Annotated in this window: 45 protein-coding genes and 2 tRNA genes (1 of these 47 running past the window's edge); 39 read left to right on the top strand and 8 right to left on the bottom strand. The window is 44.0% G+C overall.

The window, feature by feature from the left end:
• Positions 1-121 precede the first annotated feature (121 nt).
• The 7 genes from DWV53_RS05315 (at position 122) to DWV53_RS05345 (ending at position 6,126) form a co-directional block, all read left to right on the top strand.
• Positions 122-1,288 (top strand): sensor histidine kinase, encoded by a 1,167-nt coding sequence (locus DWV53_RS05315; protein WP_118152140.1) that lies wholly within the window; start codon positions 122-124, stop codon positions 1,286-1,288.
• A gap of 104 nt (positions 1,289-1,392) precedes the next feature.
• Complete coding sequence (locus DWV53_RS05320; RefSeq protein WP_118152142.1) at positions 1,393-1,911, top strand: YceD family protein; 519 nt, start codon at positions 1,393-1,395, stop codon at positions 1,909-1,911.
• A gap of 28 nt (positions 1,912-1,939) precedes the next feature.
• A complete protein-coding gene (gene rpmF, locus DWV53_RS05325; RefSeq protein ID WP_006848356.1) occupies positions 1,940-2,125 on the top strand; it encodes a 50S ribosomal protein L32 in 186 nt (61 codons plus the stop codon).
• A complete protein-coding gene (locus tag DWV53_RS05330) occupies positions 2,125-3,138 on the top strand; it encodes a beta-ketoacyl-ACP synthase III (protein ID WP_006848355.1) in 1,014 nt (337 codons plus the stop codon). Before rpmF ends, DWV53_RS05330 begins: the two co-directional genes overlap by 1 nt.
• A 146-nt stretch (positions 3,139-3,284) precedes the next feature.
• Complete coding sequence (era, locus tag DWV53_RS05335; protein WP_006848354.1) at positions 3,285-4,166, top strand: GTPase Era; 882 nt, start codon at positions 3,285-3,287, stop codon at positions 4,164-4,166.
• 208 nt (positions 4,167-4,374) lie between these two features.
• Entirely contained in the window at positions 4,375-5,688 is a 1,314-nt protein-coding gene (der, locus tag DWV53_RS05340; RefSeq protein ID WP_118152144.1) for a ribosome biogenesis GTPase Der, read from the top strand.
• Positions 5,689-5,727: 39 nt separating this feature from the next.
• Entirely contained in the window at positions 5,728-6,126 is a 399-nt protein-coding gene (locus DWV53_RS05345) for a hypothetical protein (protein WP_118152146.1), read from the top strand.
• A 69-nt stretch (positions 6,127-6,195) separates the two neighbouring features.
• Here DWV53_RS05345 and DWV53_RS05350 read toward each other — a convergent pair whose 3' ends face one another.
• Together DWV53_RS05350 and DWV53_RS05355 are read right to left on the bottom strand one after the other, a co-directional pair.
• On the bottom strand, positions 6,196-6,969 hold the full coding sequence (locus DWV53_RS05350; protein ID WP_118152148.1) for an ABC transporter ATP-binding protein: 774 nt from the start codon (positions 6,967-6,969) through the stop codon (positions 6,196-6,198).
• Between the two features lie 3 nt (positions 6,970-6,972).
• Entirely contained in the window at positions 6,973-7,719 is a 747-nt protein-coding gene (locus tag DWV53_RS05355) for an MlaE family ABC transporter permease (RefSeq protein WP_118152150.1), read from the bottom strand.
• Between the two features lie 134 nt (positions 7,720-7,853).
• Between DWV53_RS05355 and lptB the strand changes: the two genes are divergently transcribed.
• From lptB to DWV53_RS05515, 31 genes are all read left to right on the top strand, one after another.
• Positions 7,854-8,678 carry an LPS export ABC transporter ATP-binding protein gene (lptB, locus tag DWV53_RS05360; RefSeq protein WP_022121319.1) on the top strand — a complete coding sequence of 275 codons (825 nt, stop codon included), beginning with the start codon at positions 7,854-7,856 and terminating at the stop codon, positions 8,676-8,678.
• A gap of 132 nt (positions 8,679-8,810) precedes the next feature.
• On the top strand, positions 8,811-10,169 hold the full coding sequence (gene tig / locus DWV53_RS05365; RefSeq protein ID WP_118152152.1) for a trigger factor: 1,359 nt from the start codon (positions 8,811-8,813) through the stop codon (positions 10,167-10,169).
• 134 nt (positions 10,170-10,303) lie between these two features.
• On the top strand, positions 10,304-10,966 hold the full coding sequence (gene clpP, locus DWV53_RS05370) for an ATP-dependent Clp endopeptidase proteolytic subunit ClpP (protein WP_006848346.1): 663 nt from the start codon (positions 10,304-10,306) through the stop codon (positions 10,964-10,966).
• 65 nt (positions 10,967-11,031) lie between these two features.
• Complete coding sequence (gene clpX, locus DWV53_RS05375) at positions 11,032-12,261, top strand: ATP-dependent Clp protease ATP-binding subunit ClpX (RefSeq protein ID WP_118152154.1); 1,230 nt, start codon at positions 11,032-11,034, stop codon at positions 12,259-12,261.
• 76 nt (positions 12,262-12,337) lie between these two features.
• Positions 12,338-14,518 (top strand): DNA helicase RecQ, encoded by a 2,181-nt coding sequence (gene recQ, locus DWV53_RS05380; RefSeq protein ID WP_117728554.1) that lies wholly within the window; start codon positions 12,338-12,340, stop codon positions 14,516-14,518.
• 103 nt (positions 14,519-14,621) lie between these two features.
• Positions 14,622-16,106: an IMP dehydrogenase gene (gene guaB, locus DWV53_RS05385; protein WP_089544985.1), complete on the top strand. Its 1,485-nt coding sequence runs from the start codon at positions 14,622-14,624 to the stop codon at positions 16,104-16,106.
• Positions 16,107-16,120: 14 nt separating this feature from the next.
• Entirely contained in the window at positions 16,121-17,107 is a 987-nt protein-coding gene (locus DWV53_RS05390) for a peptidylprolyl isomerase (RefSeq protein WP_118152156.1), read from the top strand.
• A gap of 19 nt (positions 17,108-17,126) precedes the next feature.
• Complete coding sequence (locus DWV53_RS05395; protein ID WP_118152158.1) at positions 17,127-18,581, top strand: peptidylprolyl isomerase; 1,455 nt, start codon at positions 17,127-17,129, stop codon at positions 18,579-18,581.
• A complete protein-coding gene (locus tag DWV53_RS05400; protein ID WP_117728562.1) occupies positions 18,578-20,233 on the top strand; it encodes an OstA-like protein in 1,656 nt (551 codons plus the stop codon). The genes DWV53_RS05395 and DWV53_RS05400 overlap by 4 nt, the downstream gene beginning before the upstream one ends.
• Positions 20,234-20,275: 42 nt before the next feature.
• Entirely contained in the window at positions 20,276-22,147 is a 1,872-nt protein-coding gene (gene mutL / locus DWV53_RS05405; RefSeq protein WP_118152160.1) for a DNA mismatch repair endonuclease MutL, read from the top strand.
• Positions 22,148-22,298: 151 nt separating this feature from the next.
• The gene (locus DWV53_RS05410) at positions 22,299-23,471 is read left to right on the top strand and encodes an OmpA family protein (protein WP_118152162.1); all 1,173 of its coding nucleotides are present in this window, start codon (positions 22,299-22,301) and stop codon (positions 23,469-23,471) included.
• 338 nt (positions 23,472-23,809) lie between these two features.
• A tRNA-Val gene (locus tag DWV53_RS05415) sits at positions 23,810-23,884 on the top strand.
• A 50-nt stretch (positions 23,885-23,934) separates the two neighbouring features.
• Positions 23,935-24,009: transfer RNA gene (locus DWV53_RS05420), tRNA-Val, on the top strand.
• Positions 24,010-24,137: 128 nt separating this feature from the next.
• Positions 24,138-25,484, top strand: coding sequence for an adenylosuccinate lyase (gene purB, locus DWV53_RS05425; RefSeq protein WP_118152164.1), 1,347 nt, complete (start codon positions 24,138-24,140; stop codon positions 25,482-25,484).
• A gap of 96 nt (positions 25,485-25,580) precedes the next feature.
• On the top strand, positions 25,581-27,005 hold the full coding sequence (locus DWV53_RS05430) for a pseudouridine synthase (protein ID WP_118152166.1): 1,425 nt from the start codon (positions 25,581-25,583) through the stop codon (positions 27,003-27,005).
• 66 nt (positions 27,006-27,071) lie between these two features.
• Positions 27,072-28,499 carry an asparagine--tRNA ligase gene (gene asnS / locus DWV53_RS05435; protein ID WP_118152168.1) on the top strand — a complete coding sequence of 476 codons (1,428 nt, stop codon included), beginning with the start codon at positions 27,072-27,074 and terminating at the stop codon, positions 28,497-28,499.
• A 1,200-nt stretch (positions 28,500-29,699) separates the two neighbouring features.
• Positions 29,700-33,209 carry a PL29 family lyase N-terminal domain-containing protein gene (locus DWV53_RS05445; protein ID WP_118152172.1) on the top strand — a complete coding sequence of 1,170 codons (3,510 nt, stop codon included), beginning with the start codon at positions 29,700-29,702 and terminating at the stop codon, positions 33,207-33,209.
• A gap of 96 nt (positions 33,210-33,305) precedes the next feature.
• A complete protein-coding gene (locus DWV53_RS05450) occupies positions 33,306-33,806 on the top strand; it encodes a hypothetical protein (RefSeq protein WP_118152173.1) in 501 nt (166 codons plus the stop codon).
• A gap of 23 nt (positions 33,807-33,829) precedes the next feature.
• On the top strand, positions 33,830-36,526 hold the full coding sequence (locus DWV53_RS05455) for an Ig-like domain-containing protein (RefSeq protein ID WP_147468739.1): 2,697 nt from the start codon (positions 33,830-33,832) through the stop codon (positions 36,524-36,526).
• An 18-nt stretch (positions 36,527-36,544) separates the two neighbouring features.
• Complete coding sequence (locus DWV53_RS05460) at positions 36,545-37,690, top strand: OmpA family protein (RefSeq protein ID WP_118152177.1); 1,146 nt, start codon at positions 36,545-36,547, stop codon at positions 37,688-37,690.
• 186 nt (positions 37,691-37,876) lie between these two features.
• Positions 37,877-38,962, top strand: coding sequence for a tryptophan--tRNA ligase (gene trpS, locus DWV53_RS05465; RefSeq protein WP_117695026.1), 1,086 nt, complete (start codon positions 37,877-37,879; stop codon positions 38,960-38,962).
• Between the two features lie 188 nt (positions 38,963-39,150).
• Entirely contained in the window at positions 39,151-41,004 is a 1,854-nt protein-coding gene (locus DWV53_RS05470) for a transglutaminase domain-containing protein (protein WP_118152179.1), read from the top strand.
• An 89-nt stretch (positions 41,005-41,093) separates the two neighbouring features.
• Positions 41,094-43,190, top strand: coding sequence for a hypothetical protein (locus DWV53_RS05475; protein ID WP_181992416.1), 2,097 nt, complete (start codon positions 41,094-41,096; stop codon positions 43,188-43,190).
• A 91-nt stretch (positions 43,191-43,281) separates the two neighbouring features.
• Positions 43,282-44,577 (top strand): MATE family efflux transporter, encoded by a 1,296-nt coding sequence (locus DWV53_RS05480; RefSeq protein ID WP_118152183.1) that lies wholly within the window; start codon positions 43,282-43,284, stop codon positions 44,575-44,577.
• 194 nt (positions 44,578-44,771) lie between these two features.
• Positions 44,772-44,951 carry a tetratricopeptide repeat protein gene (locus DWV53_RS05485; RefSeq protein ID WP_006848323.1) on the top strand — a complete coding sequence of 60 codons (180 nt, stop codon included), beginning with the start codon at positions 44,772-44,774 and terminating at the stop codon, positions 44,949-44,951.
• 69 nt (positions 44,952-45,020) lie between these two features.
• Positions 45,021-45,251, top strand: a complete 231-nt coding sequence (locus DWV53_RS05490) for a 4Fe-4S binding protein (RefSeq protein WP_006848322.1) — start codon at positions 45,021-45,023, stop codon at positions 45,249-45,251.
• 3 nt (positions 45,252-45,254) lie between these two features.
• Positions 45,255-46,337, top strand: a complete 1,083-nt coding sequence (locus DWV53_RS05495; protein WP_118152185.1) for a 3-methyl-2-oxobutanoate dehydrogenase subunit VorB — start codon at positions 45,255-45,257, stop codon at positions 46,335-46,337.
• A complete protein-coding gene (locus tag DWV53_RS05500) occupies positions 46,334-47,098 on the top strand; it encodes a thiamine pyrophosphate-dependent enzyme (protein WP_022120394.1) in 765 nt (254 codons plus the stop codon). Before DWV53_RS05495 ends, DWV53_RS05500 begins: the two co-directional genes overlap by 4 nt.
• Positions 47,099-47,152: 54 nt before the next feature.
• Positions 47,153-47,698, top strand: a complete 546-nt coding sequence (locus DWV53_RS05505; RefSeq protein ID WP_006848319.1) for a 2-oxoacid:acceptor oxidoreductase family protein — start codon at positions 47,153-47,155, stop codon at positions 47,696-47,698.
• A gap of 274 nt (positions 47,699-47,972) precedes the next feature.
• Positions 47,973-48,254, top strand: a complete 282-nt coding sequence (locus tag DWV53_RS05510; protein ID WP_118152187.1) for a hypothetical protein — start codon at positions 47,973-47,975, stop codon at positions 48,252-48,254.
• 1 nt (position 48,255) lies between these two features.
• Positions 48,256-48,597, top strand: a complete 342-nt coding sequence (locus DWV53_RS05515; RefSeq protein ID WP_118152189.1) for an addiction module toxin RelE — start codon at positions 48,256-48,258, stop codon at positions 48,595-48,597.
• Positions 48,598-48,996: 399 nt separating this feature from the next.
• Here the strand turns inward: DWV53_RS05515 and DWV53_RS05525 are convergent, their stop codons facing one another.
• The 5 genes from DWV53_RS05525 to DWV53_RS05545 form a co-directional block, all read right to left on the bottom strand.
• A complete protein-coding gene (locus tag DWV53_RS05525; RefSeq protein ID WP_118152191.1) occupies positions 48,997-49,839 on the bottom strand; it encodes a CvfB family protein in 843 nt (280 codons plus the stop codon).
• A 144-nt stretch (positions 49,840-49,983) separates the two neighbouring features.
• Positions 49,984-50,733: an ABC transporter ATP-binding protein gene (locus DWV53_RS05530; RefSeq protein ID WP_118152193.1), complete on the bottom strand. Its 750-nt coding sequence runs from the start codon at positions 50,731-50,733 to the stop codon at positions 49,984-49,986.
• 174 nt (positions 50,734-50,907) lie between these two features.
• A complete protein-coding gene (locus tag DWV53_RS05535; protein WP_118152195.1) occupies positions 50,908-52,299 on the bottom strand; it encodes a rhamnogalacturonidase in 1,392 nt (463 codons plus the stop codon).
• Positions 52,300-52,408: 109 nt separating this feature from the next.
• Positions 52,409-53,536 carry a glycoside hydrolase family 88/105 protein gene (locus tag DWV53_RS05540; protein ID WP_118152197.1) on the bottom strand — a complete coding sequence of 376 codons (1,128 nt, stop codon included), beginning with the start codon at positions 53,534-53,536 and terminating at the stop codon, positions 52,409-52,411.
• 27 nt (positions 53,537-53,563) lie between these two features.
• A complete protein-coding gene (locus DWV53_RS05545) occupies positions 53,564-56,140 on the bottom strand; it encodes a glycosyl hydrolase (RefSeq protein WP_118152222.1) in 2,577 nt (858 codons plus the stop codon).
• A gap of 380 nt (positions 56,141-56,520) precedes the next feature.
• Here DWV53_RS05545 and rhaD point away from each other — a divergent pair, with 380 nt between their 5' ends.
• A complete protein-coding gene (rhaD, locus tag DWV53_RS05550; RefSeq protein WP_118152199.1) occupies positions 56,521-57,330 on the top strand; it encodes a rhamnulose-1-phosphate aldolase in 810 nt (269 codons plus the stop codon).
• Positions 57,331-57,451: 121 nt separating this feature from the next.
• Here the strand turns inward: rhaD and DWV53_RS05555 are convergent, their stop codons facing one another.
• On the bottom strand, positions 57,452-57,671 hold the final stretch of the coding sequence (locus tag DWV53_RS05555; RefSeq protein ID WP_118152201.1) for an L-rhamnose/proton symporter RhaT. Its footprint extends 812 nt past the window's final position; 220 of the gene's 1,032 nt are visible here — the last part of the coding sequence; its start codon lies off the right edge, out of view; its stop codon occupies positions 57,452-57,454.

Raw genomic sequence — 57,671 nt, forward strand, 5'->3', positions numbered from 1 at the left:
CTTTTATCAAGAGCCTCAGATTTCGAAAGATTTCTGAGGCTTTTTTGGTCTTTTTATCTGCTCATGATGTTTTTTATCAGCAGATGGCGTTGATTACACGGATTTTTATTATCTTTGCAGCATGATTTGGACCGATAGAATACGACAGGTGAAGATTTTTTTGGTGATAGCGGCAGTGTTTATTGCTGTCGCCTCTCTTGTCGTGTCTCATTTTCTGGTTCGTGATCTAGCAGAAGAGGAACGCACCCGTATGGCGGTTTGGGCTGAAGCTATGCGTACGCTCAATAATGCCGATGAGAATACTGATTTGAACTTGGTATTGAAGGTTATCAATGAAAATAATTCCATTCCGGTTATTGTAATGGATTCTGAAAACCATGCTCAGACTTTTCGTAATGTTGATGTTGAAGGGAAAGATTATGCAGAGTCCCTTGCTTATGCTTCTGCCATTGGTCAGCGGCTCTTGAAACAAGGCAAGAATATTAAAATTGAACTAGATGATTCAACGCATGACTATATTCAGGTTTGCTATGATGAATCCCTCATGATACGACGTCTGTCAGCTTATCCTTATATTCAGTTGGGGGTAGTCATGCTCTTTGTGGTTATTGCCATCTTTGCTTTGCTTACTTCCAAAAGAGCGGAACAGAACAAGGTGTGGGTGGGGTTGTCTAAAGAAACTGCTCATCAGTTGGGTACTCCAATTTCCAGTCTGATGGCTTGGATTGAAATTCTGAAGATGAATTATCCGGATGACGAACTCATTCCTGAAATGAACAAGGATATCCAGCGTTTGCAACTGATAGCAGACCGTTTCTCAAAGATAGGTGCCCTGCCAGAACCTGTTCCTGCAAGTTTGAACGAAGTGATGAATCATGTTATAGACTACATGGATCGTCGAACATCGAAGAATGTTAAAATGGTGAAGGAAATACCTGAACAGGATGTTATCGTTAAGATGAATGCTTCTCTCTTTGAATGGGTGATAGAAAATCTGTCGAAGAATGCTGTTGATGCTATGGGAGCAAATGGTGGACAGATTACGCTCCACGTGGAAGAAACAGATGATAAAGCTATTATAGAAGTTTCAGATACAGGAAATGGTATAAGAAAAAAGGATTTGAAGAATGTATTCCGTCCCGGTTTTACTACCAAAAAGCGAGGCTGGGGCTTAGGTTTATCACTAGCTAAACGAATCGTAGAAGAATACCATCATGGCAAAATATGGGTGAAAAGTACAGAAATTGGGCATGGAACCACCTGCAGAATCGAGTTAAAGAAAGAATAATCAATTAATAATGAGTGATTTTAGTGATTTTTACATAAAAAATTATTTTATCTCAAAAATTATTTGTAACTTTGCAGCCCGAAACAATATAGTATATATTGAATATGTGTAACATAGATTCTTTTAAGATTGATTTGAAAGCTTTACCTCAAGGGATAACCGAAAAGGAATTTAAGCTTACCAATGAATATTTTGAGGCAATCGATGCTCCTGATGTTCAGAGAGGCGAGTTGTCAAGTAGTCTGTCTGTCAATAGGACGGACGACTTCTTCGAGCTCAATTTCCATACTGAGGGAGTGGTTCACATACCATGCGACATCTGTCTGGACGATATGGATCAAACCATAGAGACTAATGACAGGCTAGTCGTAAAATTCGGAGAAGAGTACTCAGAGGATGATGATCTGGTGACTGTGGCCGAGAACGAAGGAATACTCGATGTCGCCTGGTTTATCTATGAATTTATAGATCTCAATATTCCCATCAAGCATGTGCATGCACCTGGAAAATGCAACCCTGCTATGATTGAAAAGCTCAATGAGCATTCTGCCGCCCGAAGCGGTGAGGAAGAAGAGGATACTGTAGATCCACGCTGGGAAGCTCTATTGAAATTGAAAAAATAAAAATTAAAATTTTAAACATTTAAAAATTATGGCACATCCTAAAAGAAGACAGTCAAAGACACGTACACTTAAGAGAAGAACTCATGATAAGGCAGTAGCTCCTACATTGGCAGTTTGCCCTAACTGTGGTGCATACTATGTATACCACACTGTTTGCCCTACTTGCGGTTACTATCGTGGTAAGGTTGCAATCGTTAAGGAAGCAGCTGAATAATGGGTAAAATTAATGCTGTAATTACAGGTGTTGGTGGCTACGTGCCAGACTATATCCTCAACAACGAGGAATTGTCTCGCATGGTAGATACTACAGATGAGTGGATTACCACCCGTGTGGGTATCAAAGAGCGCCGCATCCTTACAGAGGAAGGCCTCGGGACCAGCTATCTGGCGCGTAAAGCTGCCAAGCAGTTGATTCAGAAGACTGGCGTTGATCCTGATACAATCGATGCACTGATTGTAACAACCACGACACCTGACTACAAGTTCCCTTCTACAGCATCTATCGTCCTCGGTAAGCTGGGGTTGAAGAATGCTTTCGCATTTGACTTCTCTGCAGCTTGCTGTGGATTCTTGTATACCCTTGATGTTGCTGCAAGCATGATTCAGAGTGGTAGATACAAGAAGATTATTGTGATTGGTGCTGACAAGATGTCTTCATTGGTAGATTACACAGACCGTGCTACTTGTGTTCTCTTCGGAGATGGAGCAGGTGCGGTTTTGGTGGAGGCAACTGAAGAGGAGAACGTTGGTGTTCAGAACTCATACCTTCGTACAGATGGACAAGGTTTGCCTTTCCTTCACATGAAGGCTGGTGGTTCTGTTTGCCCTCCATCACATTTTACAGTTGATCATCGCCTGCACTATCTTTATCAGGAAGGTCGTACTGTATTCCGTTACGCAGTAACAGATATGAGCAACGACGTGATGAAGATCATGGAAATGAACAATCTGAAGGCTGATGATGTGAACTGGGTAATTCCTCACGAGGCTAATCTCCGTATTATCGAGGCAGTAACCAAGCGTGCTGGAATTCCACTTGATAAGGTGGTTGTAAACATCGATCATTATGGAAATACTAGTGCAGCAACAATTCCATTGGCACTTTGGGATGCTGAAAGCCAATTGAAGAAGGGCGATAACGTCATCTTCACAGCATTTGGTGCAGGATTTGTACATGGCGCTTCTTTCTATAAGTGGGCGTATGATGGCGCTGCTTACGGAAAGTAATCTATAAAAATAGGATAGAATAATAATCTATATAAGGAAACGCATCTTTCTTATTTCTCTATAAATAAGTAAGGATGCGTTTCTTTAGCTTAAAAACAATAGAGCTTAACTTCTTGATAGTAAAATTTTGCTAAATTCAATTTTTTATGCATAAAGCTGGTTTCGTAAATATAGTAGGTAACCCTAATGTGGGAAAAAGTACCTTGATGAATCAATTGGTGGGTGAACGTATTAGTATTGCAACTTTTAAGGCTCAGACAACCCGTCATCGTATCATGGGTATTGTGAATACTGATGATATGCAGATTGTATTTTCTGATACTCCTGGTGTTTTGAAGCCTAATTACAAGATGCAAGAGATGATGCTTGCCTTCTCTGAGAGTGCATTGGCGGATGCTGATGTGCTGCTTTATGTGACTGATGTGATAGAAAACCCTGAAAAGAACATGGAATTCTTGGAAAAGGTTAAGAAAATGCAGATTCCTGTACTCTTGCTCATCAACAAGATTGATCAGAGTGATCCGAAGAAGTTGGGTGATATTGTTGAAAAATGGCACTCTTTGTTGCCTAATGCAGAGATTCTTCCTATCTCAGCGAAGAATAAATTCGGAACGGATATGCTCTTGAAGCGCATTAAGGAACTCTTGCCGGAATCTCCTGCTTTCTTTGATAAGGATCAGCTGACAGACAAGCCTGCCCGTTTCTTCGTTTCAGAGATTATCCGAGAAAAGATTTTGCTCTATTATGATAAGGAAATACCTTATTCTGTAGAGGTAAGAGTGGAGCGATTTAAGGAAGATGAAAAACGTATCCACATTAATGCGGTGATTTATGTTGAACGTGATTCCCAAAAGGGTATCATCATCGGGCACCAGGGGATTGCATTGAAAAAGGTGAATACCGAGAGTCGTAAGGCTTTGGAAAAGTTCTTCGACAAGAAAATCTTCTTGGAGACTTTCGTAAAAGTTGATAAGGATTGGCGCAGTTCTCAGCGAGAACTTGATGCCTTTGGATATAATCCGGAATAATTGATCGTTAAGAGCTAATAGTTTAAAGACGCCCTTAATAACTATAAACTATCAACTAAAATAACTCCTCCCTGAATGTAATCGAGGGAGTGACTCTCGCCAAAAGAGCGAGGGCCGGAGCAAGGTCAGCTTCGGCAAAATTATTAACTTGGATGCAGAGACCACATCCTTGAATACCTCCTAAAAGGAAGGAGGATAATGACTGTTTATGGCAAATTTAGTAGCTATTGTAGGACGCCCTAATGTGGGTAAGTCTACTTTATTTAATCGTTTGACTCAATCACGTCGCGCTATCGTTAGTGATACTGCCGGTACTACTCGTGACCGTCAGTATGGTAAGTGCAGTTGGAATGGTAGAGAATTTTCGGTTGTTGATACCGGTGGTTGGGTTGTAAAATCTGATGATATTTTTGAAGATGCTATCCGCAAGCAGGTGCTTGTTGCTACCGAAGAGGCTGACCTGGTTCTCTTCCTAGTAGACGTTAACACTGGCCTTACTGATTGGGATGAAGACGTGGCGCTTATTTTGCGTCGTGCCAAATTGCCTGTTATCCTTGTTGCTAACAAGGTTGATAACAGCGCAGAGTATTATCAGGCTGCTGAGTTCTACAAGTTGGGCTTGGGGGATCCCCAGTGTATCAGTGCAGCTACAGGTGGTGGTACAGGTGATTTGCTTGATATGATTTTGGACAAACTTCAGGATAATCCTGAGGAGGCAATCGAAGAAGATATTCCTCGTTTTGCGGTAGTAGGTCGTCCGAATGCTGGTAAGAGTAGTATTATCAATGCTTTTATTGGTGAGGATCGTAATATCGTGACAGAAATTGCAGGTACTACACGTGACAGTATCTATACCAGATACGATAAGTTTGGTTTCGATTTTTACCTGGTTGATACAGCCGGTATCCGTCGTAAGAACAAGGTAAGTGAAGACTTGGAATTCTATTCTGTGATGCGTTCTATCCGTGCCATCGAGAATAGTGATGTCTGCATCCTGATGCTCGATGCTACCCGTGGTATCGAAACCCAGGATATGAACATCTTCCAGTTGATTCAGAAGAACAACAAGAGTCTAGTGGTTGTCGTAAATAAATGGGATTTGGTTGAGGAGAAGAATCAGAAGGTAATTGATACTTTTGAAAATGCAATCCGCAAGCGTATGGCTCCATTCGTAGACTTTCCTATCATCTTTGCTTCAGCCTTGACTAAGCAGCGTATTTTCCGAGTATTGGAAACTGCCAAGGAAGTTTACCAGAACCGTAAGGTTCATATTGGAACTTCTAAGTTGAATGAGGTGATGTTGCCTATTATCGAGGCATATCCTCCACAGAGCATAAAGGGTAAGTATATCAAAATTAAGTATTGCACCCAGTTGCCTAATACAACGATTCCTTCGTTTGTGTTCTATGCAAACTTGCCTCAGTATGTCAAGGAGAACTATCGCCGTTTCCTGGAGAATAAGATTCGTGAGAACTGGTCCTTACATGGCTGTCCTATCAACGTCTTCATTCGTCAGAAGTAAATAAATGAAGCGAAGAATGCAGAATCAAAGTGTATAAAAATGAAGAAACTTTTGATTTTTATGATATTCATGATGGGATTGTTTTTTTCTTCCTGTAGGGAGGAGAAATCTGATCCTGGCTATCTTGCCGGTATTGCAGCCAAGGGATATTATGATTTGCTTTTAGATGGCAAGTATAAGGAGTTTGTAGATGGTTACAATCAACCTTATCGGTTGCCAAATGGCTATCAGGATCAATTGCTGATGAATGCCAAAATGTTTGTTGAGCAGCAGCAAGATGAACATAAAGGTATGGTTAAGGTGAATGTTCTGAATGCAAAAGCTGATACAGCGCATCATGTTGCTGATGTTTTTTTACAAGTGGTGTATGGTGACAGTACTAAAGAACAGATTGTGGTACCTATGGTAGAGGTAAAGGATGCCTGGAAAATGAGATAGTATTTATTTTGTAATAAAAAAGCCATCAGCCAGTTTCTGGTCTGATGGCTTTTTTTGAACGATACTGTTTTATTTGTTTTTAGCTTCTTCCAGCTCCACCTCCTTTACTTTGCGGAAGAGATCGGAAGCAAAGACTAAATCGTTGAGTTTCTCGTTTGTTGAGATCATCACTTCATCTTTGTTGCCTTGCCATTCTTTATGACCTTGGTAGATAAAACAGATGTTTTCACCAATGCCCATCACCGAATTCATGTCGTGGGTGTTGATGATGGTAGTCATATTATAGTCTTTGGTGATGCCTGAAAGCAGTTCATCTATCACAAGTGAGGTCTTTGGATCCAAACCTGAGTTTGGCTCATCGCAGAACAAGTATTTCGGATTCATTACGATGGCACGTGCAATAGCTACTCGTTTCTGCATACCACCCGAGATTTCTCCAGGATATTTCTGCTGAGCCTCTATCAGATTGACGCGGTCAAGACATTCCTGAGCCCGTTTTACGCGCTCCCTGTAATTCAGAGTAGAGAACATATCAAGTGGAAACATGACATTCTCAAGTACATTCAGAGAGTCGAATAGGGCTGCACTTTGGAAAATCATTCCCATCTCGCGGCGCATCTGGACTTTTTCTTTTTTCGACATCCGGGTGAAGTCACGGTCATCGTAGAGAACTTCGCCACTTGTAGGCTGAAGTAATCCTACGAGATTCTTCATGAGTACGGTCTTTCCGGAACCGCTCTGTCCGATTATCAAATTAGTCTTTCCTGTTTCAAAGGTGACGTTTATATTGTCTAATACAACCTTGTCGCCAAACGACTTGGTGAGATTTCTAACTTCTATCATAGTTTACGAGAGAATTTGAGTGAGGAAAACATCTGAAAACAGAATCAAAACACTAGAACAGACAACAGCATCGGTTGACGATTTTCCAACCTCAACAGATCCACCTTCTACGGTATAACCGAAATAAGAAGATACGCTGGAAATGATGAATGCAAAGAAAAGACTCTTGATGATGCTCATCCATACAAACCATTGGTTAAATGAATGCTGCAAGCCGAGTGTCAGATCATCTGGTGGTAGGATATGCCCAATATACGCTGTTCCATAGGCGCCGATGATACCCATGCCAGAACTGAAGATAACCAGAAATGGCATGATGGTAACCAAACCGAGAATTTTAGGCAGAATGAGGTAACATGCAGAGTTCACTCCCATGATATCAAGGGCATCAATCTGTTGGGTGACACGCATCGTTCCCAACTCCGAAGCGATATTAGAGCCCACTTTGCCTGCGAGAATCAGACACATTATACTTGATGAGAACTCCAGAAGCATGATTTCTCGGGTGGTGTAGCCGGAAACCCATCGTGGCATCCAAGGGCTCTGGATGTTCAATTTCATCTGGATGCAGATAACGGCTCCAATGAAGAAGGATATCAGTAAGACGATACCTATAGAGTCAACACCCAATTGCGACATCTCCTTGATGTATTGTTTCAAGAACATGCGCATGCGCTCAGGACGGGAAAAAGAACGTCCCATCAATATGAGATATTTACCGAAGGTGGTAAGCCATTTTTCTATTAACATGCTATTATTAAAACTGAATTTTGCTGCAAAATTAACCAAAATCCTCTAAAAAACTGCAATATTATGAATAGTTTTTGATTTTATAAGCGATATTTCCTTTATTTTTAGTATTTTTGCAGCCAAATTAGCTAATTATGGACGAAATTAACAATAACGAACAGCAAAATCAGAATTCTCTGGTTTTGCGAACAGAGGGATTGGTGAAGCGCTATGGTAAACGAACGGTTGCCAATGGAGTTTCTATCAATGTGAAGCAAGGAGAAATTGTGGGATTACTGGGACCTAATGGTGCCGGTAAGACAACTTCTTTCTATATGACAACTGGACTTGTTGTGCCTAATGAGGGACATGTCTTTCTGGGAGATCAGGAAATTACTGATTTTCCTGTATACAAACGTGCCCGTGCGGGAATCGGATACCTGCCTCAGGAGGCCAGTGTTTTCCGCAAGATGAGTGTTGAGGACAATATACTTTCAGTCTTGGAAATGACAGGAAAGCCACGTAGTTATCAGTTGCAGAAATTAGAGAGTCTTATTAGCGAGTTTCGTCTCAATAAGGTTCGTAAGAATAAGGGTGACCAGCTTTCCGGAGGTGAGCGCCGCCGTACAGAGATTGCCCGTTGCCTGGCTATTGACCCAAAGTTTATCATGCTCGATGAGCCATTTGCTGGTGTTGACCCTATTGCGGTAGAAGATATTCAGCATATTGTATGGCAGTTGAAGTATCGCAATATCGGTATTTTGATTACCGACCATAATGTACAGGAGACTCTGACCATTACAGACAGAGCCTATCTGCTATTCGAAGGAAAGATTCTTTTCCAGGGCAAACCAGAGGAATTGGCAGAGAATAAGATTGTGCGCGAAAAGTATCTGAGTAACAGTTTTGTGCTCAGAAAGAAGGACTTTCAGCTCATAGATGAGCAAAAAAGAGCCAAAGAAGCAGCGACTGATGGTTAAAAAATCATTTTTTTCTCTTATATATTAGGTATATCCATTAAAAATGTGTAATTTTGCAAGCCAATTGCGGTTATACACGAAAACTGTAGAATTAAAGAAAATATTAACAATAATAAAATAACAAATATCAAGATGAAAATTTCATTTGAAAATCCTGACAAGATTAATGGTCTTTTGACCCTCGTTGTCGAAGAGGAAGATTACAAGAATGATGTCGAGAAGACATTGAAAGATTATCGTAAGAAGGCTAATGTTCCAGGTTTCCGTCCTGGTCAGGCTCCTATGGGTATGATTAAGCGTCAGTTCGGTCCATCTGTAAAAATGGAAGCTATCAACAAGCTCGTTGGTCAGCAGATTTACAAGTATGTACAGGACAACAGTATCCAGATGCTCGGTGAGCCTCTCCCATCAGAGAAGCAGGAGCCAGCTGACTTGGAGAATGGTACTTCTTTCACATTTATGTTTGATATCGCTGTTGCTCCAGAGTTCAAGGTAACTCTCAATGGTCGCGACAAGGTTGATTATTATAACATCACAGTTGATGATAAGATTCTCGATCAGCAGATTGATATGTACGCTCAGCGTGCAGGTAGCTATGAGAAGGCTGAGAAGTACGAGGAGAATGACCTTTTGAAGGGTGACTTGCGTGAGCTTGATGAAAATGGCAATACCAAGGAAGGTGGTATCACTGTAGAGGGTGCTATCCTGATGCCTAGCTACATCAAGGTTGACGAGCAGAAGAATCTCTTCAACGATGCTAAGCTCGGTGATGTAATCACATTCAACCCTAAGAAGGCTTATCCAGAGAACGATACTGAGGTTTCTTCACTCCTGAAGATTGAGCGTGAAGCTGTTAAGGACTTGGAGTCAGAGTTCAGCTTCCAGATTACAGAAATCCAGCGTTTCAAGAAGCATGAAATCAACGAAGAGCTCTTTAAGCAGGTTCTCGGTGAGGATACAGACGTGAAGGACGAGGCTGCTTTCCGTGCTAAGATTGCAGAGGGCTTGCAGGCACAGCTCGTTAACGATTCTGATTATAAGTTCATTCTCGACGTTCGCGAGCACTGCGAGAAGAAGGTAGGTGAATTGCAGTTCCCAGATGCACTCTTGAAACGTATCATGTTGGCTAACAACAAGGATAAGGGCGAGGAGTTCGTAGAGAAGAACTATGCTGAGAGCATCAAGGAGTTGACATGGCATCTTATCAAGGAGCAGCTTATCAAGGCTCAGAATATCAAGGTTGATGACAATGACCTGATGGAGACAGCTAAGGAGGCAGCTCGTGCTCAGTTCGCTCAGTATGGTATGAACAACATTCCTGAGGAGTACATTGAGAACTATGCTAAGGAAATCCTCAAGAAGGGTGACGCTACAGATGCACTTGTAGATCGCTCTATCGACCGTAAGTTGGCTGCAGCTCTGAAAACAGCTGTAAAACTCAACGAAAAGGAGATTTCTGTAGAAGATTTCAACAAGATGATGCAGGAATAACATTTTTTTGAAAAAAAACTTCAAATAAATACGAGGTTATCGACTTTTTTTATTATCTTTGTTCCACCGAACGAGAAATAAGGGTCGATAACCTCTTTTTTCGTATGGTTTAAGACGTAAAATACTATATAGATATGAACGATTTTAGAAAATATGCAACCAAGCATCTTGGTATGAATGGTATGGTGCTTGATGATGTTATTAAGGCACAGGCTCAGTATATGAACCCTTACATCTTGGAGGAGCGTCAGCTGAACGTTACTCAGATGGATGTATTCTCTCGCTTAATGATGGACCGTATCATCTTCCTGGGTACACAGATTGATGACTACACAGCAAATACATTGCAGGCGCAATTGCTGTATCTTGATTCTGTAGATAGTGGCAAGGATATTTCTATCTATTTGAATAGTCCTGGTGGTAGCGTTACTGCTGGTTTGGGTATTTATGATACCATGCAGTTTATCTCTAGCGATGTAGCTACTATCTGTACAGGTATGGCTGCTTCTATGGCTGCCGTGCTGCTCGTTTCTGGTCAGGAGGGTAAACGCTCTGCTTTGCCTCATAGCCGTGTCATGATTCACCAGCCATTAGGAGGCGTTCAGGGTCAGGCTTCTGATATTGAGATTGAGGCTCGCGAAATCTTGAAGATGAAGAAGGAATTGTATACTATCATTTCAGACCATTCTCATACTCCTTATGATAAGGTTTATGCTGATAGCGACCGTAACTATTGGATGACAGCTGAAGAAGCCAAGGAATATGGAATGATAGATAATGTGTTGGTTCGTAAATAACGAATTGTTTTAAGTAAATATGCGTATATATAATAAGGTGCGCAAGAAGAGATAATAATTATAATATGCCAAAGAAAGTATGTAGCTTCTGTGGAAGATCAGAAAATGAAGTCAGATTACTCATCACGGGTATCAATGGCTTCATTTGCGAAGATTGTGCTAAGCAGGCTTATGAAATTATACAGTCTACAGGGGTCTTGGCTCCTAAAGCTGGGGAGGGTAAGTTTGTTCTCAAAGAGGTGCCAAAGCCTGTAGAGATCAAAAAATACCTGGATGAATATATCATCGGTCAGGATCAGGCTAAGCGCAATTTGGCTGTCGCTGTATATAACCACTACAAGCGTTTGCAGCAGCCAAAGGATGAAGATGGTGTAGAAATCGAAAAGAGTAATATCATCATGGTTGGTAGTACCGGTACAGGTAAAACCTTGTTGGCGCGTACAATAGCTAAGATGTTGGATGTTCCTTTCACCATTGTTGATGCCACTGTATTTACTGAAGCAGGTTATGTGGGTGAAGACGTTGAAAGCATCTTGTCACGTCTGTTGCAGGTTGCTGATTATGATGTGGCTGCAGCAGAAAGGGGAATTGTGTTCATTGATGAGATTGATAAGATAGCCCGCAAGAGCGATAATCCTTCTATCACGCGTGATGTAAGTGGCGAAGGTGTACAGCAGGGATTGTTGAAACTCTTGGAAGGTACCATGGTTAATGTTCCGCCTAAAGGTGGACGCAAGCATCCTGATCAGGATTATATCCATGTAGATACCAAGAATATCCTGTTTATCTGTGGTGGTGCTTTTGATGGTATTGAGCGTAAAATAGCTCAGCGTATGAATACGCACGTAGTAGGCTATAATTCGGTTCAGAATGTAGCTAAGATAGATAAGAAGGATTTGATGCAGTATATCCTTCCACAGGATTTGAAGTCTTTTGGCTTGATACCTGAAATTATCGGCCGTTTGCCTGTGCTTACTTATCTCAATCCGTTGGATAGGGAGGCTTTGCGCAAAATCTTGGTTGAACCTAAGAATTCAATTGTCAAGCAGTATCAGAAATTGTTTGAGATGGATGGCATCAAGTTGAAGTTTGATGAGGAAGCACTCGATTATATCGTAGACAAAGCGGTAGAGTATAAACTGGGCGCTCGCGGACTTCGTTCAATTGTTGAAGCTGTGATGATGGATGCTATGTTTGAGATTCCATCAGAGAAGGTTAAATCATTTGCTGTTACGCTGGACTATACCAAGAAACAGTTGGATAAATCTCATCTCGGACAGTTGGAAACTGCATAAATCAGTTGGGCATTTCGCCCAATTGAATGCTATTTAATCGTATATATAGACATATATAATATAATAATAGGTGGATATGACAGAACAGGTTAATCTTACAGGACAGTTGAAGCATTATTTCGGCTTCGATTCGTTTAAGGGTGATCAAGAGGCAATCATCAGAAATTTGATGAGTGGCAATGATACTTTTGTATTGATGCCTACAGGTGGCGGTAAGAGTTTGTGTTACCAGTTGCCTTCGCTCATTATGGAGGGCACAGCTATTGTGATTTCTCCTCTGATTGCTTTGATGAAGAACCAGGTAGATGTTATTAATGGTTTGAGTGAAAGTGATGGCGTGGCTCATTATCTCAATTCATCATTGAATAAGTCGGCTATTGAGAAGGTGAAGAATGATATTCTCAATGGTACGACCAAACTCCTGTATGTTGCACCTGAATCTTTGACGAAAGAAGATAATGTTGAGTTCCTTAAAACAGTAAAGATTTCGTTCTATGCCATTGATGAGGCTCACTGTATCTCTGAGTGGGGACACGATTTCAGACCAGAGTATCGTCGTATTCGCCCTATTATTAACGAAATAGGTGTTGCACCTGTGATAGCGCTTACAGCTACTGCAACAGATAAGGTACGTACTGATATCAAGAAAAACTTAGGCATCATGGATGCCAAAGAATTCAAGAGTTCTTTTAACCGCCCTAACTTGTATTATGAGGTGCGCCCGAAGAACAAGGATATCGATCGTCAGATCATCATGTTTATTCGTCAGCACAAAGGAAAGAGTGGTATTATCTATTGTCTCTCCCGTAAGAAAGTAGAGGAATTGGCAGAGGTATTGAAAGCCAATGAAATCAAAGCGGCTCCTTATCATGCCGGTCTTGATTCGGCTACCCGTTCTCAAACCCAGGATGATTTTCTGATGGAGCGTATTGATGTCATTGTTGCTACTATCGCCTTCGGAATGGGTATCGATAAACCTGATGTCCGTTTTGTTATTCATTATGATATACCCAAGAGCTTGGAAGGTTATTATCAGGAAACGGGTAGAGCCGGACGTGATGGAGGCGAGGGTATATGTATCGCCTTCTATGCCCGTAAAGACCTCAGAAAATTGGAGAAGTTTATGGAGAACAAACCTGTAGCAGAACAGGATATCGGCAGACAGTTGTTGCAGGAAACGGCTGCCTATGCAGAATCGTCTGTCTGTCGCAGAAAAATGTTGCTTCATTATTTTGGTGAGGAATATCATGAAGAAAACTGCCATAACTGCGACAACTGCCTGCATCCTACCGAAAAATTCGAGGCTAAGGATGCGCTGCTCGTTGTTTTGGAGTCTGTTGCTGCGGTGAAGGAGAATTTCCGTCAGGAATATATCATCGATTTTGTAAAGGGACGTGCTACTGATGATATCGTTTCTCACAAGCATGATGAACTGGAGGAGTTTGGAGCAGGAGAAGATATGGATGCCAAAGTTTGGAATCCTGTTATCCGTCAGGCGTTGATAGCCGGTTATCTCAAGAAAGATGTAGAGAACTATGGCCTTTTGAAGTTGACAGCTGCGGGTAAGCGTTTCATTAAGAATCCTGAATCATTCATGATCGTTGCCGATAAGGAATTCTCTGATGATTTTGATGGAGCGCCTCTGAGCGAGCATAATACAGGTGCTTTGGATCAGACACTTTTCTCCATGTTGAAAGACTTGCGTAAGACAGTAGCAAAGAAGCATAAATTGCCGCCTTATGTTATTTTCCAGGATATTTCTCTGGAACAGATGGCAACGATGTATCCTGTAGATATGCAGGAATTGCAGAACATACAGGGAGTTGGAGCCGGTAAGGCAAAGAGGTATGGTAAGGAGTTCTGTAAATTGATCAATCAGTATTGTGAAGAGAATCTGATAGAGCGTCCTGAGGAATTACGTGTCAGGACAGTTGCCAAGAAATCAGTCTTGAAGGTAAGCATCATTCAGAGCATAGACCGCCAGATAGATCTTGATGATTTGGCAGAAGCAAAAGGTTTGGATTTCTCAGAATTGCTTGACGAAATAGAGGCAATCGTTTACAGCGGTACCAAGCTGAATATCGATTATTTCATAGAGGAAGTTGTGGATGATGACCATGTAGATGACATCTACGATTACTTCATGGAGAGCGATACTGATGATTTGAATGCGGCTCAAGATGAATTGGGTGAAGACTACAATGAAGACGAAATTCGACTCGTCAGAATCAAGTTTTTGTCCGAACAAGCCAACTAATCACGTTAAATAGCATTAATAAGGTAAGATTTTCGTGAAAAGCGAACTCTATCTGAGAAATTATTGCTAAATTTGCACGCAATAAATTTTTAAAGGTTACAATATGTCATCATTTGTTGCAGATAAAATTGTAATGGACGGTCTCACTTACGACGACGTCCTTCTTATCCCTGCGTATTCAGAGGTACTACCAAAACAGGTAGAGTTGAAAACCAAGTTCTCTCGTAACATCGAGTTGAACGTTCCATTCGTTACAGCAGCGATGGACACCGTTACCGAGGCTTCAATGGCGATAGCTATCGCTCGTGAAGGTGGTATCGGTGTAATTCACAAGAACATGACCATTGAGGAGCAAGCTCGTCAGGTTGCTATTGTGAAGCGTGCTGAGAATGGTATGATTTATGACCCTGTCACCATCCGTCGTGGCAGTACAGTGAAGGATGCTCTTGATATGATGCATGATTATCATATCGGTGGTATTCCTGTGGTAGATGATGAAAATCATCTTGTAGGTATTGTTACCAACCGTGATCTTCGTTTTGAGCGCCACATGGACAAGAAGATTGATGAGGTAATGACTAGCGAGAATTTGGTTACCACTCACATCCAGACCGACTTGGTTGCTGCTGCTGCCATCCTGCAGGAGAATAAGATTGAGAAACTCCCTGTAGTTGACAACGAGAATCACCTGGTAGGTTTGATTACTTATAAGGACATCACAAAGGCTAAGGACAAACCTATGGCTTGCAAGGATGCCAAGGGACGTCTTCGTGTGGCTGCCGGTGTGGGTGTTACTGTAGATACATTGGATCGTGCCAAGGCTTTGGTTGAGGCTGGTGCTGATGCTATCGTTATCGATACTGCTCATGGTCACTCTAAGGGTGTAGTTGAGAAGCTCAAGCAAGTTAAGGCTGCCTTCCCACAGGTAGATGTTGTGGTAGGTAATGTGGCTACTGGCGAGGCTGCCAAGTATTTGGTAGAGAATGGTGCTGATGGTGTTAAGGTAGGTATCGGTCCTGGTTCTATCTGTACTACTCGTGTGGTTGCCGGTGTTGGCGTTCCACAGTTGAGTGCTGTTTATGATGTATATTCTGCTCTTAAGGGTACTGGTGTGCCTTTGATAGCTGATGGCGGTCTTCGTTACTCAGGTGATGTTGTGAAGGCTTTGGCTGCCGGTGGTAGCTGCGTCATGATCGGTTCTTTGGTTGCTGGTACCGAGGAGAGTCCTGGTGATACCATTATCTTCAATGGCCGTAAGTTTAAGAGCTATCGTGGTATGGGTTCTTTGGAGGCTATGGAACAGAAGAATGGTTCTAAGGATCGTTACTTCCAGGGTGATACCAAGGATGCCAAGAAATTGGTTCCAGAGGGTATCGCTGGTCGTGTGCCTTACAAGGGAACTGTCCAGGAGGTCATCTACCAGCTGATTGGTGGTTTGCGTTCTGGTATGGGATATTGTGGTGCTGCTACCATCGAGAACTTGCACAATGCCAAGTTCGCTCGTATCACAAATGCAGGTGTGTTGGAGAGTCATCCACATGATATCACTATCACTAGTGAGGCTCCTAACTATAGCCGTCCTGAATAATATAATTAGGAAATATGAAGTTTTATGCACTTATAGCGGCAATGCTCCTTTCGGGGAGCATTGCTTTTGCTCATACCGACCCAATTGTTATGATTATTGATGGTCAATCTGTCAAGAAGTCGGAATTTGAGTACTTTTATCAGAAAAATCATTTGGGAAATACGGTTGATTCTAAAAGTATCAAGGTGTTTACCGATGGCTTTGTTGATTATAAGCTGAAAGTGCAAGCTGCTAAGGATGCTCATCTCGATACTTTGCCTAATATCAGGCGTGTGTTGAAACGATATGATGATGTCGAGTCATGCGAGTTGATGCCCGATAAAGGCAGTGTTCATGTTGCACATATCCTCTTGAGATTGGGACAGAAAGCATCTTACCAGGAACAGGAGGTAGTGGAAAGAAGAATCGATTCTATTTATCAGGCTCTTTGCAAAGGTGCAGATTTTGCAGACCTGGCAAAAAAGTGTTCTGATGATAAAGGGTCTGCGGTCAATGGGGGGACTTTGGCATGGTTTACAAAAGGTCAGACTGTGCAGGCTTTTGAAAAAGTAGCTTTCTCTCTGCGAAAGGGTGAGATTAGTAGACCGTTTATGTCTGAGTTTGGTTATCATATCGTCAAGTTGCTGGATAAACATGATGATGGTAATCAGAAAAAATATGTTGCTGATGCTAAGGTAGAAAATTGGCGGGGAACCTACCTGCAGCAGGAGGAAGTAGAAAACCTTTTGCTGAATGAAATCTGCCAGCGTAATATTTGGGATAAGGCTGTTGCTGATAAAAAAGGTCTGGCTGCCTTCTATGCCAAGAATAAGAAAAAATACAAATGGGAAATGAAGCGCCTGAAGAAGATGAAGGTTAATCTGCCCCGGAATGGCGAATACCCGGATGTGGTACTTGCTGACTATCAAGACTCGTTAGAGAAACAATGGGTCGCACAATTGAAGAAGAAATATAAAGTGGTGGTTTTCCATAGCATGTTGACCACTCTCAATATACATTAATATATTATAGAAACAATACATGAATACTGGATATAAAATGACAATGGCATTTATAGCCCTGCTGATGATAGTAGGAATAAGTGCTAGTGCAACAAGAGCAAGCCGTAGTGCTTTGGCTCATGAGGCTGATTCTGCAAATATCAAGCAACAAGCTGCTGCCGATTCTCAGAAAATCAATGAGGGTAGTGTGGTTGATGAGGTCATTTGGGTTGTCGGCGATGAGGCTATCCTGAAGTCAGACGTCGAGGTAACCCGTTTGCAGGCTGAGGCTGAAGGTATTAAATATACTGGTGACCCAGACTGTTCTATTCCTGAGCAGATTGCCGTTCAGAAACTGTTTCTCCATCAGGCAGCTATCGATAGTATCGAAGTATCTGAGTCAGAAGTCATGAATGGTATCGACGAACAGATCAATAGTTGGGTTTCCATGATTGGTTCTCGTGAAAAACTGGAGGAGTATCGCAAGCAAAGTATCACCCAGATGCGCCAGCAGATGCATGATGATTTCAAAAACCAACAGCTGATTCAGAAGATGAAGCAGGAACTGGTGAAGGATATCAAGGTGTCTCCAGCTCAGGTACGTAAATACTTTAAGGATTTACCTGCAGACAGTATCCCTTTTGTTCCTACAGAGGTAGAGGTTGAGATTCTTACCATGCAGCCACGTATTCCTCTTGAGGAGATTAACCGTGTGAAAAATCAGTTGCGTGAGTTTACTGACCGTGTGAATAAGGGTGAGACTTCTTTTGCTACTTTGGCTCGTCTTTATTCTGAGGATCCGGGTTCAGCCCGTATGGGTGGTGAGATGGATTATATCGGTAGAGGTATGTTGGATCCTGCGTTTGCAAATGTAGCATTCAATCTTACCGATCCTAAGAAAATCTCAAAGATTGTTGAGTCTGAGTTTGGTTATCATATCATCCAGTTGATTGATAAGCGTGGTGATAAGATTAAGTGTCGCCATATCCTGCTCAAGCCTCAGGTTTCTCAAGATGCTATTGATAAGTCTATCGGCCGTCTGGATTCTATCGGTGATGATATCCGTGCCGCTAAGTTTACCTTTGAGCAGGCTGTTGAAGCATTGTCTGATGATAAGGATACCCGCAACAACAAGGGTTTGATGGCCAATGTTACTCCTGACCAGTCAAGAACTTCCCGCTTCCAGATGAAGGATCTGCCTACCGAGGTTGCCCGTATGGTAGATACAATGAAGGTAGGTGAGGTTTCTGCACCTTTCACTATGGTGAATTCCAAGGGTAAAACCACTTGTGCTTTGGTAAAACTGGTAAGCCGTGTTGACGGACATAGAGCTACTATTACCGAAGATTTTCAGGTGATGAAGGATGTAGTGTTGGCTAAGGAGCGTGCCCAGACCTTGCACGATTGGGTAGTCAATAAAATCAAGCAGACTTATGTTCGTATGAACGATCGCTATAAGGATTGTAAGTTTGAATATCAAGGTTGGATTAAATGATAAATAAAAGATTAAATAATCATATCAGAGGGCATAGAATCATATCGGTTATGGTTCTATGCCTGTTTGGGTTTTGTCTGATGCAAGCCATGCAGGCTCCAAAGAAGCATGCCAGAAAGCGCCCTCATGGTGACCGCGTATATCTTTTGCATGCAGATGAATTGTACTATGATATGTTCGGTAATAATCCTGATGCCCAAATATTGAAAGGTAAGGTCTCTTTCTTGCATCAGGGCAGTCATCTTACCTGTGACAGCGCGTATTTCTATCAGGCTTCTAATTCCGTGAAAGCTTTCGGACATGTTCATTACCGGCAGGGAGACACCTTGTCACTCACTTGTAATAGAGCAGAGTATGATGGGCAGATGCAGATGATGAGAGCACGCAAGAATGTGGTCTTGCATCATCGCCGGCAGACTTTGCGTACTGATAGCTTGGATTTCGACCGCTTGTATAATATGGCAAACTTCTTTGACGGCGGAACGCTGATTGATGGTAAGGATAAGCTGGTTGCCGATTGGGGTGAGTATCATACCGAAACGCGTGAGGCTAAGTTTGTCTATAATGTCAAGTTGCGCAGCGGCAAGGATGTTGTTACCACCGATACTTTGTATTACGATGTCCGTAAGTCAAAGGCTCACATGGTAGGACCTTCTAAGATTGTTTCCGGTGCAAGTGTTGTCAAGACAGAAGACGGATATTATGATACCAAGACCGATAGAGCGCAGCTTTACGGCCGTTCTACGGTTATAGATAAAGACAAGACACTTACGGGTGATACGCTCTATTATGTAAAGGATGGGGAGAGTACCGGATATGGCAATGTGGTTTATGTAGACAAGAAAAATAAAAATTCCCTGACTTGCAATTATCTGCGTTACAATGAGAAAACCGGTAATGGATTTGCCACCCGCAATCCTGTAGCGATCGACTATTCGCAGAAAGATACTCTTTGGGTTCATTCTGATACCATGCGTATCAATACCTTCCATATCAATACCGATTCGGTATACCGTAAGGTGCATGCTTATCCTAAGGTCCGTGCCTATCGCCTGGATATGCAGGCCATCTGCGATTCCCTGGTTTTCAATTCTCAGGATTCCTGCATGACCATGTATAAGGATCCTATCGTCTGGAATGGAAACCGTCAGTTGCTGGGCGAGAAGATTCTGGTCTTCATGAACGACTCTACCGTTCGTTTTGCCCATGTCATCGGACAGGCGCTGTCTGTAGAGCAGATGCCGGATAGTGTTCATTTCAATCAGATCAGTTCTTCTGAGATGAAATCTTACTTTGAAAAAGGTGAAATTAAACAAGGAGAGTCTATCGGTAATGTGCAGACCATCTATTATATGACGGATGATAAGGACAGTTCGCTCATAGGCTTGAATTATCTGGAGACCGATACCATGCGCATGTATATGGGACCGGGCAGGAAGATGGAGAAAATCTGGACCAATAAGTTTACATCTACCATGTATCCTATGACGCAGATTCCGCCGGCAAAATATAAACTTAACAATTTTGCCTGGTTCGAGGACTTGCGTCCTAAAGATAAGAATGATATCTTTGTATGGCGTGGTAAATCCAAGGGCTCCGAACTCAAGAACATTAAGCGTCATGAAGCTCCACTTCAGAAACTGACTGACTGATTATAATGAAGCATCATTTTCTTATATGATTAATATTTAGAGATGAGTGATATTATTCAACTTTTACCCGATTCTGTTGCCAATCAGATAGCAGCAGGTGAGGTTATACAGCGTCCGGCTTCAGTTATCAAGGAGCTGGTCGAAAATGCAGTCGATGCGGGTGCCAGGAATATCCATGTCACAGTTACCGATGCTGGCCGTACCAACATCCAGGTGATAGATGATGGAAAAGGTATGTCTGAAACAGATGCTCGTTTGGCTTTCGAACGTCATTCTACTTCCAAAATCCGTAAGGCTGATGATTTGTTTGCACTTCGCACCATGGGCTTCCGTGGCGAAGCTTTGGCGTCAATAGCTGCTGTGGCTCAGGTAGAACTGAAGTCACGACAGGCAACCGACGAGATAGGAACCCTGATACAGATTTCTGGTTCCCGATATGAGAAACAGGAGCCATGCTCCTGTGCTGTGGGAAGCATCTTCTCTGTCAGCAATATCTTTTATAATGTACCCGCGCGAAGGAAGTTCCTGAAGTCCAATTCTACAGAGCTGAACAATATTCTGACGGCTTTCGAGCGGATTGCATTGGTAAATCCTCAAATCACCTTTACTTTACATAGCAATGGTACCGAAGTATTCAATTTGCGTGCCGCTAATTTGCGTCAGCGCATTCTCGATGTCTTCGGCAAGCGTTTCAATCAGGAACTCCTGCCGGTAAATGTAGAAACCACTATGTGTAAGGTGTCTGGATTTGTGGGCAAACCGGAATCTGCCAGAAAGAAAGGTGTGCATCAGTTCTTCTTTGTCAACGGGAGATACATGAAACATCCTTATTTCAATAAGGCTGTGATGGCTGCTTATGACCGTCTGGTTCCTCAGGGTGAACAGGTGCCTTACTTTCTGTATTTTGATGTAGATCCGAAGGATATTGATGTGAATATCCATCCTACGAAGACAGAAATCAAATTCGAGAATGAGCAGGCTATCTGGCAAATCCTTTCGGCTTCGGTCAAGGAGTCCATCGGTATGTTCAATGATGTACCTACCATTGATTTCGATACCGAGGATAAACCGGACATCCCTGTTTATAATCCAGAGATGAGTACGGCTGCTGCGGCACCGAAGATCAGTTTGAATCCTGGTTATAATCCGTTCAAGTCTTCCTCTTCCACGGGAGCAGTCCCTATGGGAGCCAGTTTCTCTGTTCCTAAGTCGAAACCTCAGGTGGATGAAAAATGGGAACAGCTTTATGAAGGACTCAAAGATCAGGATGATGTGCAGGGGATGGAGCAGACCATGGTGTTTTCCGATGATTCTAGTCGGGATAATACGCCAGACAGTATCATTGCAGAGAAATCGCCAGCCCATTATCAGTATAAAGGTAAGTATATCATGACTGCGGTAAAATCGGGATTGATGATTATCGACCAGCATCGTGCCCATGTGCGTGTCTTGTTCGAACAGTATTTGCGTCAGTTGGCTGACCGGACCTTTCATTCACAGAAAGTCCTCTTTCCTGAGGTTGTGCAGTTCCCGATGTCAGAGAAGGTAATCTTTGAAAAGATCCTGCCTGAAATGGAATCGATGGGCTTTGAACTGGAAGATCTTGGAGGCGGAAGCTATGCCGTTAATTCAGTTCCTGGCGGACTTGAAGGATTGAATCCTCTTAAACTGGTACAGGACATGGTTTCTTCTGCAGTAGAAAAGGGCGTATCAGCCATTGATGAAGTCAATCAGACTTTGGCTTTGAGTCTGGCTCGCCAGGCTGCAATACCTCAAGGGCAGATATTGAGTAATGAAGAGATGGAGGGGCTGGTGAATGATCTTTTTGCCTGCCAGAATGTCAATTATACGCCCGACGGAAAGTCGGTACTTTGTATCCTCCGTCAGCAGGAAATTGAGCATCTTTTAGGTTAAAAGCAGGGAAAAATCCCGTTTTTCTTAAAAAAGTTAACGAAAAATGCTATTTTTTTTAGAAAATGAAGGTTATTTCAAAAAATAGTATTATCTTTGCTCCGTCATTCAGAAGGTATATATATATATAAATTGATTTTTAAATTATAAAGTTATGAAAAAGTTATTAGCAGTGCTAGCATTGGCTAGCGTAACAATGGGCAGTATGGCTCAGGATGCAGCAACTACTGAGAAGTATAGCGTTGCAACAAATTCTTTCTGGAGCAATTGGTTTGTTCAGGCAAACGTTGCTGGTTCTGCATTCTGGGGCAACCAGGAAGAGGGCAATGGTTTCTCTAAGAGCCCACTCAAGGGTTTCAGAAACAATCTCGGCTTCTCTGTTGCTGTAGGTAAGTGGTTCACACCAGGTCTCGGTCTCCGTACCAAGTTCAATGGCGCTTGGGGCCGTACAGTAGTTTCTGAGAATAAGTCAACAAATGCAAATAAGTATTGGACTTTGAATGAGCAGGTTTTGTTCAATGTTAGCAATATGTTGTGTGGTTACAACGAGGCTCGTCTTTGGGATTGCATCCCTTACGCAGGTTTTGGTATTAACCGTAACATGAGCGCTAACTGCTATGCTCCTGTAGTTGGTGTTGGTATCTTGAACGAGTTCAAGATCAATAAGAAGTGGGCTGTCAACCTCGATGTAAACTATGCATTAGGTGCTAGCGACTATGATGGTTACACAGGTGTATTGGCAGGTGCTAAGCCTAGCACATCTCGCTCTATCGACAAGGTGATTGCAAGACACGACCGTTCTTTGAATGTTGAGGTCGGTGTTACATACAACTTGGGTAAGGCTACTTGGAACAAGGTTCCAGATGTTGACGCTATCAACGCTCTTCATCAGTCAGAACTCGACGCTATCAATGCTAAGTTGAACGATGCTAATGCAGAGAACGACCGTTTGAAGAATCTCTTGAACAACCAGAAGTCTGTAGAGGATAAGGCAGTTAAGGAGTATGTTGCTACTCCAGTTTCTGTATTCTTCAACATCGGCAAGTCTAAGGTTGCTTCTAAGAAGGATCTCGTAAACGTACAGGCTCTCGCTCAGTACGCTAAGGACAACAACGCTAAGTTGGTAGTTAACGGTTATGCTGACAGCGCTACTGGTTCTGCAGCTGTTAACCAGAAGATTTCTAAGGCTCGTGCTGAGAAGGTAGCTGATGAGCTCGTTAAGTTGGGTGTTGCTAAGGAGAACATCGTAGTTAAGGCTAACGGTGGTGTTAAGGATTTGACTCCTGCTTCTTACAACCGTCGTGCAACTGTTCAGGTTGGTGAGTAATTATACAGTATATATAATATAAGGTATAAAAATAGAATAGGGCATTCTTCCTTGTGAAGAATGCCTTTTTTGTTTCTTTGAATTTCTTAAAAAAGAACTTTTCTTTCTCAATAAGTACCTTTTGGGGTTGAAAGAGGTTTGGCAGTCCCATCGTAAGTACTTTCTCTTGGTTGGCTGTTTTTGGCAATTGAAATGCAAAAACTGACCGTTTTTACCCTGAAAAATGAGGAAAAACACCAGAAAATGCACTTTTTTGAAGAAAAAAACGAAAAAAGTTGCTGAAAAATTTGGTGGAACCAAAAAATAGTCGTACCTTTGCAACCGCTTACGAAAAGTAAGGGCGCTTAGCTCAGCTGGTTTAGAGCATCTGCCTTACAAGCAGAGGGTCGGCGGTTCGAATCCGTCAGCGCCCACGGGGGTGTTCCCTGTGATTCACTTTTGTGGTTGCAGGGACTTTTTTTAAGGGCGTTTAGCTCAGCTGGTTTAGAGCATCTGCCTTACAAGCAGAGGGTCGGCGGTTCGAATCCGTCAACGCCCACAATGGTGAAGGTCTTTCAACAAATGTTGAGAGACCTTTTTTATGCTTTTAAATTATTTTATCACTATTTTCTCTGTTTTCTCACGATAATTCATTAATTTTGCACCCTATATATAATACGTATTGTTATGAATTTAGATTTATTGACTGCCATATCACCAATTGATGGTCGTTATAGGGGAAAAACAGAGCAGCTCGCTAACTACTTCTCAGAGTATGCTCTCATTCGTTATCGTGTACGCGTAGAGATTGAATACTTCATTACTCTATGCGAGTTACCTTTGCCACAGCTTGCTTCTTTCGACAAGTCGCTGTTCGAACGTCTGCGTGACATTTATCGTAATTTTGACGAAAATGAAGCACAGCGCGTAAAAGACATCGAGAAGATTACCAATCACGATGTAAAGGCTGTAGAGTATTTTATCAAGGAAGAATTCGATAAGATCGGAGGCTTGGATGCTTACAAGGAGTTTATCCATTTTGGTTTGACATCTCAGGATATCAACAACACAAGTGTGCCTCTCTCTGTAAAAGAGGCTTTGGAAGAGTGCTTCTATCCGCAGGTTGAAGAGCTGATTGCACAGCTCCAGACTTATGCTGATGAGTGGAAGAATGTGCCTATGCTGGCTAAGACTCACGGACAGCCTGCTTCACCTACCCGCCTGGGCAAGGAAATCATGGTTTATGTTTACCGTCTTACTGAGCAGCTTAATTCGCTCAAGGCTTGCAAGATTACAGCTAAGTTCGGCGGTGCTACCGGTAACTACAATGCTCACCATGTAGCTTATCCACAGTATGACTGGAAAGCATTCGGTAACAAGTTTGTCAGCGAAAAACTCGGTTTGGAACGCGAGCAGTATACCACACAGATCAGTAACTATGACTACCTTGGCGCTATCTTTGACGCCATCCGTCGTATCAACACCATTATCATCGACTTAGACCGTGACTTCTGGATGTATATCTCTATGGATTACTTCAAGCAGAAGATCAAGGCAGGTGAGGTAGGCTCAAGTGCGATGCCTCACAAGGTGAATCCTATCGATTATGAGAACAGTGAAGGTAACCTGGGCATAGCCAATGCCATTCTTCAGTTCCTGGCACAGAAACTTCCGGTTAGCCGCTTGCAGCGCGACCTTACCGACAGTACTGTACTCCGTAACATCGGTGTGCCTCTCGGTCATAGCGTCATTGCTATCCAGAGTACATTGAAGGGCTTGCGTAAACTGATTCTTCACGAGGAGAAACTGCAGGAAGATTTGAATAATACATGGGCAGTTGTAGCTGAGGCTATCCAGACTATCCTTCGCCGTGAGGCATATCCACATCCTTACGAGGCATTGAAGGCGTTGACACGTACCAACCAGCACATGACTGAGGAAACTATTCATGAGTTTATCCAGGGATTGAATGTGAGTGATAGTGTTAAGGCAGAACTGATGGCAATCACACCAAGCAATTATACAGGTATCTAATATACACAAAGGAATTTTGTAGTTTTAGTACATATATATAAACGTAAAAATTAGATTTATTAACCCAGCCGTGAGGCTATTAAGTATTTTAAGAAAATGGATTCAGAATTTGAAAACAAACCTCAAGATCAGTCTTCTGAGAATGAGAGAACCCGTGAGGGCTACAACCCAGCAGGTGGTTATCAGAAGAGTTATCGACCAGTAGGTCGCACACAGCGTCCTCGTATCAATTCACATCGCGCATACAGCAGCGACAGAAGTAGCAGTAACAGCGAAGGCGGTTTCCGTCCTGAAGGTTTCGGTGCTGGCTTGCAGAGTACAGGCAGCAGCGAGCGTCCACAGCGCAGCAGCTATCAGAGCCGTGGTGGTTATGGTAACAGCAACCGTGGTGGCTACCAGCCACGTCAGCAGGGAGGCTATCAGTCTCGTCCTCAGCAGGGTGGCTATCGTCCTCGTTACAACAATAATGATGAGCAGGGTGGTTATCAGCCTCGTCAGCAGGGTGGCTACCAGCCACGCCAGCAGGGCGGCTACCAGTCTCGTTCTCAGCAGGGTGGCTATGGCAACAACCGTAGTGGTTATGGTCGTCCACAGGGTGGCTATGGCAACAACCGTGGTGGTTATGGTCGTCCACAGGGTGGTGGTTATGGCAACAACCGTGGTGGTTATGGCCGTCCACAGGGTGGTGGCTATGGCAACAACCGTGGTGGCGGTTTCCGTCAGCACACTCCTGGTTACGATCCAAATGCTAAGTATAGCATGAAGAAGCGTATCGAATATAAGGAGGAAAACATCGACCCAACAGAGCCATTGCGTTTGAACAAGTTCCTCGCCAATGCTGGTGTTTGCTCTCGCCGTGAGGCTGATGAGTTCATCCAGGCAGGTCTGGTAACTGTCAATGGTGAGGTAGTTACCGAGTTGGGTACCAAGATCCTTCGTACCGATGAGGTGAAGTTCCACGACGCTCCTGTAACTTTGGAGAAGAAGGTATACGTATTGCTCAACAAGCCAAAGGATTATGTTACAACCAGCGATGATCCTCAGCAGCGCAAGACTGTGATGGACCTCGTAAAGGATGTTTGTCCTGAGCGTATTTATCCTGTAGGCCGTCTCGACCGTAATACAACAGGTGTACTTCTCTTGACCAACGATGGTGACCTGGCTTCTAAGCTTACTCACCCTAAGTTCCTGAAGAAGAAGGTTTATCACGTTCATCTCGATAAGAACCTGACAGCTCACGATATGGATCAGATCCGTGAGGGTATCACCCTGGAAGATGGTGAGATCAAGGCAGATGCTGTAGAGTATGCTGATGATCGCGACAAGGCACAGGTTGGTATCGAGATTCATAGTGGCAAGAACCGTATTGTGCGCCGTATCTTCGAGAGCCTCGGCTATCGTGTTACCAAGCTCGACCGTGTACAGTTCGCAGGTTTGACTAAGAAAAATCTCCGTCGCGGTGACTGGCGCTTCCTTACTGAGAAGGAGGTAGACATGCTCCGCATGGGTGCTTTTGAATAAGGATAATAAGATATAATAAGAAAGGAGACTATCTGTTTAGTCTCCTTTTTAACCTATTAATTAACAATGGAAAAAGTAAAAAGAACTAAAGTTGTAGACTTGCTCAAGAGTACAGCCTACGGCTCAATCGTGAATGTCAAGGGATGGGTTCGTACCCATCGTAGTAGCAAAGCAGTCGATTTTATCGCTCTTAACGATGGTTCTACTATTAATAATATTCAGATAGTAGTCGACCCATCAAAGGTCGATGAGAATCAGCTCCGTCAGATTACTACTGGTGCTTGTATCAGCGCCGTAGGTACGCTGGTAGAAAGCCAGGGTGCCGGACAGAGTGTTGAGATCCAGTGCGAGAGCATCGAGATTTATGGTCTCTGCGGCAACGACTATCCTATGCAGAAGAAGGGACAGAGCTTCGAATACATGCGTCAGTATGCTCACCTCCGTCTCCGTACCAATACCTTTGGTGCCGTAATGCGTATCCGCCATAACATGGCAATGGCTATCCACACTTACTTCCATGAGCATGGATATTTCTATTTCAATACTCCGCTCATCACAGCCAGCGACTGCGAGGGTGCAGGTCAGATGTTCCAGGTAACTACCAAGAACCTCTACAACCTGAAGAAGACTGAGGATGGCAAGATTGACTATTCTGATGATTTCTTCGGCAAGCAGACTTCATTGACCGTTTCCGGTCAGTTGGAGGGTGAGCTCGGTGCTACAGCACTCGGCGCCATCTATACCTTCGGTCCAACCTTCCGTGCAGAGAACAGTAATACTCCTCGCCACCTGGCTGAGTTCTGGATGGTAGAGCCAGAGGTTGCTTTCCTGGATATGGACGGTTTGATGGAGTTGGAGGAAGACTTCATCAAGTATTGTATCCGTTGGGCTCTGGAGCATTGCAAGGACGATCTTGCTTTCTTGAACAAGATGATAGACAAGGGTCTGATTGCCCGTCTGGAAGGCGTATTGAATTCCGACTTCGTTCATCTTCCATATACCGAGGGTATCCGCATCCTTCAGGAGGCTATTGCCAACGGTAAGAAGTTTGAGTTCCCATGCGAGTGGGGTGATGACCTGGCTTCAGAGCATGAGCGTTTCCTCGTAGAGGAGCACTTCAAGCGCCCGGTTATCATGACCAACTATCCTAAGGCTATCAAGGCATTCTATATGAAGATAGACGAGGAGGAGAGTGGTTTCGGCGGCAAGAGCGGTCAGACCGTTCAGGGTACCGACGTACTGTTCCCACAGATTGGTGAGATTATCGGTGGTTCTGTCCGTGAGGAGAGCTATGACAAGCTGATGGGTGAGATTGAGGCTCGCAACATCCCTATGAAGGATATGAACTGGTATCTCGATACCCGTAAGTATGGTTCATGCCCACACGCAGGTTTCGGTCTCGGTTTCGAGCGTCTGATTCTCTTCGTAACCGGTATGCAGAATATCCGCGACGTGATTCCATTCCCACGTACACCAAAGAACGCAGAATTCTAGGATAAAAAAATGAAGCCTGTTTCGATGCCCTTCGAAACAGGCTTCATTGTTCTATTCATTGGAACGCTTGGTGCATTGACTGAACAAAACAAGGGTTTTACGTTCAATATAGCCCCTTTTTTTCGTCTTTTTATCACCAAAAATGGAAATGAGGCTTACTTGATAATGGGCAGGATGCTCCTGAAACTGCGTCCCGACGTAGCTGTCACTGCGTCGGGACGTAGTTGTTGTTACGTCGTGACGTAATTTCTCCTGCATCGTTGGCGGAATAACTCTACCTCCCTCTCATATACTGATAGCTTCGATAAGCATATCGTTGTATCTGTCTATCACATCGTCATTGATACTTTTCCGATATTCACATCAATGCCAGTATATATGATAAGGTGTAATGGGCAGCCAGCCAGTTTAAGTAAGTAGATGAAATCATGTACGTCATTTAACAAGTTTATACGCTTCATTGAGTCGATAGATATGACTGCGTTGGGTTAAAGATACGACTGCGCTGGGCGGAAGATTCGGTTTCGTTGGGTTAAAGATTCGATTTCGTTGGGTGGAAGAGTCAATTTCGTTGGCTGAATAATATGGCTGCGTTGGCTGAACGAAGTAGCTCAGTTGCTGAATGAAGCACTTGAGTTATCAGAATGAGGCGGCTTGGTGTAATACGATTTACTCATACATTCGTATCTAGATGGTCCTTATATATATAATAAGGTGTAGGACCGCCAATCTCCCCTATATATAATAAGGTGTAGGTTTTATATCGGAAAAATGGAGGAAAACAGGGAAAATGGACGGGTTAGAAGCCCAATATGGGGGCTATTTTATAAAAAACATAAGAAAATTAGCCTTTTTTGAAAAAAAAATGCTCAAAAACTTGCAAGTTTCGAAAAATATACTTATATTTGCAACATGAAAAATCTCCTGGCTGGAGATATTCCATATACAACAAGAACTGAGTGGCGACAAAAAGCCACGACATATAAGAACAATAAGAACTTAGTGGTTATAAAAAGCCACACGATATATAAGAACGATAAAATAACTTTTCTAAGAGGACCTTTGAAAGAGAACGAAGAACTTTTCTAAGAGTGCAGACTCTTTTCATCAAACGGAACTCTTAATTCGATATAGAGAATTAATTAATAACTTCCTGCCGAAAGGCTAGGAAAATCGTATAACTTTATAAATTATTACCGTATGAAAAGAAAGTATTTTAGCGCGCTGCTTATGGGTGCATTGACAATTGCCTCGGTAAGCACATTTACTTCTTGTAAGGACTACGATGATGACATTAGTAATTTGCAACAGCAGATTGATTCTAATGCAAAAGCAATTGAGACCATTCAGAATTTGATTAAGGGTGGTGGTCTTGTTACCGGAGTAACAGAAACTAGTGATGGTATTACTGTAAAGCTCAGTGATGGAAAATCAGTCACTATTTCAAATGGTAAGGATGGCGCTCCTGGTACTGCATGGACTATCGGTGCCGATGGTTACTGGTATGAGAATGGTAAAAAGACAGACAACTTGGCTCGTGGTCCTCAGGGCGAGAAGGGCGATCAAGGCGTCAAGGGTGACAAGGGTGATCAAGGCGTCAAGGGTGACAAGGGTGATGCAGGCACAAGCGCATCCGCAGCATCTTATGAGTACTTTGTTCCTAATGCTGAATCTGGTTACTTCGACATCTACAAGGATGGCAAGAAGGTAAAACAGAGTAATGTTCAGTTTGTATCAGAAACTCCAAACTCTATCACCGCTACTTTGGATAAGCAAAACTTAATCCTCACAGGTGTTAAGGGTATTTCTGGTGAAAAGGTCGTTATTTCACTTACTGGTGATTTGACAGGCTTGGTATTCATGCCAAATCTCTACTTGGATGGTATTGAGACTTTGACTTATGACTACTTGCATGGTGATTACTTGACACATAAGACCAATTTGCCAGGTCTTAGCCGCTTGACTACTACTGATGGTAGCCATAAGACAATTACAGGTCTCGATAACTATTTGCCTGATAGATTGGAAAATGATCCGGTTTCTGCGATTACAACAGAATTTGATTATGGCCCTGCTTGGGGTGTTAAGTATCATATGAATCCATCAAATGCTGATATGGCATACGAGGATATTCAGGGCTTCAATCTCCTTGAGCCAACAATCTTGAATTATCATACTCGTGCTACTGCTTCAGTGCTTGGAAATATTACTTCTCCAGAGACGAACGATGCAGGTAAGGCTCTCTTCAATACTTCTAATGGTATTGTTACAGCAGGTTTGAAGATTCAGCATCCTGAAAAGTTGGAACCATTCCCAACTGTTAAAGATAAGAATGAGACAGCTAATACGATTGCTTTGCAGGCTAAGACTGCTGCAAGTACAGTAGCTGAAGGCAAGGTTACTTCTGATTATGCTTTGATTCAGCCACAGAAGGCTTACCTCGAGGCTTTGTACTGGAGATTGAAACCTCATTATGCTGGATTAGGTCTGCCTAATACCCGTATGGGTGACGAAAAGGGTATTCCTACTGCTAATACATTCGGTACAACTGCTGCTGATGCTACTGCTCAGGTTCACGTTTATGATTCACCTCAGGAGGCTTTGAAAGATCCAAATGGTGCAGCTCTCGAACTTTACTATAACAGCGCAGAGGGTATTGATATTGCAAGCTACCTCGGACTCCATATGTTGGTAGAGGATGTTAAGCAGTTTACTCCTGGTACTCCTAATAAGCTTGGTGTTAACCTGAAGGAGATGTCATTAGAAGAAGGTAAGGAATGGGGTTTGACCTATCAGTTTAACCTCGTTGAGTACAAGGTAGACGGCAACGCTACAATTGATAGCCGTTATGCTAAGTGGGTTAACCAGGATGCTGGTATTCTCCGTGCATGGAATGTTGATGCAGAGGGTAATCCAACTTCTGAGTCTGCTACTTCTATCGACCGTGAGCCATTGGTTCAGGTACTCGTTAAGCGTGGTGACCAGGTGGTTTTGGATGGTTACATCTTGATTCACATTACACGTCAGAACCCTGAGGTTGCTCCTAATAAGGCAATTGATTTGTTGACGAAGGATGCTAAGTTCGATCTCTGCAATGATATTGATGATTTGAAGACTACATGGGCTCAGTTCTCTGCAACTGTATTGACAGAGGGTCTTGAGAATATGACAAAGAAGGACTTCGATGAGCAGTATACTATTGATCAAAAGGGCACATACGGTACTGATGCTGCTGGTAATACTACTTTGGATCTGAAGATGTTCAAGGCTGCTCCTGAGAAGGGTGGTACATACAACGCTGCTGATGATCTTGGTAATATCGAGTACTTCGGTAATACAGAGGGTACAACTAACCATGCCTTCAAGTGGCACTTAACTGCTGCAGATCTTGAGAAGTTGACTCATGATCAGGTTAATCCTGTTACTGTAACTCGCTATGTACGTTACGTAGGTAATGCAAAGGCTAAGTATCCTTACATCTATGTTAAGTTGACTTACAACTTGTCACGTATCAATAAGAACCAGACATTCGGTGAGTTGATTCCTGAGTACTGGAAGGGACTTGATGGTTCTGTAAATGGTAAGGAAGCTGTTATCTTCGATGTTAAGGAGCCTACAAATGGTGGCGATATCCTTGGTATTAGCCGCAAGGTTACTTCTACTTTGAAGGGTAATGTTGCTAAGTTAGTAGGTCCTCACAAGTATTACTTCGTTCCTGAGCCTGTTGTAGTTGGTGGTTATACAATCACTCCACAGAGAAGTGCTGCTGATACCAAGTGGAACAAGTTGTTCTGCAAGTATATCATTGGTGACTCTCACGTATTCAGCAAGGCTAAGTTGCAGGAAACTCTTGAGGGTTGTGCTATTGACTACGCAGATGGTGCATTCATGAATGAAGATCTCTATGCAGTAAAGGGTACTTCTTATGTTAAAATTGCAACATTGGATCCTGCTACTAGTGAGATTACATTGATAAAGAATGAAACAACAAAGACTGTCTTGAATGCGATTGGTTATGAACCAGCGAATGCTAATATCCAGAAGGAGCTTCGCTCTTGGGTAGGTGTTGTAACTGAGAATACTTGTGGTGTTGCTGAGTTTGTTAAGGATGGTATCTTCCTGACATCTTGGGAGCGTCCAATCAACTTGATTGATGTTGCTACAGAGCCACGTATCGATGCTAACACCAATGGTAACGTTATCTACGCTCTTGATCTCTTTAAGTTGTACGACTGGCGTGGTTGGAATACTGCTACTGTTTCTGAGGCAGGTTGTGTAGCTAACCAGAGTAATATGTGGGGTGACCACCTCTGGTTCTGGGGTTACTACAATGTGAAGTCTATTACGATCGATACTACACCTGCTAACGTTGAGACAACTCTTGGCGGCGGTCATTGGACTACAATGGATAAGATTAGTGGAGACGTTGAACTCAGATGCGGTAATAGAAGTGGTGTTGCTACAGATTCTAAGACTAAGGGTAAGGTAACTTACACCAACGATTTGACTTCTTACAACTCTGCAAGTCAGAATGCTGCTTTGGCAACCTTCATGGAGGCTAATAAGGCTAAGTTCGGTACTATCTGGTACTACAACAATGGTGGTAACGTAGAAACCTTCAAGGTAAGAGTTCCTATCACTATCGCTTACGAGTGGGGTGAGTTTACTACTAAGGTTGAGTTCACAATCAACGGTACAATCGGTGATTAAGACATTTATTGAAAAGGAAATTAATAATTAAGCTCTAATTAGAGGGTGTGCCTAAAAGAGCGGCGCACCCTCTTTTTATTTAAAAATGTGACGGGTATGAAAAAAACTATATATTATTCTCTCTTGGCTATATTGGTCTTCTCATTATGTTCATGCGGTGAGAAAAAGAAAAGTCGCGAACAGCAGGTTGATGAATTCAGAAGCGAATTGACAGAAGAAGATACGGCTGCTATGTTGAAACTTTGTGATGATGCCATGGCGCAACTCAAGGCAAAGGATTATAACGCAGTGCTTGCCAATTTGCATGAATATACCGATTCTACGCAAGAAGTGAAACCTCTCACAGAAGAAACAAGACAAAGATATCTTAACAAGTTTAAGATGTTCCCTGTATTGGATTATACACGCGTATATTACTCATTCCAGTTGCAAGGCTGCAATGATGTGAAATATGATGTTACCTTTGCAACGGCAAAACAGGCTGGAACCGCTGAACCGGCAAAGACAGCTTATATGTTCAATCCGGTGAAAGTAGACGGCACTTGGAAACTGTGTGTAAAGACGGCTACTGACGAAATAGATATGAACATGCGCTAATAAAACATTTAAACTTACCTATTATGAAGAAATCATTGTTTGTCATATTACTGGCTTGTGTGTCTGCCCCCGGTTGGGCTCAGATACAGCGCACTGTTGTATTTGATTTCAGTCAGCCACTCAGCCTTACTCCTTCCATAACTCCACCTGAAGGTAATAGTAATGAAGTTCCCGTTACTGATAATGTTTTCTCTAATGGCGACATTACTATTGATTTTGAGTGGGGTAATCTGGGATTGGGTACAGCCATCGTAAACTTTACTAATCGCTATACTCATGATATCTCCTATTATCTCAAAGTCAGTCAGCAGGCTTTGATGAAAGTGCATGCACCTGATATCGGACGTCTTGACAGAGTATCTTTCTCTGAAGGTAGTACTGTAGGTGATCTTCGAGTGACAGACGATGAATTAGGAAGTCAGGAAGATGGATACAAGACATGGATTAATGATAAAAAGCAGGATATCCATGACTTAATATACAAAAACAGTTTTTCGAATGCTCAATTAAAAAAGATTACGGTACTCTATACCATGCCGTCTACCATTCTGACAGCTACAGGTGATTTGGAGAATGGCAGTGTTTTAGAGTACTTTGAAAACATGCATCTTACATTCGACCGCAACATGCTGGTTAAAGATGCATCCAAAATCACACTCTCTGATGGAACGAGCAGCGAAACGCTTTCTGCTACTGTAAAAGACAATGTGGTGACCTTATCTGCTGCTAGCCAGATAGCAAAGAATGGTACATATACACTTACGGTTCCTGCAAAGAGTTTTGTTGATAAGGAAGGCTTTGAGAACAAGGAAATGAAATTCTCTTTTGTCATCAAGGCTCCTTTTAGTCCTGTTTCGATTACTCCTGCAGCGGGAACCGTTGAAACTTTACCTCTTACTATTGCCGTAGACTTCGGAGAGAAGGTTGGATATGTAGATGAGGCTGCCAGCGTGAAATTACTGAAAGATGGTAACGACTATCTGATAGCAAAGGCTGTCAAGGCATCTGATACGAAAGTTAATTTTGAAATACAGGGCGCTGCAGGTGCTATCTCAAAGAAGGGTACTTATAAACTTATTGTTCCTGCTAATGTAGTTTGCAACGACAAGAAGGGCGATGCCGAATGGGAACGCTACAATAAGGCTTTTGATGTAGAATATGTTGTTGTCGGTTCTGCCGCATATTTGAAAGCTCTGAAATTGTTGCAGAATAATTCGGTGGGCTATCCTAAGGTTACCAGTGCCGCTTATGTTGCTTTGAACGAAGTAGTCGGGAATGAGGCATCAACAGATGCAGAATTCAAGGCTGCTATAGATGCTTATTATAATGAAACGGATGTTCTCCTTCCTGAGAACAAGAAGTGGTATAAGATAGCCAGTGTAAATAAGAAGAATGAACGAAAGTATCTTGCCGTAAGTAACAAACAGGTTCTGTTAGTAGACAATATAGATGAAGCTTCTGCATTTGAGGCGTTAGACAATAGCGGAGTGTTCACCTTGGGTGATGCTGATGACAATATGCTGAATGTCAATGGAGTGACAGCTGATGCAGGTGCAGAAGTAAGCAAACTTAGAATTGCCAAACTGGATGGTTCTGCTGTACAACTCGAATCGGGTGATGTCTTTGATGCAGACAAAGCATTGGGTACTTTCTCATTCAAGGGATCTTATCCATCTGTAACGGGAAGTTCTAGCGTTGCTTATGCTTTGTGTAATCATGCAGACAAGAAATATCAGACAGAAGCAGCTGTTGCTGCTCCATATTGGCAAAGCAGTCTGACCAGTGCCTTCGCATTCGTTGAGGTTGAAAAACCGGCTGCTGCTATCAAGACCGTAGAGACAGCTTACAAGTTGACACCTGCAATAGTAGGAAGCAATGCCGATCTCCTGACTCTTTCTTTCGATGAGTTGACTCATGTTACAGTAATGAGTGATGCTGATGCCTATATTGCTAATGAGAAGGGTGAGCGTGTGAAAGACGTTACCTTTACTCCGGTAACAGGAAAAGACAATCAGTTTACTGTTGCGTTGACAGACCTGGCAAAGGCTAGCTATCAGCTGGTAATCCCAGAAGGAACCTTCCATTATGAAAAGAATAATAAGGAAGTAAAGACACAAGCTATCAAGGTAAGCTTTACGATAGGAAAGGGCGGCTCTCCTGAAGATCCAAATCTTAAATCAGATTATTCAATATACCAGATGTTGCCTGATATATCAGGTTTTGTCAAGGATGTTGCATTGAATGGATTTATGATTAAAAACATTGGATACTATGATGGCTTGGTTGCTAATCCTGATAGAGAAGTGAGACTTGCAGTTTACGACAACAACAAGACGATTCGTACAGGACACTTTGAAAGCTATGTAGATCCAGAAGATCCGACAACGCCGACATTGCTGTTAGTTTTTGATACTCCTATTAGAGAAGGTGAATTGAAAGCCAATAGTTACGCTATCGTAATTTTGCAGGGAACCTTCGGAGATACAAACTTTGGAAAGTTCCTTGAGGACAAGACCACAACCCAAGCCAGTGACTGTCATACAAACCCAAGAATGACGATTACAATCGAAGTAGACAATGATAAGGCTACTGGTATCGAACATGTTGTGAATTCTACTGAGAAGAACAATGTAATCTATGATGTCCAGGGACGTAAGGTAAAGCAGATGAATCGTTCTGGTATCTACATTGTGAATGGAAAGAAATTCGTAAAGAAATAAAATTTAATGTAGAAAGTTATGAAATCAATTAAACTGTTCATGGCAACGGCCATGTTAGCCATCGGCTCTACAGCCGCTATGGCGCAAGCATCCTACACAGACAAGGACGGAAACGAATATCAGTTTAAGCGTCACTGGTTCCTGGATATTCAGGCTGGTGGGCAATATACTGTGGGTGAGGCAAGCTTCTCAGACCTGCTTTCTCCTAACTTCCAGGGTGCCATCGGCTACCAGTTCTCTCCTGTTTTCGGACTCCGTGGTCAGATAAACGGTATCTGGAGCAAGGGCGGATGGAACGGATACAAGGCTACCAAGGACGGTACTCCGTATACCGCCAGCTACAAATGGAAATATGTAGCTCCGGGTGTGGACTTCATGTTCAACCTCTCTAACCTCTTCTGTGGTTGGAACCCGAATCGCGTGTTCAACGCTACTGCCTTCGTAGGTGGTGGTATCAACTGGGCAGGAGCTAACCAGGAGGTAAACGACCTGGCTGCCAACATCAAGAATCAGAACAACTATCTGCTGGAATATCTCTGGCAGGGAAAGAAGGTTCGCCCTTACGGCAGAGCCGGTATCGACCTGGAATTCAAGGTAAACAAGGCTGTGAGCATCATGCTTGAAGGTAATGCCAACATGATTTCAGACAAGTACAACTCTAAGAAGGCAGATAACCCTGACTGGTACTTCAATGCACTGGCAGGTGTACGCATCAACCTGGGCAAGAGCTATACCAAGAAGGCTAAGCCGGTAGAGGAACCTGCTCCGGCACCAGCTCCTAAGCAGGAATATGTAGCTCCTAAGCCAGAGCCTAAGCCAGCTCCTGTAGAAAAGAAGGTAGAGGAGATTCGCCGTGACATCTTCTTCACCATCAATTCTTACAAGATTGCTCCTTCTGAGGATGCTAAGATCCGTGAGGTGGTTGACTTCCTGAACAAGAACACAGAGGCAAAGGTTGTAGTAACCGGCTATGCTGACAAGGGTACAGGCAATGACGTCATCAACGACCGCATCGCTGCCAAGCGAGCAGCAGCTGTGGTTTGGATGCTGACAAAGAAATATAATATACCTTCTGAGCGCATTACAGAAAAATCTAAGGGTGCACGTGTGCAGCCTTTTGCAGAAAACGCAAAGAACCGTGTAACGATCATGATCGCTAAGTAGTACGGTAAGTTTATAATGCGACAATCAATTATTTTAATTGGTGGCGGGGCATCCAAAGGGGTGCCCCGTTTTTCGTTCACCTATCCCTTCCTTCTCCCGCTCATTTTGTTATTTTTTCACCATTTCTTGCAGTTTCTCAATATTTTGTTGTACCTTTGCACAAAAATAATAATAAATTGCAAGAAAATGGGAAAGATTATATTGACGGGCGACCGTCCTACAGGTAAACTTCACCTGGGTCATTACATCGGCTCTCTGCAGCGCCGAGTACAACTTCAGAACGCTGGCGACTTCGACAGAATGTTCGTTTTCATGGCAGATGTTCAGGCTTTGACTGATAATGCCGACAATCCTGAGAAGATTCGCCAGAACATTACAGAGGTGGCTCTTGACTATCTCTCTGCGGGCCTCGACCCACAGAAGTGTACACTCTATATCCAGAGTATGATTCCAGAGTTGGCTGAGTTGACTACCTATTTGATGAACCTCATCTCTGTATCTCGTGTTCAGCGTAACCCAACCGTGAAAACAGAGATCAAGATGCGTAACTTCGAGGCAAACATTCCGCTCGGTTTCTTCTGCTATCCTGTGAGCCAGGCTGCCGACATCACCGCTTTCAAGGCTACAACCGTGCCTGCCGGTGAGGACCAGGAGCCTATGCTGGAGGTAACCCGCGAGTTGGTTCGCCGCTTCAACCAGACTTATGCACCTGTATTGGTAGAGCCGGAGATTCTGCTTCCAGAGATTGCCTGCTGCCGTCGTCTTCCAGGAACTGACGGTAAGGAGAAAATGAGTAAGAGTCTCGGCAACTGCATCTACATGAGCGACGATGAGAAGACCGTTTGGAAGAAGGTGAAGAAGATGTCTAACGGTGAGCCACGCATGAGCATGGAAGAGCCGGGACATCTGGAGGGCAATGCCGTGTTCACTTATCTGGAGGCATTCTCTACTCCTGAGGACTTCGCAGAGTTCTGGCCAGAGTTCAAGACTTTGGATGAGTTGAAGGAGCAGTATGTGAAGGGTGGTATCGGTGACGGTACCTGCAAGAAGTTCCTGAACAGCGTCATCAACAAGATGCTCGACCCAATCCGTGCCCGCCGTCATGAGTTTGAGCAGGATATTCCTGAGGTATTCAATATCCTGAAGAAGGGTAGCGAGGATGCCCGCGAGTTTGCAGCCCAGACCATGGATGAGGTTCGCAAGGCTATGCGTATCGACTACTTCAGCGATGCTGCCTATATTGAGGAGCAGGCTGCGAAATTTAAGGTTTGATGATGATGTAAAAGATAGAAATATAAAGTGAAAAGGCAAAAGTTATCGTCAGCTGGTAACTTTTGTCTTTTTTATATTATTATGATATGCTTTTAACGCAAAAAACAAAATAATTTCTTTTCTTATCCTTTGTTCTCGTTTTTTTTTCTTATTTTTGCAAACAGAATAAATAAAAGAAGCAGAGTATAATGAAAATGAGAAAAATGCTCCAATACAGACTTGCTGATTTAGATAGTATGCTGGTATTGCTCTTCGCTTTTTTGCAACCCATCTCGGCTCAAAAAGCTGATGACAATGTGCATATATTGCAATGCAATGATAGATACGTCTTCAAAACTGATGACGCAGGTAAGACTATTGTTGTTAACACTACGGATTATGAGTATGGTGTAACCCAATATTCCGCTCTAGTTCAACCATGTGCTTATTACGGAGAGTTTATTCGTTTGGACAAGGCACAGTGTAAGGGGTATGCACAATACAAGTCAGCCATTCCTCGTAATGTTTTTTACGATGATACCAAGATTTGCTACTTTAGCTATCAGATTCCAAAGGTAGGCAAGACTCTGAAGGCTTCTTTTACTCGAACCTATCTCAATCCTATTTATTTCACAACTATTCCTTTGTGTGAAGCTAATTATGTAGAGCATAAGAAGATAGAGGTAATCAAGCCAAAAGCCTTCCAGCAGTTTCGGATAAAAGAATATAATCTTCCTGCTGGTATAGAGAAAAGTACTACATGTAATGCTGAGGGAGATTCCGTTTTTACTTATGTGATTCATTCCTTACCTGCACAGCTGATAGAACCTAATTCTCCATCTTGGGGATATAGTGCTCCTCATCTCTTGGTGTTGGGAGCATTCCAAAGTCTGCAAGATATGTTTGTCTGGTCTCATCAGTTGGCTAATGTGGATTGCTCTATTCCTAATCAAGAAGAAATACTAAGAGAGATACAGAAAGGGGCAAAAAACGATTATGACAAGATAGCCAATACTTATGCCTGGGTACAGCAGAATATCAGATATTTGGCTTTTGAGGCAGGCATTTCTGCCCATCAACCGGCAACACCTGCTGAAACTATTCGTAAGCGTTATGGTGATTGCAAGGCTATGGCTCTTTTGCTCAAAACCTTGCTCAAGGCGCAAGGCTTTGATGCTCGTCAAACGGATATAGGGACATGGGATGTACCTTATTCTTTGCAGGAAAATCCTTCTATTGCATCTATTGATCATGCGATATGTACGGTTTTCTATCAGGGAAAGCCATATTATCTGGATGCTACGAATCCATATGTTCCTCTAGGCTATGTGCCAGACAATATACAAGGAAGGATGGCTTTGATAGAAGACGCAGATAGCTTTCGTATGAATAAGTTACCTGAGCTGGCTGCTGATTCTTGCTTTTCTTCTATAACATATCAGACGACCTTAGAATCTGGGGATGATGGAAACTACGATATAAAGGGAAAATTGTACTCTAAATGGAAGGGCGATATGAAGTCTTGGATACTAGTGGGGAATGACGCTACGGCACAAGATGAAAAAGAGAAGGCCTTGGTGGCAGCGATGGGGGTTGATGAACGATTGGATAAGATTGGGGATATAGTGATGACGGGAAATCGTCCTCGGGATGAGTCTTTGAATATCACTGCTTTTTTTATGAAAAAGGGAGCTGGGCAACTGGTTGACGGTACTGTTTATTTAGATACCAATCTCGATGAGAGTCTTTTTCTGACTCCAGTGGATACAACCAAACGGGTTTCCGATTACATGATAGACTTGCGGTCCAAGGAAGTACGTGATGTAAAGATTTTGATTCCAGAGAAAATGGAGGTCAGTAGTCTCCCCGCACCTTATCAGATTCATACTGCATGGGTTGATTTTTGTCGCACTTATTCTCAAACAGGCAATCAGATTGTTATGCATAAGGAGTGTGTAATACACCACAGACGTGTTCCGCGAAGCGAAATCCCTGCTTGGAATAAGATTATAAGTGATTGGGGAGCAGCTTGTAATGAGCAAGTAGTATTAAAGGAAAAATGAGTTAAATGTATTATTCATAGTCAAAAAGTTGAATTATGGGAAAGATTAAAGTAATCAGAGTTGTCTTCAGTATTCTGTTGGTACAGCTCTTGACGTTGTCAGTGAATGCTGACGAGAAAGCTGATTATTTGAAGTTGGCGCAAAAGGTGCGGCAAGAAGTTTGGAGCAGTACGCCTGCTGACTTTCAAAAACGAACGGTTCCCGACAGATACAAGAATGCTTCGGCCGTCATACTATCTTATTATCGGGAGTTGAGCACGGATTATTATCGTAAGGCAACGGCTGATCTGGTGCTCAATCTTCGCCTTACTCGTCAGATAGACTGTACGGATATGGAGCGTATGTTAATTCAAATCAATGACAAAAAGGCGTTGAAGGATTATTCTGAGTTTACTTTCAAGACGAAAAGTAGAAAGTGGACCTGGGGATATCATCATAAAACGCAAACGGTGCTTGGCATTCGTGTTATAAAGAAGAATGGTAACGTACAGGAAGTAAGTTTAGATGACTATGTAGATGTCAAGGAAGGCAAAAATGACAAGGACTTGAGTCAGAAGATAGCTGTGCCTGGTTTGGAAGTGGGAGATTGTATTGATGTCTTTTCTCTAGACCAAATAGATACACAGGAACAACAGCTGGATCCTTTCTATTTTGTTCTTCGTCAAGACGAACCTGTCCTTTATACCAAGGTTCACTGTGTGCTAGACCAAAGTCTTGCCACCGTCTATCGGACGATGAATGGTGCCCCTGATTTTACTCAGACCACAGACAAGGACAAAAATGCAGTGCTCGATATGGTTATGGATAAGCCGATAGATGCAGAATCATCCATTTGGTATAATTCTTTGGAGCAGTCACCTTTTATAGAGATGTATATTACCCCGACCAAGGCTAAAGTGGCAGTAGTAGAGAAAGCTATGCGCCAAAAAGGTGTTCGAGGCAATCCTGATGTAACACCAATCCTGCAAGACGATTGGAAATTGCTGAAATCTTATGTGTCTAAGGGGGGATATTCTCCTGCTGGTCTTCCTAGTACGTATAAGAGCGTCTTCAAGTCTGCCAAAAAAGAGGGGATGTCTGCCGAGGAGAAAGCTGACCGTATTTATTCTTTTGAGTATGTTAGTGGGGGAGCTTCTCAGAGGGTTTTTAATACAGTGGCTAATTATTTGCGTAAATTGGGCGTGGAAATAGAAATGGGCATTACCACTCCGTTTGGTGCATTGCCTGTTGATAAACTGATTAATTATAATTCTACATCTTGGTTCTTCCGCCTTAAGGGTACTGATGTGTACTACTTCCCTGGGACTTATCCTAAGGTTGCTTCCGAGATACCTTATATATATCAAGGAAGAAAGGCGTATATGCAAGATTCCGAGGAACAAATAACGATACCTGTGAGTCAAGCTGAAGACAATAAGTCGGTGAATGATATGGTGGTTAAACTTGATGGTACTAAACTTGATATCAGTAGGAAGGTAACTTATTCGGGTGAACAGAAAATGTATGGTCAGTCTTTGGTGAGTCCTGATAATACGCTTTTTGGTTCAAGCCAACTTGAAGCTTATTGGCGATATTTGAAATACGACGACAAAGATCCGTACTCTTGTTATACTAAGAAGGAATCTGCTGAATTAAAAGGAGCTTTCAATGAATTTCGGAAAAATGCCATAGATCCGTTTAAGGCTGAAATCAGTAGTTATCACGATGCTGATCCTGTGCAAGTCGGTGGCTATGGAGTAGATTGCGTGGGAATCCGTCGAGATAGTTCTAACTTTGTTTATCATGTAGATTATGTGATGGATGGAATGGTGAAACGCGCTGGAAATAACTATTTGTTGTCGGTAGGTAAGTTAATAGGAAGTTCGTTGAAACTAGAAGGCAAGGATCGAGAGCGTATCGATGATGTTTGGCGCAAGATGGCGTTTGTTGATGAATGGAATATAGAGATTCCGTTGCCGCAAGGATATAAGGTCTCTGCTGAAGCATTAAAGAAGATTGAGACTTCGGTGGCTAATGAGTGTGGAGAATTCACGGTTAAGGCTACCGCTGGAAATGAAAGTGTAAAAGTGTATGTGCGCAAATGTTTTGCTCATAGAGTGGAACCTGTCTCAAACTGGAGCAAACTGTTGGCTTTGGTTGACGCTTGTAGCGCTTTCACTGATAAGCAGATGGTAATAGCGAAATGAATGTAAGTTTATTGAGTATATTTTTAAATTCTAAAAGAGGTGGTTACAGTTTGAAGGTCATATACCAGTAAAACTAAATGAGGTTTAAGAATTGAAAAAGGTGAATAAACGAATATTGCAATTAGCGGTGCCGTCGATAATATCCAATATCACGGTACCGCTTTTGGGTTTGGTTGATGTCGCTATCGTCGGGCATATCGGCGATGCGGCTTACATCGGAGCTATTGCCGTGGGGTCGATGCTATTCAATGTCATCTACTGGCTTTTCGGATTTCTGAGAATGGGAACCAGCGGAATGACTTCGCAGGCTTTGGGAAGGAGAGATTTGGCTGAGGTGCTGAGGCTTCTGGTGCGCTCTCTGAGTATCGGTGTGGGAATAGGAGTGCTGTTCTTCGTTCTCCAGAAATGGCTGATAGGCTGCGGACTCTGGGCGATGTCGCCGGAAGCGGATGTCGTGGAACTGGCACGGAGATACTGTTATGTCTGTATCTGGGGAGCCCCGGCAGTGCTCGGACTCTACGGATTTACGGGCTGGTTTATCGGTATGCAGAACACGCGCATTCCAATGATGGTATCGCTGACGCAGAATGTGGTGAACATCATAGCCTCTCTGCTGCTGGTTTTTGTCGGCGGTATGACGGTAGAAGGTGTGGCGCTCGGAACAGTCATTGCCCAATGGTGGGGATTCCTGATGGCATGTCTGTTCTATCGCTTCCATTATCGCAGGTTAAGCAAGTATGACTATCGCCGGCATCTCTTTGCTGCCGAACCGCTGAAGCAGTTTTTCTCGCTCAATAAGGATATCTTTCTCCGCACCCTCTGTCTGGTGGCGGTCAACCTCTTTTTTACGGCGGCAGGTTCCAGGGAGAGTACCATCGTGCTGGCTGTGAATACGCTGCTGATGACGCTCTTTACCATCTTCTCTTATTTTATGGATGGTTTTGCTTATGCGGCAGAGGCGTTGAGCGGCAAGTATTATGGAGCCCGAAACATGGGAGCATTCCGCGAGGTGGTTAGAAGAACGATGGTTTTTGGAGCTGTCGTGGCAGTAGGTTTCACCTTATTATATATAGTGGGTGGCGAGAATTTCCTCTCTTTGCTCACGAGCGATAAGCAGGTGATAGCTGCATCGGGCGAATATTTCTGGTGGGCTGTGCTGATTCCGCTGTCTGGCATGTCGGCATTCGTCTTCGATGGCATCTTTGTAGGCATCACCCAGTCTAAGTCTATGCTCTGTTCTACCGCCGTAGCCTCGGCTTCGTTCTTCGGTCTGTTCTTCGGCTTGCATCCTTTTCTGGGCAATCATGCCTTGTGGTTGGCCTTCATTCTCTACCTCTTGTTAAGGGGAATCGTACTGTTCGTCATTTACCGTAAAAAACTGCGGTAAATGACGAATTGTGTTTTTATAGGATATATTAGTAGAAATAATGCACATCTTTCATAAAAATTGCACACTGAATTATAGTGTGCGCATTTTTGTGAAAAACTACATTAATATAGTTTAAATCTTAGGCTTATATTCTTTTTCTTAGCCGAAAATTAGTAATTTCGCAGAGCAAAACTTAAAAAGAAGAAGAGTAAATGACAGCAGAAGAATATTATCAGCAAGGTAACGCCTGGCGCAAGCAGGGTGACTTTAAGCGTGCCCTCGACTGTTATATGGAGGCCATTGCCCTCGATCCGGAGAGCCCTGCCGTAGCAGCCAAGGAGATGCTGGATGATATCATGAGCTTTTATTGCAAAGACTACTACAATCCATAACAACCGACATGTGGACAGCAGGAGCTTTGTTTACTCCAATGGTAAAGATAATTAGTAAGAAATTAGAATATGAGTAAGATTAAAGGGGCTATTGTAGTCGACACCGGGCGTTGCAAGGGATGCTCGCTCTGTGTGGAGGCTTGTCCTCAGCATGTCATCGCATTGGCAGAGAAAAAAGTCAATGTGCATGGTTACCGTTATGTAGAGGCAGCTGTACCTGATGCGTGTGTTGGTTGCACTTCGTGCGCCATCGTGTGTCCGGACGGCTGTATCACTGTTTATCGTAAGAAGGAGGACTAAATAATGGCAAATCAGAAAGTTACATTAATGAAAGGCAATGAGGCGATAGCCCATGCCTGTATCAGATGTGGTGCGGATGGTTTCTTCGGCTATCCTATCACACCTCAAAGTGAGATTATAGAGACGCTGGCTCTGCTCAAGCCATGGGAAACATCAGGTATGGTGGTTCTGCAGGCTGAGAGTGAGGTGGCGGCTATCAACATGGTTTATGGTGGCGCCGGTGCCGGTAAGCGTGTCATTACCACTTCTTCAAGTCCGGGTGTGGCTTTGATGCAAGAGGGTATCTCTTACATGGCAGGTGCTGAGATTCCGGGCGTTATCGTCAATGTGCAGCGTGGCGGTCCGGGTCTGGGTACCATCCAGCCATCCCAAAGTGATTATTTCCAGGCTACCCGCGGTGGTGGTAACGGCGACTATAATGTGATCGTGCTGGCTCCTGCTTCTGTTCAGGAGATGGCTGATTTCGTTGATCTCGCCTTTACGCTTGCCTTTAAGTATCGCAATCCTGCGATGATTCTGAGCGATGGTGTCATTGGTCAGATGATGGAGAAGGTGGTTCTGCCTCCTGTCAAGCCTCGTCGTACCGAGGAGGAGATTGCGAAGGAATGTCCTTGGGCTACCATCGGCCGTCCGAAGAGTCGTCCTGTCAACATCATGACCTCTCTGGAACTCAAGCCTGAGGTGATGGAGGAGCGCAATATTGCTCTTCAGGAGAAATACAGAAAAATCCGTGAAACCGAGGTTCGTTATGAAACCGAGCAGATGGATGATGCCGACTATGTTATCGTAGCCTTCGGTAGCGCGGCACGTATTGCCGAGAAGAGCATCGAGAGTGCGCGTGAGCAGGGCATCAAGGTAGGATTGTTCCGTCCTATCACCCTCTGGCCTTTCCCTGAAAAGGAGATTCACGAACTCGCCAAGACCAAGAAGGGCATTCTGGTTGTAGAAATCAATGCCGGTCAGATGGTTCAGGATGTGCGACTGGCAGTGAATGGTCAGACTCCTGTGGAGCACTTTGGTCGTCTGGGCGGTATCGTACCTGAGCCGGAGGAAATCGTTGAAGCATTAAAGAAGTTAATAAAATGAATGATATAATTTCACCAGAGAATCTGGTATATAAGAAGCCTACGCTGATGAACGATACCCCGATGCACTATTGCCCGGGGTGTTCGCATGGCGTAGTTCATAAGCTCGTTGCCGAGGTTATCGAGGAGATGGGCATGGAGGATAAGACGGTAGGCGTATGTCCGGTGGGCTGCGCTGTCTTTGCTTATCGCTATTTGGATATTGACTGGCAGGAGGCTGCTCATGGTCGTGCACCTGCTGTAGCTACGGGCATCAAGCGCTTGTGGCCTGATCGTCTTGTCTTCACTTATCAGGGCGATGGCGATTTGGCGTGCATCGGTACCTGCGAAACTATCCACGCCCTGAACCGTGGTGAGCACATCGCCATCATCTTCATCAATAATGCCATCTATGGTATGACCGGCGGACAGATGGCGCCAACCACCCTGTTGGGTCAGAAGACTGCTACCTGTCCTTATGGTAGAGATGCTGATCTTCATGGTTATCCACTCAATATTACCGAGTTGGCAAGCCATCTGCAGGGTACTTGTTATGTAACCCGCCAGAGTGTGGAGACCGTGGCAAGCATCAAGAAGGCAAAGAAGGCTATCCGCAAGGCGTTCGAGGCAAGCATGCAGGGCAAGGGCTCCAGCCTGGTAGAGATTGTTTCTACCTGCAACAGCGGTTGGAAACTCTCCCCTGTTGAGGCTAACAAGTGGATGGAAGAGAACATGTTTAAGCAGTATCCTAAGGGTGACCTGAAGGATACAACGAACATGTAATGTTGAATGTTGAATGTTGAATTTTGAATTTGGCATTTACAAAAGATTAGAACAATGAAGACAGAAATCATTATATCCGGTTTTGGCGGTCAGGGCGTTCTCTCTATGGGAAAGATTCTGGCTTATTCAGGACTGATGGAGGATAAGGAGGTAACCTGGATGCCTGCTTACGGACCAGAGCAGCGTGGCGGTACAGCCAATGTAACGGTCATTGTGAGCGACAGTCGCATCTCTTCGCCTATCCTAAGCCATTATGATGTAGCCATCGTGCTCAACCAGCCGTCGCTCGACAAGTTTGAGCCGAAGATTAAGCCAGGCGGCATCCTGATTTATGATGGCTATGGTGTGATGAATCCTCCACAGCGCAAGGACATCACCATTTATCGCATTGATGCGATGGACAAGGCTGCCGAGATGAAAAACTCCAAGGTGTTCAATATGATTGTTTTGGGCGGACTGCTGAAGGTTTGTCCTGTAGTAAGTACCGATGGTTTGAACAAGGCGCTTTACAAGTCATTGCCAGAGCGCCATCATGGTTTGATTCCGCTGAACATGCAGGCAGTGGAAGAGGGAATGAAGATTATCGAAAAGGTAGATTAAATTCAATCATCTGTATAGATAAGGGAGCGGGCTGCGTTGCGATGCAGTTCGCTCCCTTGTTTTATTAGGCTGGGTTGAAAAGGAAAATAAAAGAATGATGCAAATAGCACGATGCAGATTACATGATCCAATTTGCATCATATCGTGTACTGCATTCAAAATCTGGTATTGATAGTTTTTTTCGTATCTTAAACTAAAGAAAGTTGTTCTTTTCCTTGGCATTTCCAATTCTTTTCCTTAATTTTGTGGCGTTAATTTAAAAGAAAGGAATAATATGGAAACGATTAATATTCAGTTTCAAGTACCTTCTACAGGTCAATATACGCTTGACGAATTTGTCGCTAAGCTCAAAGACTATGCTGAAAAATTAGCCAGTTCTATCTCCAAATCAGGAAACAGTTACCAGGAAACTGATATGAGCCAGGCAGAGCAGGAAGCCTATGTGGCAGAAAGCCTTAACCGTGCTCTTGATGAAATGGAAGCTCATAAGAAGAATGGGACTAAGCCGATGGATGCTCGTGATTTGTTGAGAATACTTCGGGAAGAGGAGGCGTAGTATGAAGGTTAAAATTTATACGGAAAAAGAATTTGAGCGACAACTTAGAAAGCTTTCCAAGAAATATCGTTCAATGCTTGATGATTACGATGCTTTTCTTACAGGCTTAGAACAGGATCCTTTTCAAGGTACTAGTCTTGGCAAAGGTGTCAGAAAGGTAAGAATGGCAATAGCTAGTAAGGGTAAAGGCAAAAGTGGTGGTGCAAGGGTCATCACTTATAATCTTTACCAGGAAGGAGATTCCGTTATCATTGATTTGTTGACAATCTATGATAAAGGAGAAATCTCTAATATCTCTGATGAGTTTATCAGTTTTTTGCTTGATAAACGCAAAAATGGATAATACGCAGAATTTGTAGATTGTGTAATTTCGGAACTTCATAGTATTTCATAACGTATAGTTATGAATATTGTTTTGGATACCAATTGCCTTGTTATTGCAATTTCAAGGCAAAGCGAATACCATCAAGTATGGTAAGATTTTCTTGCTGGTAAATTGATTATCAAGGATCATACGATGGCTGCCCTTGGTTTGGGTGGTAAACCGTATAAGAAAATAAAGGTGACGCATCTTATTTGATGCGCCACCTTTTTAAATGATATGCCTTGTTGCCCCTGATTTGCGACAAGCTTTGGTCTAGTTGCCCCTGATTTGCAACAAAAACGACCTTTTTTGCCACTGATTTGCAACAAATGCGTATGAATAATGCAAATACCTTATTATATATACATCTAATCTGCTTTATTCCGCCAGTCGGATGCTCATCGGGCTTACAGTGATGAGGCGCTTTTTGTATAGATCGCCCACGGCACGCTTGTAAACTTTCTTGCTCACGTGGAAACGCTCGTAGATGTCGTCGGCTTCGCTCTTGTCGCCAAGGTTACACTCGCCGTCGTTGTCCAGGAGATACTGGTAGAGGGTTTCGGCGAAATCGGCTGTCTGCTGGATGCCGGTCTTCTGCAGGGTGACATCTATCTTTCCGTCAGGACGGACTCTTCCGATGTAGCCCTTCATCTTGTCACCGGTATGGATGTACTGGAAGATCTGGTCCTGATAGAGGAGACCCGGATACTGGTTGTCGATGATAACCTTGAAGCCGAGGTCTGTCTTCTGCCAGATAAGGAGATCCACCTCTTCGCCATGCTTGTAGTGAGGATGGTCTTCGTTGAGATAACGCTCAATCTTGGCAGAGGCAACGATGCGGTAGCTCTCCTCGTCGATGTGGATATGCACGATGTAGGAGTTGCCGAGCACCATACGTTTCTTCTGCTCGCGGAATGGGCAGAAGATGTCCTTCATCAGCCCCCAGCCCAGAAAGGCTCCGTATTCGTTGACCCATTTCACTTCGAGATAGGCGAAATCGCCCACCTTTGCCAAAGGGGTTTCGGTGGTTGCTATGAGGCGCTCTTCCTGGTCGAGATAGATGAAGACATCCAGCTCGTCGCCGATGCCTGCGTCTTCAGGTACGTAGCGGGATGGAAGGAGGATTTCTCCCTCGTCACCACCATCGAGATACAGACCGAAATCAACTTTCTTTACGATGCGAAGGCGATTGTAATCGCCTAGTTTTATCTTTTTTGCCATATCATATTATTTTCGAGAATATAAAATGCTTTTGCCCTTACTGGGCGACAGTTTTGTGTCCGTAATTACCCAGGGGGGTGTCCTGGGCTAGGAGCTTCTGCCCTTTACCTTTCCCTTCGGCCGGTGACCGTTGGTTCAGGGCGTTTAGATGCAATCTATGGATGAGTCTGGTTCTTCTGCAGAAACTTCTTTATTGTTATCAGCAGGTTCTTCCTGGCTATCAGCAGCTCCTGCTTCCACCGTCTTCTCAATCATTCCATCCTTGAGATGGATGGTGCGGTCGGTGATGGCAGCAAGGCCCTCATCATGAGTTACGATGACGAAAGTCTGACCGAACTTGTCTCTGAGGTCGAAGAAGAGCTGGTGAAGCTCAGCCTTGTTCTTGGTGTCGAGACTTCCTGATGGCTCATCGGCAAGGATGACGGCAGGATTATTGACCAAAGCTCTCGCCACGGCTACACGCTGTTTCTCACCACCGGATAACTCGGCAGGCTTGTGACTGGCTCTATCGCTCAAGCCCATGAACGCCAATAACTCCTCGGCACGCTCCTTGGCTTCTTTTCGGCTCTTGCCTGCAATGAAGGCAGGAATCATGATGTTCTCCAGGGCGGTGAACTCAGGGAGAAGCTGGTGGAACTGGAAGACGAAACCGAGATGCTGGTTGCGGAAATCGCTCAGTTTCTTGGTGCTGAGGCTGCTTACATCGATGCCATCAACCATGATGCTGCCACTATCAGGCTTGTCGAGGGTACCGATAATCTGGAGGAGTGTAGTCTTGCCGGCACCACTAGGACCGACGATACTTACCACCTCGCCCTTGTCAATATGCAGGTCGATGCCCTTAAGCACCTGCAGGGAGCCGAAGCTCTTGGTTATACCTTTTATATCTATCATTTTCTTACTCAAAATTATTTTGCAGGCAAAATTAAGCAAAATATTTGGAAATGCCTAATTTTAAGAGATAAAAAGAAATAAGGAGGGATATAAAAAAACAAAACGAGCCTTATTCTTGCAAATAAAGCTCGTTTCAGTACTCAATTCTGTATTACTTTCTATAAAATGTATGTGTTATTTCAACCCATCGGCATCACCGGTGGTCTTCAATCCGTTGCTCTTTTCTCTAGGGGTGATATTCACCTTCTTTGCTATGGTGTTCTCGATAAGGTTGGCATCAAAAGCCATCTTCTTGTCGGTACAGTTGATGTTCTCGAAGGTGAAATCTACCAGACGGTATTTCTCGCTCTTACCCACATCGAAGAAGTTGTCGCAATCCATCTGGATATTCTTCATCGTGATGTTGTTGCACTGGCTCAATGGCATGTCCTTGCGATCGCCTAGTTTGAAGAACTGCTTCCATGGGCGGATGACGAGGAAGCTGCCTGTGGTGCCCTGGATGTTATCCACCGTTACATACTCGTAATGCTGAGGAGTATCAGGGCGCATCTTCAGCCAGAGTACGCGCTGTGCATTGCCCACCTTGGTGTTGCGCAATACGATGTTGCGGTCTTTCACGCTCTCGCTGCCAAGGGTTAAGCATCCGTGCACTCTACCATAGGTGCAGTTCTGGATGAGCACATTATATACCGGTCCATTCTCTGGTGCCTGGTCTGCCCAGGTGCCCTTACCGCCCTTGATGGCGATGGCATCATCGTTTACGCTCATGTAGCAGCCATCTACCAGCACATCGTGACAAACATCAATGTCGATGGCATCGCTGCTTGGTGCCCGCATGCCACTGGTTGGGGCGAAGATGGTGCAGCCAAGGAAGCGGACATGGTCGCAACGGTAGATGTGGTTGGTCCAGAACGGACTGTTCTGGATATGTACATCCTGCAAGGTTACGTTGCTTGAGTTGCTGATATAGACGAGGCGGGGACGCTGTGCATCCTTGTTGGTGCATTCACGGTTCCAGGTGCGACGAATCCAGAACTCCTCCCAATAGTGATAACCGTTGCCATCGATGGTACCCGGACCGGCGATGGTGAATCCGTTGCATTTCTCGGCATTGATGAATGCCGAGAAGTATTTGCAGGTTTCGCCTTCGATGCGGGTTTCTATTACAGGGAAGTTGGCGATGCGGTCGCTGCCTTTCAGTTTTCCGCCTTCTTCCAGATAGAGATGGGTCTTTGGCTTGAAGAAGAGAGCACCGCTCTGATAGGTTCCGGCAGGTACTACGATAACGCCGCCGCCATCTTGGGCTGCACGGTCGATGACAGCCTGGATAGCCTTGGTTTGAATCAGAGTGCTATCCGTTTTTACGCCATAATCGGTGAGGACGTATTTCTTGCCTAAGGTATCTATGTTCACCTTTTGGGTGTTGCTGAACCAGGCATCCATCTTTGTGCCGTCGGGCCAGAGTTCGGTTTGTGCCTTCTTGGCTTTCTTCTGTTTCTTTGCGGCGTTGGCGCTTAGTGGAGAGAATGCCATCAGGCAAGCCATCAGCCAGATATATTTCTTCATTTTTTCTTGTTTCTTTTTTATTAAGACTGGGGTACCAGCGATGGAATCGCTGGGAACGGGGGCGAAAAGGGGGAAAGGGGGCTTTTTACCCTTTTACCCTTTTACCCTTTTACCTTTTTACTTTTAAAAGCTTGTAATACTCTGCAGCACCAAGCAGGAGGCAGCCTGTGCCGTAGTCCTCGAAGTCAGGAACTGAGGTGAAGGTGACTGGCTGACCAGCTGATGGCTCCTTTCCGGTGCCTTGGTTATAGCCGATGAAACCATCCTCGTGAACAGATGCGGAAAGCGCCTTCCATGCCTTGTCCATCGCCTTCTGATAGGTGGCTCTAGGAAGAATGCCCTGCTGAACACCCCATGCCATGCCATAGAGGAAGAGACCTGTACCGGTCATTTCAGGACCGCCATAGTTGGCAGGACAAACGAGGCTTACGTTCCAGTAGCCATCTTCGCGCTGGCATTTCAGGATAGCCTGGCTCATAGAGATGAAATCCTTCTTCAGATACTGATAGTACTTGTCGGTCTTTGGCAAAGTCTCCATCACGCGGACCAGGGCTGCATATACCCAGCCGTTGCCACGGCTCCAGTAGCAGTTGCTGCCATCCTTCTCCTTGTAAGGTGGTACGTAGTTCTTATCTCTCCACCAGAGTCCTTCTTTCTTGTTGAAGAGACCGTTAGCCAGGGTATCACGGCTCCATTTATAGGAATTCATCGCATAATCCAGATACTTGCGTTCGCCGGTAATCTTGGCATACTTGGCGTAGGCTGGCATCGCCATCTGGATAGCGTCAATCCAAGTCCAGTAGTTTACTCGGTTGGTGCTCATCTGATGGTCGAGGTTCTCCTTCACCTTGCTCAAGTCCTTCTTGCCGCCGGTCTGAACGTAGCGGTCCATGTAAGTCTGCTGGCAGCACTGGTTGTCGGCATCGGTATCATTTACGCTGCCACGGGCTGTCCACTTGTGATAATCTGCCCACTTGTCGGTATAGTCGAGATAGCGCTGCTGAGGGTCAATCTCGTAAAGCGCCATCAATCCCTCGTAATACACGGCACGGGTCCAGAGGTTGCTGGTACGTTTTTTCTTCACGAAAGTGTCGATGGTTGGGTCACTGTACTTCGTCATGAAATAGTTGTTGGTGCGATGGGCTACCTCCAGGATTTCATTTTGCAATGCGGTCTGGGCAGACATTGAGGTCAAGCCCATGAGCATGCAGAGCGATGATAAGATCAGTTTCTTCATTTGTCTTGTTATTAATGTTATGATTATTTACTTGATTTCCACGAGTTTCACGGTACTGTTCAGTCCGCTTGGCACAGGAGTCCAGTTCTCGTAGGTGGTCTTCTTGTAGTTGATATCCACCACGTTGATTTCCTTCATCTTGCGCCACTTTACACCCTGACGGTCCATTTCTGCGATGCGGTTGGCTGGCAGGTTGGTTACCTCGATACGGATGGTGTTCTTGCCCTTGTTGAGCGCATCCTTGCAGTTGAGAATATATGGTACAGCCCAGGCGCAACCTACATATTTATTATTGATATAGACACGGGCACTCTCTCGTACATCTCCCAGGTCGATGGTCCACTGCTTCTTGGCATCATCCTTCGATAGCTTGATGGTGGTTTCGTAAACACCTGTTCCCATCATCACCTTCGCCTTTTCACTGAGATCTTCCCAAGACTTTACGCCCTTCAGGTTGAAGGTTTCGCCCACCTTAGGAGCATCTTCGGTGAATGACAGCTTCCAGGCATTCTCTGTCAGGTCGATGGTCTTGCTATCCGCAGCAGCGATGGCTTCCTTTTCGTTCACCTTCACCTTGGAACCGAGTTTCCACTCACCCACGGGTTTATTCGATGTGATGAGGATGCGGCTCTCGCCACTCTTCAGGTTCAGCTGGATACCCTTGTCGCTGATGGTAGCCTCGTGGTATTTGCCCGTCATAGGGTTGTACCAGATGCCATGCTTCTCGTTTACGGCCAAAGCCACGCTAGAAGCGATGTCCTTGCTGGTGAGATTAGCAATGAAGTAATGATGGCCGATGCTGTTGGCACGGCGAATCATCTTCAAGCCCAGGTTCTTTCTCATCAGTTCCGGTTTTGCCGCCTGTTCCATTGCCTTGATGTTGTCGCCTTTGATAATCTTGGCGCCTTGTGCCTTGAGAGCAGAGATGTGCTGAATCACGTCGCTTGGCATGATGTTGTTGCCAGGGATGATGATACCCTTGTATCGGGTTCCGACAGCAGTCTCTACCATTCCATTCTTAAAGGTACACGTGCGGAGATACTTGTCGCTGATGTAATCGCAGTCGAATCCTGCCTTGTCGATGTCGAGAATTACCTTGATAAACTCCGGTGCCTTTTTCGCCATGCTGTGGATATCGAATTGCATCAGCCAGTTCTTGGTATCCTTGCGCCACATATCTCTTACTGGCAGATAAACCAGGAAATCATTGTCTGGCTGTCCCCACTGCAGATAGGTCTGGCAGTTGGTGATGTATTTCATCAGTTCCGGAGCATCGCGCCAGATGCTGTTGGTAGGGCTCATATCTACCGAAGCATAGAATTTCCAGCCTGGCCATGTATCGTTCTTAGGCGAATAGGCGGTGCCATGGAAGAACATGTGGTTTACGCCGGCGCAGAACATCAGGTCCATATCCGGTTTCATCTGGCTCAGGGATGTGCGGAAGTGCTCGGTGAGCCAGGTGAAGGTTTCGCTGGATGTATATTTCTTTCCGGTGATGTGCGCAGCCGATGGAGCATATTTCAGCATACTGAGGTCGCTGAAGTTAGGACGGGTCATTCCCGGATCCTTGCGCAGTCCCTTTATGCCGAAGTCGGTCAGTCCGAAGCCTTCAATTTCCGGAATGTCAACGGCTGCATAGCAGTCGATGAGGTTGGCTGGTGAACCGTGTGCCTGGTTTCGGGTGATGGCACCACGCTTGTTTGCCCATTTGGTCCACTGTTCGGTGAAGTTATGGAGCAGCATGTCGCCTAGGGTTTCACGGTAATCGCTTACCACCACAGCATCGCCATCCAGGAACTCTGGGAACTTATCCTGCAGTTTGTATCCGTGAAATTTCTCGAATTCTGTCAGGAGGTTAGGAGTCCAGTTGGCGCCATACACCTCGTAGCTGTCATTGAAGAAGGTATGCGGATATGGAGTCTTCGATGCTACGAAGGCGCTGTCGATGTGCTGCAGATAATTGGCCACAGCAGTAGAGTCGAAGTGGTCGATAACGTATCCCTCTCCTCCTGGAGCGGCACGCTTTACCTTCTGTCGGGTACGGCTCTCATAGAGGGCGATGACTCGTTTCTTATATTTTTCTCCTTCCACAGGGAAAGCCTTGATGAGTTTCAGATTGGCGAAATCACGCTCTTTCTTCGGCACGTTGAACTCAATCTCCATCAGTTTCTGCTTCACATCTACGATGGTATCTACGAATACCGCCTTGCATGCCGCTTCATTGATTGGTACCCAAGGACCACCGAAAGGCCATCCTGTACCGGTTGCCATATCGGTTTCGATGCCCACCTGTTTGTTTTCCTTTTCCACGAACTTGAGCATATCCATCCATTTTGGCGAGAGATAAGGGATATCATTCTTGTCGTTGCCCTGCACACCATAGAGCGGTGTGATTTCCACGGCACCGATGCCCGCCTTGGCGTATTCGCCAAGGTTCCACTTCAGATTCTCTTGATCCACGGCAGATCCCATCCACCACCATCTTACGCCCGGTTTGGCTTCCTGCGTAGGGGTAGGGAGGAACTGAGCCTGGCAATTGAGTGACGACAACAATGCCAAAGCAAAGGATAATCCTATGAATTTATGATTTCTTTTATTGTTCATCATATTGGGTTTATTAAGTTGCTCTTAATTGTTTATTCTTTGTTTGCAAAGATAGTGAAAAATACTCAATTATATCTGTGTTATAGTCCTTAAAAATGTAAAATCGTACAAATATGCTAGGTATTTTGCCAAAAAGTCAAGGAGATACATAAAAAAGAGCATAAATCTCAACTCATCAATAGAGTATGCATTCTCTATTGACTGTAGAATGAAAAAGGGCGGTTTTCTTGCGTGATGCAAGGAACCGCCTTCTGCATTTTTCTGGAATTTGAGGATTATGCCAAATGCTATAGCCCAAATATCAAAAGAATAGGGTGGATATGGGCGGAAATAATTACTTTTGCAGCAGAAATTTTAAACAAGCTAATAACAAGAATAATATGAATAGTGTTTTAGAAGGTCGTCCTGCCTTGAAAAAGGAGGTCGAGAAGATTGCTGAAGTTGCCGGTTATCTCTGGCAGAATGGTTGGGCTGAGCGTAATGGTGGTAACATCACCGTGAACATCACCGACTTGGTAGATGACGAAATCAAGGCTCTGCCTGCTATCAGCGAAGTAAAGCAGATTGGTACAGCATTGCCTGCATTGAAGGGCTGCTACTTCTTCTGCAAGGGAACAGGCAAGCGCATGCGCGACTTGGCTCGCTGGCCTATGGAGAATGGTTCTATCATCCGCATCCTGGACGATTGCGCCAGCTATGTTATCATCGCAGATAATCCTGTAATGCCAACATCTGAGTTGCCAAGCCACTTGAGCGTTCATGCCCGTCTCATCGAGAAGGGTTCTAACTATAAGGCTACTGTTCATACTCACCCTATCGAGCTTATCGCCATGAGCCACAATAAGAAATTCATGGGCAAGGACGTGTTGAGCAACCTGCTCTGGAGCATGATTCCAGAGACCAAGGCTTTCTGTCCACTCGGTTTGGGTATCGTTCCTTATCAGTTGCCAGGCAGTTTGAAACTTGCTGAGGAGACCTTGAAGGAGTTGGAGGATTATGATGTAGTGATGTGGGAGAAGCATGGTGTCTTTGCCAAGGGCTTGGACGTGATGGATGCCTTCGACCAGATTGACGTACTCTCTAAGAGCGCCAAGATTTACATCGATTCCAAGTGCATGGGATTCGAGCCTGATGGTATGAGCCAGGAGGAAATGGCTGAGATGACCAAGGCATTTAATTTGCCAAGATAATATAGGCTTTAGATAAAGAAATAAGTTTTAAAGATTGTTTTCTATAAGAATTTTTGGTTTAGATAATTAAGTTTAGTAAAAAGACCCCGAGCATTGTGAAATACTCGGGGTTCCTTTTTTGTTATATAAGTTGTGGCAAGAAGCTTGAGATAATCAAGACGATGATGCCGACAATTAATACGGAGATGGTCTTCTTTGAGCAGCCTTTCCATTCCTTTAGGATGATGCCCCATACATTCGAGAATACTACGTTGAGCGCCATCAGAATGCAGAACGCTAGGGTCATGAGGGTAGGAGATTCGGTGAGGAACCCCTTGCCCAGTGACAGTCCGAAGAACTGG

Source organism: Segatella copri, from assembly GCF_003465495.1.
GTDB lineage: Bacteria > Bacteroidota > Bacteroidia > Bacteroidales > Bacteroidaceae > Prevotella > Prevotella copri_G.

Coding starts and splice junctions, on each gene's coding strand:
- DWV53_RS05315 (WP_118152140.1), top strand. CDS start 122: ATGATTTGGACCGATAGAATACGACAGGTGAAGATTTTTTTGGTGATA.
- DWV53_RS05320 (WP_118152142.1), top strand. CDS start 1,393: ATGTGTAACATAGATTCTTTTAAGATTGATTTGAAAGCTTTACCTCAA.
- rpmF (WP_006848356.1), top strand. CDS start 1,940: ATGGCACATCCTAAAAGAAGACAGTCAAAGACACGTACACTTAAGAGA.
- DWV53_RS05330 (WP_006848355.1), top strand. CDS start 2,125: ATGGGTAAAATTAATGCTGTAATTACAGGTGTTGGTGGCTACGTGCCA.
- era (WP_006848354.1), top strand. CDS start 3,285: ATGCATAAAGCTGGTTTCGTAAATATAGTAGGTAACCCTAATGTGGGA.
- der (WP_118152144.1), top strand. CDS start 4,375: ATGGCAAATTTAGTAGCTATTGTAGGACGCCCTAATGTGGGTAAGTCT.
- DWV53_RS05345 (WP_118152146.1), top strand. CDS start 5,728: ATGAAGAAACTTTTGATTTTTATGATATTCATGATGGGATTGTTTTTT.
- DWV53_RS05350 (WP_118152148.1), bottom strand. CDS start 6,969: ATGATAGAAGTTAGAAATCTCACCAAGTCGTTTGGCGACAAGGTTGTA.
- DWV53_RS05355 (WP_118152150.1), bottom strand. CDS start 7,719: ATGTTAATAGAAAAATGGCTTACCACCTTCGGTAAATATCTCATATTG.
- lptB (WP_022121319.1), top strand. CDS start 7,854: ATGGACGAAATTAACAATAACGAACAGCAAAATCAGAATTCTCTGGTT.
- tig (WP_118152152.1), top strand. CDS start 8,811: ATGAAAATTTCATTTGAAAATCCTGACAAGATTAATGGTCTTTTGACC.
- clpP (WP_006848346.1), top strand. CDS start 10,304: ATGAACGATTTTAGAAAATATGCAACCAAGCATCTTGGTATGAATGGT.
- clpX (WP_118152154.1), top strand. CDS start 11,032: ATGCCAAAGAAAGTATGTAGCTTCTGTGGAAGATCAGAAAATGAAGTC.
- recQ (WP_117728554.1), top strand. CDS start 12,338: ATGACAGAACAGGTTAATCTTACAGGACAGTTGAAGCATTATTTCGGC.
- guaB (WP_089544985.1), top strand. CDS start 14,622: ATGTCATCATTTGTTGCAGATAAAATTGTAATGGACGGTCTCACTTAC.
- DWV53_RS05390 (WP_118152156.1), top strand. CDS start 16,121: ATGAAGTTTTATGCACTTATAGCGGCAATGCTCCTTTCGGGGAGCATT.
- DWV53_RS05395 (WP_118152158.1), top strand. CDS start 17,127: ATGAATACTGGATATAAAATGACAATGGCATTTATAGCCCTGCTGATG.
- DWV53_RS05400 (WP_117728562.1), top strand. CDS start 18,578: ATGATAAATAAAAGATTAAATAATCATATCAGAGGGCATAGAATCATA.
- mutL (WP_118152160.1), top strand. CDS start 20,276: ATGAGTGATATTATTCAACTTTTACCCGATTCTGTTGCCAATCAGATA.
- DWV53_RS05410 (WP_118152162.1), top strand. CDS start 22,299: ATGAAAAAGTTATTAGCAGTGCTAGCATTGGCTAGCGTAACAATGGGC.
- purB (WP_118152164.1), top strand. CDS start 24,138: ATGAATTTAGATTTATTGACTGCCATATCACCAATTGATGGTCGTTAT.
- DWV53_RS05430 (WP_118152166.1), top strand. CDS start 25,581: ATGGATTCAGAATTTGAAAACAAACCTCAAGATCAGTCTTCTGAGAAT.
- asnS (WP_118152168.1), top strand. CDS start 27,072: ATGGAAAAAGTAAAAAGAACTAAAGTTGTAGACTTGCTCAAGAGTACA.
- DWV53_RS05445 (WP_118152172.1), top strand. CDS start 29,700: ATGAAAAGAAAGTATTTTAGCGCGCTGCTTATGGGTGCATTGACAATT.
- DWV53_RS05450 (WP_118152173.1), top strand. CDS start 33,306: ATGAAAAAAACTATATATTATTCTCTCTTGGCTATATTGGTCTTCTCA.
- DWV53_RS05455 (WP_147468739.1), top strand. CDS start 33,830: ATGAAGAAATCATTGTTTGTCATATTACTGGCTTGTGTGTCTGCCCCC.
- DWV53_RS05460 (WP_118152177.1), top strand. CDS start 36,545: ATGAAATCAATTAAACTGTTCATGGCAACGGCCATGTTAGCCATCGGC.
- trpS (WP_117695026.1), top strand. CDS start 37,877: ATGGGAAAGATTATATTGACGGGCGACCGTCCTACAGGTAAACTTCAC.
- DWV53_RS05470 (WP_118152179.1), top strand. CDS start 39,151: ATGAAAATGAGAAAAATGCTCCAATACAGACTTGCTGATTTAGATAGT.
- DWV53_RS05485 (WP_006848323.1), top strand. CDS start 44,772: ATGACAGCAGAAGAATATTATCAGCAAGGTAACGCCTGGCGCAAGCAG.
- DWV53_RS05490 (WP_006848322.1), top strand. CDS start 45,021: ATGAGTAAGATTAAAGGGGCTATTGTAGTCGACACCGGGCGTTGCAAG.
- DWV53_RS05495 (WP_118152185.1), top strand. CDS start 45,255: ATGGCAAATCAGAAAGTTACATTAATGAAAGGCAATGAGGCGATAGCC.
- DWV53_RS05500 (WP_022120394.1), top strand. CDS start 46,334: ATGAATGATATAATTTCACCAGAGAATCTGGTATATAAGAAGCCTACG.
- DWV53_RS05505 (WP_006848319.1), top strand. CDS start 47,153: ATGAAGACAGAAATCATTATATCCGGTTTTGGCGGTCAGGGCGTTCTC.
- DWV53_RS05510 (WP_118152187.1), top strand. CDS start 47,973: ATGGAAACGATTAATATTCAGTTTCAAGTACCTTCTACAGGTCAATAT.
- DWV53_RS05515 (WP_118152189.1), top strand. CDS start 48,256: ATGAAGGTTAAAATTTATACGGAAAAAGAATTTGAGCGACAACTTAGA.
- DWV53_RS05525 (WP_118152191.1), bottom strand. CDS start 49,839: ATGGCAAAAAAGATAAAACTAGGCGATTACAATCGCCTTCGCATCGTA.
- DWV53_RS05530 (WP_118152193.1), bottom strand. CDS start 50,733: ATGATAGATATAAAAGGTATAACCAAGAGCTTCGGCTCCCTGCAGGTG.
- DWV53_RS05535 (WP_118152195.1), bottom strand. CDS start 52,299: ATGAAGAAATATATCTGGCTGATGGCTTGCCTGATGGCATTCTCTCCA.
- DWV53_RS05540 (WP_118152197.1), bottom strand. CDS start 53,536: ATGAAGAAACTGATCTTATCATCGCTCTGCATGCTCATGGGCTTGACC.
- DWV53_RS05545 (WP_118152222.1), bottom strand. CDS start 56,140: ATGAACAATAAAAGAAATCATAAATTCATAGGATTATCCTTTGCTTTG.
- rhaD (WP_118152199.1), top strand. CDS start 56,521: ATGAATAGTGTTTTAGAAGGTCGTCCTGCCTTGAAAAAGGAGGTCGAG.